This window comes from Pseudoalteromonas sp. SG43-7, assembly GCF_014164295.1.
In the GTDB taxonomy this organism is placed as follows: domain Bacteria; phylum Pseudomonadota; class Gammaproteobacteria; order Enterobacterales; family Alteromonadaceae; genus Pseudoalteromonas; species Pseudoalteromonas rhizosphaerae.
On sequence record NZ_JACJEY010000030.1, the window covers coordinates 1 to 57671 of the forward strand.

The window sequence follows — 57671 nt, forward strand, 5'->3', positions numbered from 1 at the left end:
AAATGCTATTCTTTGGCTTTTAACAGCACCATGTACATCCAATGCGAAACGACGCGCGAGTTTTAGCGCTGCTTCATTTGCTTCTGCGCCTGAGTTTGCAAAGTAAACTTTGTCTGCAAATGTTGCGTCGGTGATTTTTTTAGCTAATCGAAGTGCTGGCTCATTAGTCATCACATTGGATAAGTGCCAGATTTTTTCGCCTTGCTCTTTTAACGCATTAACAAGGGCCGGGTGACAGTGGCCTAAACAGTTGACCGCAATACCGCCAGCAAAGTCGATATATTCTTTATCGTTTTGATCCCAAACACGAGAACCTTGGCCACGCACCGGAATAACCTCTGATGGGTTATAGTTAGGGACCATTACGTCGTTGAATAATTCTCTTGTTACTTGCATTTGTTACACCTAATTCTGGCTTAATATGAAAAAAAACAAATTGCATTTGATGGGTTAATCAAGCCGTTATTACCCTGCAATAATGTGCTTTAATGATTTTTCTTATTTACTACCGCTATTATCTGAGTTCAAAGCTTAAATTTGCAGTGCTATTTTGTGAAAAATGATTAAAATAAAACACAAAATGACGAGGTTAATAATCAATATGATAACTATACAAGACGAAAAGCTACTTTCTATACTTCGCACGAATGCCAGAGCGAGTATTTCTGATCTTGCCAGAGCACTTAACTTATCGCGCTCAACTGTACAAAGTAGGATGTTAAAGCTAGAAGAAACTGGAGTGATAAAGGGCTACAGTGTTGACTATGGCGATGCGTACTTAAGTGCCATGGTATCGGCCCATGTATCAATTAAGGTAAAGCAAAAACTAACCACTAAAACTAACCTTGAACTCAAGCAGATTGATGCTATTTCACAATTGTATGCTATTAGTGGTGAGTTTGATTTGATAGCCGTTGTACAAGCACAAAATTTAGAAAAACTCAGCCATTTACTCGATGACATTGGTAACTTAGATGGGGTTGAACGTACGACTTCCTCTGTTATTTTAGAAACAAAGTTTAAACGCTAAGTTGACCACAAATACAGAATGTCATACTTTATATATTATTTTTTGCTGTGTAGCGTATTAAGGTTAAATTATTTCCTATCTTTACGACTAAACAAAACAGTATTTACGCACTACACTTACGACTAGCGCTGGGTTTTTTACTCGTTAATGTAATTATGCTCCCTAATTTTATTGGCGTTTTTATTTGGTTTATATTTTCTAGAACTTATGTTCGGGTAATTAATCATAATTAAGAGTCTTCAGTTATTTGAATATAGGATCCCTATGGAAGAAAACTTATTAAATTCTGTTATTAAAATAACTAAAAACCGTGATGTAGATTCATTAGAATATAGCTTGATCTCGACGATCCAAGAATTTGTTGGTTGTACAGAAATTGTAGTTTATAAGGATTTAGACGTACACACTGATTTAACGATTGAGCGCAGCATATCGTTAAAAGTAATTAATGGTAATCAGTTTGAATGGGCACAACGTAAAGTAGTCGATTCACCAGAGCCAGAACTGTTGTCATGTTTGCGCTCAGCATGCATTATTACTGTACAATCAGCGGATGGCATTGAGAAGCGTTGGTTACCAATTTCTTTGCAAGATAAGCCGATAGGCGCTATTGCGGTTGTATGTAAAGGTTTAAAAAGTGCGGATCAAGTGTTGCTTAATGCCTTTTGCCGTATCTATGAAAATTATTTATTTATCTTGCATGAAAATGAACGGGATCAACTGACAGGTCTGTTAAATAGACAAACATTTGATAAAAAAATAAAGCAGCTAATTGAAAAGCAAGTAATAAAACAGCATAAAACAGCAAAAATGGATAACAATCGCAAGCGTAGGCTCAGCTCAACATCTTGGCTGGCAATGCTTGATATTGATCACTTTAAAAAAATAAACGACAGCTTTGGTCATGTTTGTGGTGATGAAGTTTTATTGCTGCTTGCACAAAAAATGCGCCACTTTCTACGCTCAACCGATTTGATTTTTCGCTTTGGTGGAGAGGAATTTGTGATCGTGTTTGAACCCACCAATTTTGAGTCGATTGAAAAGAAAATGAATGAGTTTATGGAGATGATCAGAGAAACTCATTTTCCATTTGTTGAAAATATGACCGTTAGTATAGGCATGTGTCGCATCAGCCCTTACGACTTTCCTATTAATGTGTTAGAAAATGCGGACAAGGCACTTTATTACGCAAAGGAAAATGGTCGCAATAGGCTGTGTTTTTATGAACAGTTAATGGAGAACAACTTGATTGACTCAAATGATAAAAGCACGGATATAGATTTATTTTAATCTGACGCCTTTGGTATTTTCTTAATGATAGTTTTTGTTGCCTCATCAAGTTTAATGACATAGGCGTTACCGCCAATTCCTTTAAATTCTTCATCGGTAAATACAATGGTATTTTCATCATAGAAAGTAATCGCTTCTTTTTGAGTCACAATCCCCAAATCTATTCGTGATACGTCCCCTGAGAAAAACTTATCACCAGTAAAGTTTTCAAATAACCAAATGCTTGTTGAATCTAATAATACTAACTTTGTACGAGCGGGGCTCAGTGCTGCAGAGGTTATCCAGCAAAGCTTTTCCATTGTTGTACAGGTTTTAAATGAATCTATTAACTGCGCATCAAAATTAGCTGCATGATCGCCAACTTTATACACATTAGTAATGCCATCAAATGGCTCAGTACGGTTTTTAGTAAACAAATATAAGTGGCGGCCAAAGGCAACAAATGCTTCTAGATCAAAGTTTCGCTTATCTGGTGTGATAGGGCTACCGTCAAGTTCTGGATAAGTAAACTTGATAATTTCAGCTTCGGTGGTATCAGTTTTGATGTCGATGGGATTTTCTATTTTATAAATAGTGAGCCACTTACGTTCTTGTTTATTATTACCAAAGTCACCTAAAAAGAAGTGCCCAAAGTCATTCTGAGTCATATCTTCCCAATCAATGTTTTTCGCATTAGTAACAAGGACCTCTTTGGCGATAGAGCCATCTTCGTTGAGGCGATAAAGTTTTGGATCATCACCGCTGTCATTTATTGCCCACAAGCGCTTGAATTTATCAAATTCGATCCCCGATATTTCTTTGAGTTTAGGATCAACACTGAGTTTCTTTTTGCTGTATAAGGTATAAATTGAAATGCTGGTAAGTACAATACTCACCAAAATGATGATTGAGATTAATGAATAAATACTTTTTTTAAGCATGGAGGAAGTAGAATCTGATACTAAGTTATTGAGTATTATTATCTATTTTAAGGTGAATTTCCATGCCAATAAGACTATAAATGAATAATCGTTAAGTTTCGAGGCTCCATACGCCAGTGCCTGTCGCCGCGATATGATTAACATTTCCTTGTAGTACTTTGCTGCCAACATTCACAGATGACTGCGGACGACTGACCAAATACCCTTGCACGCAGCTAATACCCATACGCTTCACTAATTCAAACTGGGCGATTTCTTCCACCCCTTCAGCAACGATTTTAAGGCCGAGCTTCGAGCCTAACTCACTGATTGAATTTAATATTTCATTATACTTCGGGTTTTCATTAGCTTGGGCTATGAATAATCTATCAATTTTGATCACATCAATAGGTAGATCAGCTAAGGTGCTTAAAGAACTAAAACCGGTACCAAAGTCATCAATTGCGATAGTGACGCCTTCTTTTCGTAATTTTTCTAATTCATTAATAATAGTGTGACTTGCGGTGATCAATGTTGATTCGGTGATCTCTAACATCAAAGAAGTAGGCGGGAGACCCGTTTTTGCGAGTTTTTTCATTACCCATTCGTGAATAGGGCGATGTTTGAGTTGAATGCCTGAGACATTAACTGAGATTTTAACTTTGCGCATACCAGCATTATGCCAAGCTGCCATTTGTCGACATGACTCTAGCATTATCCAATCACCAAGCTCTAATATAAGGTTTGATTCTTCGGCAATCGGAATAAACTCTACTGGAGAAATAGCCCCTTCAACAGGATGATCCCAGCGCACTAATGCTTCGAAGTAATCGATGGCGCAATCTTCAACATGCACAATAGGCTGAAATGATAAATGAAAATTATGACACGCAATCGCTAAACGCAGCTCTTCGAGTAAGTAGTGGTAGCGACGCATTTTATTGCCCATTTCTGGCGAATAGACTTTAAAAATACCACGTCCATCGGTTTTAGCACGATACATAGCCACATCCGCCATTTGCAACAAAGCATGGGGAGTTGATGCACTCTCAGGATAAACCGCAATACCGACACTGGCACTGATCTTAATTAGTTTATTGCCTAGTACAAAGTCTCGCTCTATTTCGTTTAATACATGCTGTGCAACATCCAAACTTTTAGAACTGGAATCAATGTTATTAATAAAAATAGAGAATTCATCGCCCCCTAAACGTGCTAGATTTTGCTCTAGCAGACTGGTGGGATTGATATCATTAAGCTTGTGATGGCGTAATACGCTTGCGAGGCGTTCGGCTACTTGAATCAATACTTCATCACCAAAACTGTGACCAAAAGAGTCATTTACTTGCTTAAAACCATCTAAATCAATAAATAACAAGGCACAGTGAATGTTTGTGAGTTCAGCACCACTGAGTTGACGGTCTAAGTGCTCAATATAAGCGTGACGGTCAATTAACAAGGTCAATTTATCTTGGCAAATACTGGTTTGAGTTTCACGAGCATAATTGGCTACATGGCTGGTTAAGGCATTAATTGCTTGGCTTAAGCGGGTAACTTCTGTTGCATGCTCAAGCTCAGGAAGTTGAATGTTAAATGACTCGATTACTTTTTTTGTTTGTGTATTAAGTTGTTCTATTAATTGTTTTTCGCGTTTAATGTTTAATTGCTTACCAAAATACCACGTTAAAAATAAACCTATTAAAATCAATAAAATAAAGTTTATGGGTGACAAAATAGTGGCATTGAGCATTGATGACACTTGGGCAGTAATAAATTGTGTGTCTGTTGCTTTAATAAGTAAATAATCCGTACCATCTTTGCGAACAATATAATGGCCATTTAATATAGGATTATACCAAGAGGGCATCGTTAGTTGGGTGGTAGCAGTATCAAAAGCGCGAGTGGCAATACTAGATTGTTGCGGGTTAATGGTATTGACTTGCTTGGTCAATAAAATATTCATGCCGTAGCAAAAAATAAACATAGCAATAAAGGCAATACTGAGTAAGCGAAAAAATTTAGTCATTCCATTAAACCATTTTATCCCAATTATATGAGTTTTTTATTAGGTATTACATAATTTTATCAGTATATAGTTTGTCAGAGTCACTGACAAAACATTTCTTTTACAATAGTCTTGTAAAAGCAACCCTTTTCCTGTTAAGTGTTATTTTATCGATGTTTGCCGAACTTTTACTCAATTTAATCATTAAATAAATTCACTTTACCAGCGGTTATTTGTTAACTACTTTAAAGGTCATAATTCAGACCGTGATTAAACTTGGTTTAGTTCTTGCTCTCATTTAATTGGTGATAATGAGGTGAGTGTTTTGTGTTTTATTTGCACATATTTGGTGCGATATTTTTTTAATTGCACTGTCATAAAGCATAAATATAACTTTGTTTAACTAGAGCGTGTTTATTTTTTGAGGTTACTTTTACTGCAGTATGTTTGATTGTTAGGCAAATCAGAGCACATAGTAGTGTTTTATCTACATAGATTGTGCGATAACGTAGCATAACGACCAAGCGCAGTCTGAAAGTTGAACAAATTTCAAGCTTGAAAAGTTACACGCCCTAATAAAAATACATTTTACAGCCCTGCGTATGTTGAGTAGTTGAACGCACTTCTGTGGCAAGGATTAATTGACCTTAAGGTTTAGTTTGGAGCCCACTATGTTAAGTAAACGATTTTTTAAAACTAAAAATGAAGCTGAAGTTACATTTGAATTTCAACATCCTCAGGCTGAGCAAGTTCAGTTAGTTGGTGAATTTACTGATTGGCAACCTGTTACTATGAAGTTTAATAAAAAAGAGCAATGTTTTAAGTTAAAACAGCGCTTACCGAACGATCAACAGTTTCATTTTCGATATTTAGTTAATGGTACTATTTGGGATAATGATCATCATGCTGATGGATACATAGCAAACAGCTTTGGTACAGAAAATAGTATAGTCAATACACAACGTATTTAAGGCGCGGTAAATGGAGTCTCTTTCACAGCTTTTTTATCTACATGGTATTGGCTATGAATACACCAAATATACCGGTGAACACGTGGTTTTTAGCGATGCAACCCGCAGTGCGGCACTGAGTTGTTGTGGTGTTGATGTTACAGATCACGCTCAAATAGCGCATTTAAATATCAGCTTAGATGCCAATAAGTGGCTGCAACTAGTACCAGAGTGTAGTTTGGTATGTGCTGAACAACCAGCCGTTAAAGTGCGTATTGATAGGCGTATGCTAGGGCAACAATGTACCGTATCATTTGCACAGCTTGATTTGCCCAGCATTACTCACCAATTAGCTGATTTGCAATGCAGTGGCGATTATTTATTTAACGACGTCACTTATTTAGAGCTTATTTTTCCGCTTCCATTATTGCCAATTGGTTATCATGATGCGCATATTAGCGTTGCAGGTTTAACGGCGACAACTCAACTGTGGGTGACACCTAAATATAGTTTCCAAGTGACAGATAAAAAGCAAAGCGGGCTTTCAATTCAACTTTATAGTTTAAAAAATAATGCAGCACTAGGGATAGGCGATTTTGCTGATTTATTATCGCTGACCGAGCAAGCAGCAAGTCATAAACTGGATTATATTTTACTCAATCCACTGCATTTATTATTTTCTGAGCAACCAGAGCGAGCAAGTCCCTACAGTCCAAATAATCGCGCGTTATTAAACCCACTCTATATATCAATTGATTTATGCGATGACAGCATTAATAACCCCGATATCACTGCGTATTTACAAAGCAGCTATGCGATTGACTTTAAAAAGCGGACTCTGCAGTCGCAGTATATTAATTACAGTGCAGTGAGTGAATTCAAATACGCAGCCTTTAACTTGCTATACCAGCATTTTTGTATGCATGGGAGTGAGCACCGCAAACAATGCTTTAGCGATTTTTGTCAACAGCATGGTTCGACACTTGCGACCTTAAAAGTTACTGACAGCGACTTTGCTTACTACTTGCAATGGCTAGCATATGTGCAATTAAAATTATGCCAAACTACCGCCCGAGAGCAGGGAATGAGTATTGGTTTGATCAATGATTTAGCGGTGGGCTGTGCCGGTGATGGCAGCGAGTTTCTCAATCAACAATCGTTGTTTACCGATTCTGCTTATGTAGGTGCACCGCCTGATCCATGGGCAGAGCATGGCCAGAACTGGGGATTGCCAGCACTGAATCCGATTAAGCTCAGCGATAATAATTTTAGCTACTACCGAGCATTGATCCGTGCCAATATGGAAAACGTTGGTGGCTTACGTATTGACCATGTTATGGCTATCCGCCGTTTATGGTGGTGTTTTGAGCATCAACAGCAACAAGATGGTTGCTATGTGTATTATCCATTTGAGCATTTATTAGCGGTACTGACAATAGAATCCCACTTGAATCAATGTATTGTCATTGGTGAAGATCTTGGGGTTGTTCCACCAGAGGTGAAAGCTGCATTAGCAGATAAAGCAATATTTTCAAATAGCTTATTCTATTTTGAAAAAGATTATCAAGGTGAATTTTTAGCGGCCCAGTCATTTGCTCCACAATCATTATTAATGGTTGCAAACCATGATGTACCGCCTTTCTTTGGTTGGTGGCAGGGGCTTGATCTTACTTTGAAATTAAAATATCAATTAATTGATGAACAACAGTTAACTCAACTGCATGCAGACCGAGAAATTGAAAAACAACGACTACTGCGTTTTCTGTCAGGATGTGCAGAGCACTCCTTGTTTGTGGACAGTACAGCAAGTGATGTTTATCAAGCGCTGACCTTAGGCTTGGCCGCTGCACCAGCGCGGTTATTTACTATTCAGCTCGATGATTTAGATGAGCAAACATTACCTGTAAACATTCCTGGAACGGATCAAGAATACCCTAATTGGCGTCGGGTATTAACGCATTCAAGTGAACAAATATTAACTCGTCACAGTGCATTTCTCAGTGCTATTAATTCCATAAGGACTAATTAAATGAACAGTATTGTTCGTAAAACCGCAAAGTCACAGCACTATGATCAACAAGTTAATGCTTTAAAGCGCGGCTGTTTTAAAGATCCGTTTAGTTTTTTAGGCGTACATGCAATTACTGACACGCACAGTGAAATACGCTGTTATATGCCCGGGGCAACAAAAGTAACGATTAAACTGCCTCAGCAAATGATTGTTAGCACACGCTATGGAGATTCAGATTTATTTATAGCACAGCTTGATAATCAAGATATTTCAGCTTATCAGCTAGTGGTAGATTACAGTGATTGTCAGGTTATTTGTGAAGATGTGTATAGTTTTGATAGCAGCCTAGATGATAGTGCAATGTACTTATTTAATGAAGGCACATTAGAGCACGCATATCGCCATCTTGGTGCCCACTTTATTGATTTTAAAGGTGTTGCAGGTGTACGTTTTAGTGTTTGGGCACCTAATGCAAGCAGTGTTTCAGTTATTGGTGAGTTTAATCACTGGCAGCAAAGCCAACACTTTATGCGTTTTAACCCTGCGTCTGGAGTCTGGGACTTATTTATTCCAGAGCTAAATGAAGGTCAGTGTTATAAGTTTTCTATAACAACACTCAGTGGCGAAGTGCTCGAAAAGGCTGATCCATTTGCATTTAAAATGCAGCAAGCACCAGGCACTGCTTCAGTACTTCAAACTCGGCCCACAGCAATTAAACTAACTGATAAAATGCAACGTCAGCGTGTTAAACGCAACGCGATTGATGCACCTATCTCTATCTATGAAGTGCATTTAGGTTCTTGGCAGCGAGAAGAGGGAGATCGTTATTTAACTTATCAAGAATTAGCACAGCGGTTAATTAATTATGTCACTGAGCAAGGCTTTACGCATATCCAACTTATGCCGATCAGTGAATTTCCATTTGATGGTTCTTGGGGGTATCAGCCAGTTGGCTTATTTGCACCAACGAGTCGGTTTGGCGGTTTGGATGATTTTCGTTATTTTGTAGAGCAATGCCACCAAGCTAACATTGGTTTACTCATTGATTGGGTTCCAGGCCACTTCCCAAGTGATCCACATGGCTTGCATCGTTTTGATGGCACACATTTATTTGAACATGCCGATGTGCGTCAAGGTTTCCATCCAGATTGGAATACCTATATCTACAACTATGATCGCCCAGAGGTTCGCAGCTTTTTAGTTGCTAATGCAATGTATTGGTTAGAAGAATTTGCCATTGATGGATTACGTGTCGATGCTGTTGCCTCAATGCTATACCTTGATTACAGTCGTGAAGATGGACAGTGGATCCCGAATAAGTTTGGCGGACGTGAGAATCTTGGTGCTATTGAGTGTTTAAAACAAGTTAACTTACGTTGTTATGCTAATAACCCCGGCATTATGATGGTAGCTGAAGAGTCAACGGCATGGCCTGGTGTTACCCGTCAGGTGAATCATGATGGCTTAGGGTTTGGTTACAAGTGGAATATGGGCTGGATGAACGACAGCCTTCACTATATGCAACGCGATCCTTTATATCGCCAACATCATCATCACGAATTAACTTTTTCGATGGTGTATGCCTATAGTGAAAATTATATTTTACCTTTAAGCCATGATGAAGTGGTGCACGGTAAAGGCTCATTAATTGAAAAAATGCCTGGTGATGATTGGCAAAAATTTGCAAATTTACGCGCGTATTATGCATTTATGTGGGCGCATCCAGGCAAAAAATTACTGTTCATGGGCGGTGAGATTGCCCAGCGTAGCGAGTGGAATCATGATCAATCAATTGATTGGCATTTACTTGAGCATCTATCGCATCAAGGTGTACAACGAACTATCGCGCAGCTCAATAAAGTATATCGCGATGTTCCAGCTTTACATCAGCTAGATACTGATCCGTCAGGTTTTAGCTGGATCGATAATCAAAATGCTCAACAAAGTATTTTTAGTTTTATTCGCTTTGCTAAGAAAGCCAGTAATTACGTGGTTGTGGTAAGTAACCTCACACCAACGGTTTATCATGATTATTGTATTGGTGTACCAAGCTCAGGTGAATTTGAAGTCATTTTAAATACCGATGACGAACAGCTATTTGGCTCTGGAGTACAAGTGTGTGGGCAATCAGCTAAAACAACCAGTACAGCAACTCCATGCCACGGGCATCAACATAGCATTAAACTCTCACTGCCAGCGCTTGCGACGGTTTATTTAAGAAGGGTGGCTGATGAGTTTATCGATTGAATTAAATAAAGGGCAAACTTTTCCGCTGGGAGCCAGTGTATTAACAAACGGTGTAAATTTTGCTGTTTATGCGCCATTGGCTAAACAGTTGTATGTGTGTTTATTTGATGCCAGTGGTCATACCGAAGTTTTAAAGTTAGCAATGAATAATAATGAAGGGGGGATATGGAGTTTACATATAACCCCACTGGCTATGGGCACTTTATATGGTTATCGCGCAGAAGGTGAATATCAACCTAAAAAAGGATTGTTTTTTAATAGCCAAAAATTGTTAATTGACCCCTATGCAAAAGATTTATTTGGTGAGTTTACCTGGAGTGAACGACACTATGGGCAAATGCCTAAAGGTACTTTGAGTACGGTAAACAACGCCATTGATATCCCTAAATCTAAAGTCACACAGCTGCAGCCTTATCAAGGTAAAAAACCGGGCCATAGTTGGGGAGAAACGGTTATTTATGAATGTCACGTTAAAGGCGCCACAGCACGACATCCCTCTATTCCAAGTCAGCTACAAGGTACCTATTTGGGCTTGAGCCATCCCAGTTTTATAGAGCATTTACGTACACTTGGCGTAACCACTTTAGAATTGTTACCGGTACATAGTTTTATTAGCGAACAGTTTTTAACCGCCAAAGGCCTGCAAAACTACTGGGGTTACAATACATTAAATTTTTTTACACCAAATAAAGATTACTTAGTAACTGATGAAATTGGTGAATTTCAACAAATGGTTACTAAACTTCATCAAGCGGGTATTGAAGTGATTTTAGATGTGGTTTACAACCACACCGCAGAGGCTGGTAGCGACGGTCCTTTGTTATCTTGGCGCGGCCTAAATAACCCTGGTTATTACCGTAGTGTTAACGATAACCCTGAAGTTTATATCAATGACACTGGGTGTGGTAATACCTTAAATATAGACGACCCATTTAGCTTGAAAATGGTACTCGATAGCTTACGTTATTGGGTAGAAATAATGGGTGTTGATGGTTTTAGGTTTGATTTAGCAACTATTCTTGGACGGACGCCGCATGGCTTTAGCCAAACCCATAGTTTTTTACAAGCAATCAATCAAGATCCAGTGTTAAGCCAAGTGAAATTAATTGCTGAGCCTTGGGACATAGGCCCTGGTGGTTATCAATTGGGAGCATTTCCTGCGCCTTGGCGTGAGTGGAATGATAAATACCGTGATGTTGTTAGGCGCTTTTGGCAAGGGCAGCACAATATGCTGGCTGATCTTGCAAAACGTTTACATGGCTCTTTTGATTTGTTTGATCATAATCACCGTGGGCCATTAAATAGTATTAATTTTATAACCAGTCATGATGGCTTTACTTTAACCGATTTAGTGAGTTACGAACAAAAGCATAACGAAGCAAATGGTGAACAAAACCGCGATGGGCACAGTGCTAATTATTCGTTTAATTGCGGTGTTGAAGGCTTTACTGATGATTTAAAAGTTACCTCCATGCGGTTACAACAACAAAAAAACTTTTTACTTACCTTACTACTTTCCAAAGGGGTGCCTATGCTGTCATCAGGCAGTGAAATGGGGCACTCGCAAGGAGGGAATAACAATGCTTATTGTCAAAATAACCGCACTAGTTGGCTGGCATGGAAAGACTCGCAGCGTAGCCACAGCCTCATTCGTTTTATTGACGATGTATTGACCTTACGAAAGCAACACTGTGTGTTTAAACACAGTGTATTTTTACACGATAGCGATAAGCGATTTAGTGTTGATTGGTATACCGAGCAAAGCCAAGCCATGCAAGAAAGTGACTGGCATGATGGTTCAAAACAGTTTTTGATGTATAGCTTAAAAGATACACAACTAAATACGGCATTACTCATTATTTTGAATGCCAGTAATGTGGCAGTTAAATGTCAATTACCTGCTAATCACGATTTATCGGTATGGCGTTTAGCGCTTAGCAGTGTTGATCAAGCAATGGTTAAAAATACAGAACAGTTTGAGGTTGCTGCACAAAGCAGTTGGGTTTTTACAGCCAATTTAGAGGACGAATGTAATGGCGAATAATGGTGAACAAATGTGTGTTGCTAAAGGTTGGCAAGATGCCCCTTTAATAGATGAAAGTACGCTTGAAGATGATTTATCACGCCATTTCTATTATACCCTTGGGCGCGATAAGGTCGGAAAGTCTCAACTGTATTTGTATAACGCACTAGCGTTGACAATTCGCGATCGATTAGTCGCTCGTTGTCGAGCAACAAAACAGCAAATGCACAGTGAAAAGCGTCGTAAAACGGCTTATATATCACTTGAGTTTTTAATGGGCCGAGCACTAGGTAATGCCATTTTAAATTTAGATTTAGAAGAGCAAGTCAAACTTGCACTTAATAATTATTGCGCTCACATTGAACATGTTGCGCAAGCAGAGCATGACGCTGGGTTAGGTAATGGTGGTTTAGGCCGCTTAGCTGCGTGTTTTCTAGATAGTTGTGCGAGTTTAGCATTACCTGTAACCGGTTATGGTATTCGTTATGAATACGGCATGTTTAACCAGTCAATCGAAAATGGCCATCAAATAGAGCAGCCTGATAATTGGTTACGTGAAGGGCATCCATGGGAGCTGAGCGCACCAGAGCAAGCCAAGCGTGTTAAGTTTTTTGGCCATGTTGAAAGTTATACTGATAAGAACGGACGCATTCATCGACAATGGTTAGACACTGAAGATGTATTAGCTGTCCCTTATGATGTGCCGATCCCTGGCTATAAAAATGACATAGTTAACACCCTCAGACTCTGGAAATCAGAAGCCACTGATGAGTTTGATTTAGGTGAGTTTAACGCCGGTAGTTACTCAGAAGCCGTCGCGCATAAAAACCTTGCCGAACAAATCACCATGGTACTTTATCCTAATGACAGCAGCGAAAATGGTAAAGAGCTACGTTTAAGGCAGCAATACTTTTTATCGTCGGCGAGCTTACAAGATATTGTTGGTCTATGGGTATCACAGCATGGTGAAAAGTTTAGTGATTTTGCTGATTTTCATGTTTTTCAACTTAATGACACCCACCCAAGTATTGCTGTTGCAGAGTTAATGCGATTGCTGATTGATGATTATGACTTGGATTGGGATGCTGCATGGCAGATCACCACAAAAACCATGGCGTATACCAATCATACGTTACTTCCAGAAGCGCTCGAAAAGTGGTCTGTGTCATTATTTGCGCGTTTATTACCGCGTATTCTTGAAATAATTTATGAAATAAATGCACGTTTTCTTGCTCAAGTTGCGTTGGCGTGGCCGGGGGATGTTGCAAAACAACAAGCGTTGTCTTTAATTGAAGAAGGCTCAGATCCACAAGTAAGAATGGCGTATTTAGCCATTGTTGGCAGTTTTTCAGTTAATGGCGTAGCAGCATTGCACACAGAATTACTTAAAGAAGGTTTGTTTAAAACTTTTTATGAATTGTGGCCTGAAAAATTCAACAATAAAACTAATGGTGTAACGCCAAGGCGGTGGATAGCTCATTGTAACCCCAAACTAACACAGTTGATTGGTGAAAAAATTGGTCAAGATTGGGTGAGGGATTTTGCGCAAATTAGCCAGCTGCGTCGCTATTATGATGATGTTAAATTCCATAAACAATGGCAAAGCGTCAAACTTGAAAACAAACAACGGCTAGTTGATTTAGTCAAAGAGCGTTGTGGTGTTGAATTTGACACTAGCATGCTATTTGATGTGCAAGTTAAACGAATTCATGAGTATAAGCGCCAATTACTGAATGTATTACACATAATTCACTTGTATGACCGGATCCGTCGTGGCGATACCGCCAATTTAGTGCCACGCTGTGTATTACTAGGAGGAAAAGCTGCACCGGGGTATTACATGGCTAAGCGCATTATTAAGCTAATTAATAATGTTGCAGATGTGATCAACAAAGATCCGCTTGCTCAGCCTTATTTACGGGTGGCATTTTTACCAAATTATAATGTTACAGCAATGGAAACGATTTGCCCCGCAACAGACTTGTCTGAACAAATTTCAACCGCAGGTAAAGAAGCATCTGGTACCGGTAATATGAAGTTTATGATGAATGGGGCGTTGACGATTGGCACTTTAGATGGTGCTAATATAGAAATTCGCGATGCAGTAGGGGCTGATAACTTCTTCTTATTCGGCGCACAAGCGGAACAAATTGAGGGAATAAAACAAAGCTACAACCCATTACACATTATTCATAATACGCCTGACTTACTAAGTGTTATGCAATTACTTGAAAGTGGGCACTTTAATTTATTCGAACCTGGTTTATTTGACGACATTATTGGTGCAATCAAAAGCCCACATGATCCTTGGTTGGTTGCCCACGATTTTGATAGTTTTGTACAAGCACAAAAGGCGGTTGAACACGCTTATCAAGATCAACAGCATTGGACGCAAATGAGTATTTTAAATACTGCGGCCAGTGGTACTTTTTCAAGTGATAGAACGATCAGCCAATACAGTGATGATATTTGGCATTTGGAAGCATTAACAACATCTAGTTCGGCCGACACAGCCGTAAGCAACAGCAAAGATTAATACGGAGATAAATTATGCCAAGTTATGCAAATCGCTACATAAGTAGTCTGACACGAGAAACCTACGCACTGATTTTAGCAGGGGGCAGAGGTTCACGCTTACATGAATTAACAAACTGGCGGGCCAAACCGGCAGTTTATTTTGGTGGCAAACATCGTATTATCGATTTCCCGCTATCAAACTGTATTAATTCAGGTATTCGTCGTGTTGGGATTGCCACACAGTATAAATCGCACTCGCTGATCCGCCATGTCAACCGTGCATGGGGCCACTTTAAAAAAGAACTGGGTGAATCGGTAGAGATATTACCGGCATCACAGCGTTATGGTGACGAATGGTATTGCGGCACTGCAGATGCGGTGTTCCAAAATATGGATATTATTCGTCATGAGCTACCTAAGTATGTAATGATTTTATCTGGCGATCATGTTTACCGTATGGATTACGGCGGCTTATTGGCAAAACATGTTGAAACAGGTGCAGACATGACGGTGTGCTGTATTGAAGTTCCTTGCGAAGAAGCCGCAGAAACATTTGGTGTGATGACGGTAGATGAAGAGAAACGAGTACGTCGTTTTGATGAGAAACCGAAAATGCCAAGTTCAATTCCTGGTCGTCCGGGCACTTGTTTAGCGTCAATGGGTAATTATGTATTTAATACTGAGTTCTTATTTGAACAACTAAAAAAAGACGCAGAAAACGAAGGTTCAGGCCGTGATTTTGGTCATGATATTATTCCGGCAATTATTGAAGAGCATAATGTATTTGCTTTTCCATTTCGAGAGCCAGGTCATGACGGCCAACCTTATTGGCGTGATGTGGGTACACTTGACTCATTCTGGGAAGCAAACATGGAGCTGGTGATGCCAGAACCACAGCTGGATTTATACGATCCAACTTGGCCTATTTGGACTTACCAAGAACAACTGCCACCGGCTAAGTTTATTTTTGATAATGATGACAGACGTGGCATGGCTGTAGATTCAACCGTATCAGGCGGCTGTATTATTTCAGGCTCGGTGGTTCGTAAATCACTGTTATTCTCTAATGTACATATTCGCTCATACTGCGTCATTGAAGAGTCGGTGATATTACCAGGTGCGATTATTCAACGTAATTGCCGTATTCGCCGTGCTATTATCGACCGTGGATGTGAAGTGCCAGCCGGTGTTGAAATCGGTTTTGATCGTAAAGCAGACGAAGAAAATGGTTTCAGAGTATCTAAAAAGGGTATTGTGTTAGTGACCCGTGAAATGCTCACAGAACTTTCCAAAAAACTTGAGCGCCAAGAGCGTGAGAGTAAACAATTAGCTTAAAATATCATACAGTTGTAGGAAGTAAGAAAAAGATGCATGTATTAATGGTTGCGGCCGAAAATGACGCTTTACCAAATGCCAAAGTGGGTGGTGTTGCAGATGTACTACGAGATTGTCCCAAAGCATTAGCGGAGCTTGGCTTAACCGTTGATGTGGTTATTCCAGATTATGGTTTTACCACGTTAGAGCGTGTGCAATTAGGCACGCTCCATGTGCCCTTTGCCGGATATATCTATGATGTTCAAGTGTGGCAAGTATATGTTGATCAGCAGCAAGTCAGGCAATTAGTACTATCACATCCGTTATTTAGTCAGCACCATGGCGCTGTATACTGTAATGATGATGGTGACCGACCTTTTGCCACTGATGCCACTAAGTTTGCATTATTTAATGCTGCAGTGTGTGAAGCGCTATTGCAAGGTGTGATCACTCGTCCTGATGTGTTGCATTTGCATGATTGGCACAGCGCGTGTGTGGCGGTATTGTTAAAGTTTGATCATCGGTTTGCATCTTTTTCTTCTTTGCGCAGCGTATTTACAGTACACAATATTGCACTGCAAGGGATCCGCCCATTCAAAGGAGATGATTCAAGTTTAGAAGCATGGTTTCCGGCGTTAAGTTATAACGGCGAGATATTATGCGATCCGCGTTATCCTCATTGCTTTAATCCGATGCGCAGCGCTATCAATTTAGTTGATAAGATACATTTAGTATCTCCAAGCTACGCACAAGAAGTATTGCAAGCCAGTGAACCGCATAATGGTTTTTTTGGTGGTGAAGGCTTAGAGCGCGATTTGAATAATGCGATGGCGAACAATAAAGTCGTCGGAATATTAAATGGCTGTGAGTACACTGAGCACAACGCACAGTCAACCAGTACGCTATCACAATTATACTTTGAGATAGAGCAGGCATTGTTTGTTTGGATGGTTAAAGAAGTTAACCTGCAAAGCAGTTACTATATAGCTCATCAACGGTTACAGCAGTTCATTGAGCAGCCAGTTAAAGGGCCTTTAGTCACCAGTGTTGGACGCCTAACCGATCAAAAAGCTTTGTTACTGCGCCAACCCTACGAAAACCAGCAAGTGCTAGATGCATTGTGTGAAAAGTTAAATGAACAGCAAGGACGTATGATCATTTTAGGTTCCGGTGACACGGCCCTTGAAGATGTTATGACAGCCGCCATGGCACGAAATAGTAACTTATTATTTTTAAAGGGTTATGGTAATAGCGTTGGCGAATTACTGTATGAGTTAGGGGACTTATTCTTGATGCCTAGTTCCTTTGAGCCATGTGGTATTAGCCAAATGCTTGCTATGCGAGCAGGGCAGCCTTGCTTAGTACATCAAGTCGGTGGTTTAAAAGATACTATTACTCATTTGGAAAATGGTTTTAGCTTTAGTGGTGACACATTACAAACACAAAGCGAGGCGCTGGTAACGTGTTTTGCTAATACTCTTACTCTGAGACAAGAACAACCCAAACAATGGGATGAAATTGTCAGCAATGCTAAGGCTGCTCGCTTTACATGGTCTTATGTAGCAAAGGACTATATCAGTAAACTTTATAATTAATACTGCTATTTATCATCTTACTAGCTATAATGGATTGCAATAACATTATGATTTAGTTACTTAGTATTGTGTTTTATTTCGTAACTAACCATCAATAGTCGAGTTTAAGGGTGAAAAAGTGCAAGTATTTGTTGCGCGCCAAGCAATATTCAATCGTCAACAACATGTAGTTGCCTATGAATTATTGTTTCGTAATAGTACCAATAATTGTTTTCCAGATATTGACGAAAGCGTCGCAACAGCAAAACTGATCATGGAAAATCAGCTTAATTTTGGCACTCGACATATTACTGCTGGTAAAAAAGCACTGATTAATATCGGTCCTGATTCTTTAAAAATGGATTTATGTGCATTTTTGCCTTCGCAAGATGTGGTACTTGAGTTGCTCGAAACAATTGAGCCGACAGAAGAAAACTACCAGCTATGTCGTGCGCTGTTTCATAAAAACTTTGTGTTAGCACTTGACGATTTTGTATATGAGCCTAAGTGGGAAAGGTTTTTAAAACTTGTTAAATTAATCAAATTTGATATTCAAATAACTCCTTTGCAGCAAATTGAACCGATGATTCGACGGCTGCAAAAATACAAAAAGCTAAAGTTGCTTGCTGAAAAAGTCGAAACTATTGATGATTTTAAAATAGCTCATAAGATGGGCTTTGATTATTTTCAGGGTTATTTTTTTGCCAAGCCGGTAGTCATTCAACAAAAAGACATTGATATAAACTATGCATTAGCATTGACCATCTATGCACAAGTTATGAAAGAGCATCCTGATATCAATGCGATTGCGCGATTGTTTCAATTAGATACAGCGTTAGCATTTAAGTTATTAAGATTGATCAACAGCGGTGTGTTTCCTGTCCAAAAAGAAATAGAGTCACTCAAACAGGCTTTAGTCTATTTAGGCCATGATCATATAAAGAAGTTTGTTAGTTTGATCATTACCGCTCACGTTGGACAAACGAAACCTAACGAATTGATCAAAATGTGTATCATTCGGGCGCGATTTTGTGAGCTGATAGCGAAAAAGATAGCGCCTTCGCAAGCGAATAGTGCCTTTTTAACCGGTCTTTTTTCGTTGTTGGATGCAATATTAGATCGCCCAATGGAGCAATTACTCCTTCGTTTACCATTTCCAGAACCAATCAAAGACGCTCTAATGGAAGAAAAAAACACCCTGTATTATATCCTTGCAACAGTAAAAGCGTATGAATCAGGTAGCTGGTGGGCTATGGAGCAAGCAGTTGTATTTATTAACATAAATAGTGATTTACTGCCGAAGTTTTATCGAGATGCGCTAGACTGGTCAAACATACATAAGCACAACTAATAAGTCGAGCCCAATAATGCGTAATCAAAATATGGATGTTATTCGTGGTGTTGCTGTGCTTGGCTTAATGTACATGAATGCCTATTCCTTTGGTTTATTTGAATTTGGTTACGTACCATTACAGTCCCCGCCTTTTTCGGATCATGTTATTCAATGGGTGAGCCTTAGTGTTATTGACGGCCGCTTTCGCAGCTTATTTTGCTTACTCTTTGGTGCTGGCTTATATATTCAGTGGCAGCGTTACCAGCAGCTTGAGCAATTGCAAAAACGCTTAAAAGTATTGGCCGTGTTTGGTTTACTACATGGCTTTTTGTTGTGGGCTGGTGATATTTTGTTTATCTATGCATGCGCAGGTTGGTTGGTCATACAGTACCTTGATGCGAGTGACGAGATGTTATTAAAACGCGGTTGGCAATTTCTATCATTAGCCGCAGCGATAACGTTTTTGATAGCCTTAATTGACCCCACACTGACTATCTATCGAGATTCAGCCGATTTTTTAGCAAGTTATAATGCTTCACGAGGATCGGCATTAACTATTTTTGTCAATAATAGTGTGATGTTTATCGTGATGCTCATTGCACTTCCGCTGATCACTTTGTGGATGGCTGCAGGATTAATGCTATTCGGTATTTATGGCTATAAAAATAAACTGTTTGAGACTGGTTTAACTAAATTAAGCAAAATCAGAGTTTTGTCAATTGCGCTACTGTTAAGTGCGATTAGGATCAGTTTTGAATACCAATCTAGCTTATTTATTAGTGCATTAAAAGAACCCGTAAGCTGGTTTGCAGCATTATTCACAGCCCTATTAATTATTCATTTTGTGGTAATGCTGATGACAAAACATGACTTTCACTTTATTGCATTGCAGCGTGCAGGAAGGCTCGCATTAACTTTATATCTAATGCAAACTATTTGCTTGTTATTGTTGTTTAAAGTTTTTTATCCGCACTGGGTGCTAAGCTTTAATCATTTAGAATATTACGTATTAGTGAGTGGTTTAGTTATTTTTCAACTTAGTTTTAGTGTGATTTATTCGCGTTATTTTAAGCAAGGTCCAATGGAATTTATTTGGCGAAAGTATGCAAATGCTGCTTGAGTTGAAGCTACTGTAAATAGTGTGGTAATTTTTCACTGTCACTGCAGGTTAAAATTATCGCAAACCCATATACCGTAAAACAGAGCAATCGTTTAAGTATAAACAAACAGACTAGATGTTTGCTGTGAAAAGGCTAATTGTTGGTTTAACGGCGCTTTATACTGCGTTATTAATTTTAACAAGTGGCTTCTATTGTTTGCAATCTATGCCTTGTCTAAATCGCTTTTAAATTCAACTGAGCTCGCATCTTAAGGTGGTTTGGGTATACAATATCGGCCTTTAAAATTAATATGAATTTGGCCCATGACAGACTTAAAACGATTAAATAAATTTATTAGTGACACTGGTTTTTGTTCACGACGCGAAGCGGATAAATATATTGAAGATGGTCGTGTTACTGTCAATGGTATTCGACCGGAAATGGGTGTCAAAGTAGCATTGTCTGACACGGTACTGATTGATGGTAAGCCGCTGAAAAAAGTGCCGAAACGCGCGTACATCGCTTACAACAAACCCGTTGGTATAACCTGTACAACTGAGCGTAAAATTCAAAGTAATATCGTCAAAGCGGTTAACTACCCAGATCGTATTTTTCCAATTGGTCGCTTAGATCGCCCATCAGAAGGGTTGATTTTCCTGACAAATGAAGGAGATATCGTCAATAAAATCCTTCGTGCAGGCAATAATCATGAAAAAGAGTATGTTGTTACAGTCGACAAGCCATTAAATCGTCAGTTTGTGAATAAGATGGCAGGTGGTTTACCAATTTTAGGTACAGTCACGAAAAAATGCAAAGTTACACAAACAGGACCGCAACAATTTACTATTGTATTAACGCAAGGTTTGAATCGTCAAATTCGTCGTATGTGTGAGTACTTGGGCTATGAAGTGGTCACCTTAAAACGCGTACGTATCATGAATGTCACGTTAAAAGGCTTAAATGTTGGCCAGTGGCGCCATTTAACTGAGCAAGAAATGGCTGAGATTAATAACTCGATTGCCGACTCGGGCAAAACCGAGGAGTTATCAGTGGATGAGAACAAACAATCTGCGAATATCAGCAAGCCTAAACAAGCATGCACGCCTTACAAAGATAACGATAAAAAGCGTGATTTTGCTAAGCATGTCAAACAAGGCCGTTTTGATTCTAAAAATGACCAAATTAACGCCAAACCTGCAAGAAGAAATAGCACCACTCGAACCGGCACATTAAGCCTTAAAAAATAAGATCAAATTGTAAAACCAGGAACAACATAAATTGTGCTCCTGGTTTTATTTAAACCTCAGTTATTTTGCTTTTGGCACCTCAATTTTAAATAGCACGGTATAGAGCACCGGCACTACGATTAATGTCAGCACGGTTGCAAAGCCTAAACCAAACATAATCGTCACCGCCATTGATTGGAAAAACACATCAAATAATAATGGGATCATTCCTAAAATGGTGGTGATTGCTGCCATCGCAACGGGGCGCACACGGCTTACACCGGAATCAAATACTGCTTGATAAGGCTCTTTGCCTTCACTGAGCTCAAGGTTGATCTGATCAACCAACACAATGCCATTTTTAATCAACATACCGCTTAAGCTTAATAACCCAAGTAGCGCCATAAAACTAAATGCGGCGTTCATCACTAGCAAGCCGGCGCTGACACCGATGATTGCTAAAGGTACTGTGGCCCAAATAACCAGAGGTTTTTTTACTGAGTTAAATAGCAACACAGTGACTGCAAACATCGCTAAATAGCCCAAAGGTAACGAGCCAAAAATAGCTTTTTTTGCCTTTGTTGATGATTCAAACTCACCGCCCCATTGTAATTCATAGCCATTAGGGAGTTTAATTGCTTCAATACCTGGCCTGACTCTTGAAAATAGTTTAGCGGGTGTTTCATCGCCTATTACGTCATGATCGGCCATTACTGTAATAGTACGTTTGCGATCGCGGCGCATTATTAGGCTGTCTTCCCACTGTACAACAAACTCATCCACCACTTGAGTAACTGGCACGAATACGCCTAATACTGGGCTGTATATTTGTAGGTCACGGAGGCTTTCAACATTAAGACGCTCTTGTGCCGGTGAGCGGGCAATAATGGGGATCTGTTGAGTACCATCTTTGTAAATGCCGACTTTTTTACCGGAAAAACTGGTTAATAATAGTTGGTCCAAGTCTGTTTTAGCGATACCCAGACGCCGCGCTTTTTGTTCGTTAAGTTGCGGGCGAATGAGTTTTGAGCGTTCACGCCAATCATCACGAATATTATAAGCACTGGCATCTTTTGCTAGCACTTCTTTTGCTTGTTTAGCTAATTGGCGAAGCACTACTGGATCAGCCCCCGAAAAACGCGCTTCTATTTTAGCATCAGTAGAAGGGCCTATTTCCATACGTTTTATTTTAAGCTTGGCATCAAATACGTGGCTGTATTCATAGTCGCGAACTTTTGCAATCATCGTCGCCACTGCTTCGCGGTCTTTTACACGGATAATTAATTGACCATAAGCTGGGTATGATTTTTCAGGTGCGTAGGTCAACATAAACCGTGGTGCGCCTTGTCCTATCGTTGATGTTACTTCTTCGACCAGCTCATCTTTTTGTAAGAATGCTTCGAGTTTGGCGACGCCATCTAAAGTGGCATGAATATCAGCCCCTTGGGTATGCCAATAATCTACGTAAAACATTGGCGTGTTAGAAGCTGGAAAAAACGCTTGTTTAATAAACTTAAAGCCAAAAACAGAGCTAGCTAATAAAACGACCATCAACAATAAAGTGGTTTTACGAAAACGCATCGAGGTGCTTAATAAACTTTTATATAGATTAAAGATCACACCTTGATATGGATCTTCATCATGGCTTTGCTGCTTGAGCTCTGTTTCTTTGAACATTAAGTCAGCAAAGAAAGGAGTTAAGGTGATGGCAGTGATCCAGCTTAGTAATAATGAGATAAATAATACCCAAAATAAGCTGCCGGCAAATTCCCCACTAGCGTCAGAGCTTAAGCCAATTGGCGCAAATGCAGTAATCGCAATCACGGTTGCGCCAAGTAAAGGCCACTTTGTTTGCTCCACTATATTAGCCGCTGCTTTTATCTTTGTTTGCCCTCGCTTTAGGTTTATTAAAATCCCTTCGGTGACTACAATGGCATTATCAACCAACATTCCTAATGCAATGATCAGCGCACCTAAAGAGATTCGTTGTAAATCAATCGCAAACAGTTTCATGAAAATGAATGTACCTAATACGGTCAGCAATAAAATTGCCCCGATCAGTACGCCACTTTTAAAGCCCATAAAGACAAGCAGGACAACAATAACGATAGCGACAGCTTCGAGTAAGCTGATGATAAAGCCATTGACTGATTTTTCGACTTCAACAGGTTGGTTATAAACGGTATTTATTTCCATGCCATGGGGGCGTTGATATTCAAGCGATGCTAAATGCGCTTTAATGTTATCGCCTATATCCACAACGTTTACACCACTGCTAAACGATACGCCAACTAGTAAGGCTTGCTGCTGGTTAAAACGGATTACATTATTAGGTACTTCGGCGTATTCACGAAACACCGTTGCAACGTCACCGAGGTAAATCAGTTCATTTTCACCTGGTTTTGAGATCAGTAGATTTTCGAGCTCTTTTACGTCTTTGAATTCGCCTGTTGGGTGCAGTCTAATTGATTCATCGCCTACGCGTATTTTACCTGCATTCGATACGGTATTTTGTGATTGCAATAATTGATAAATTCTAGTTGGTGCAATACCAAGCTGCGCCAGCTTACGCGTCGATATTTCAACCATCACCTGTGCTTGTTGTTCACCACTGACGGTCACTTTACCTACGCCGTCAACGAGTACCAGTTCGCGCTTTAAGTAATCAACATAGTTTTTTAGTTCGTCATAAGAGTAACCATCGCCAGTGACGGCATACATTACGCCGTATACGTCGCCAAAATCATCTAAAATGGTACTTGGGTATACACCACTTGGCAGTGATGAAGCGTTATCGTTAATCTTGCGCCGTAGCTCATCCCAAATTTGTCGTAAGTCTTGTTTGCGATAGTTGCTTTTCATTTCAACGGTAATTTGTGATTTCCCTGGAGATGAAATGCTGGTTACGTAATCCACATACGGCAATTGTTGAATTGCATTTTCAATCGGAAAAGTAACTTCATCTTCTACCTGTTGTGGTGAAGCGCCAGGATATAAGGTGATCACCATGGCTTTTTTTATTGTAAATTCAGGGTCCTCAAGCTGACCAAGTCCTAAATAAGATACTACGCCACCGATTAATAGTAATAGCGCGCACATCCAACTGACGACCTTTTGTTTTATGGCAAGTTCAGCAATGCTCATTTTATAAGCCTCGCTCTTTTTGCCACGGACGTACTTGCATGCCTTCTTTAAGGTAGTGAACACCAGCCGCGACCACAGTTTGACCTTGCTCTAAACCAGCAAGCACTTCAATACCACGTCGATGTAATTGGCCAACTTCAACAGCTTGCTTTTTCACCTTGCCAGTCTGTGGATCGTATAGCCAGACATAGCTGTTATTAGTAGGCTGTGTTGGTTCAGAGAACACAGCTTCAACAGGGAGTAAAATATAGTGTGATTGCGAGTGAGTAACTTTACTTAGATCAATATCTACACTGCCGGTCATGCCTGCCAACAGGTTAAAATCTTTAGGCACTGGTAATGAAAATACCACCTTGTAAGTTAATGTGGCTGGATCTGCTTGGGTGTCGAATTCTTTAATCATTAAGGTATATGATTTATTTGGAAAACCGTCAAAAACCACGCTTGGCTGATAGTCAATGTCTTTATCAATACGGGCGATTAGTTTTTCGGGTACTTGAATGATCACATCCATTAAATCACGGGTTTCTAAGCGAAGAATGTTTTGTTTTGCTTGGATATTCTCAAAGTTTTTAACAAACACTTTGGAAACGGTGCCGCTAAAAGGGGCACGTAATTCGCTATTATCTAAGTTGGTTTTTGCAATTTTTAATGCCGACTCAGCTACCTGTTTATTGGCAAGTGCCTGATCAAGTTCGGATTGACTGGTAATTGATTTATTAAATAGTTTTTGTACGCGTTCAAGTTGCGAGTGCGCCAATTCAAAACGTGCTTTTCGCTCATCATATTGCAGTTGAAAATCTTCAGGGTCTAACTTGGCAAGGAGTTGATCTTTTTCAACATGTTGACCTGCCAATGCCGGGAACTCTAATAACTCACCGTTAACTCTAAACGCCAAATAAGAGCCTTGATTTGCCACTACTTCTGCCGGAAAACTGCGTATTGTCTGATCTGAGTTAGTATCAATTTCAAATAGTTTTACTGGACGAATAGCTTGTTCGACGTGAGTGTCGGTATTTGATTCTTTACAGGCGACTAAACTCAGTATTAATGTTGATATAATTAAAACTGGCGACAGTTTCATGGTCTTCTCCGTGGCTATGAAAACATAAATTAGATGCAGCATACGCCGCGAACATATAAAATAAAAATTATTAAATTTTAAAAAGATCATAAATAAAATTTATGATTTTAAGTTGGACCATTATGAACTTAGTGCAGTTAAAAATGCTTGATGCCATTGTTCGCACTCAAAGCTTGTCGCAAGCTGCTTTAGCACTGTATAAATCGCAACCAGCTTTAACGTTAGCTATTAAGAAACTTGAAGCTGAGCTTGGTTTTGAATTGTTAGATCGTAGCCATTATCGATTGCAATTAACTGAAAAGGGTCGTATTTATCATCGCGAAGCAGCATTATTATTAGATGCTCAGGCACATTTAGCACAACTGGCCAGTGAACTTGCACTTGGTAATGAAGCAAATTACAAAATTTGTTATGAGCAGTTATGTCACCAAGCACTGTATAACGATATTATTTGCAATGCTTTTGTTAAACATACCAGCACCGAGTTTAGTGTAACCAGCGGAAAACGTTTTGTTTCTCTTGAGCAAGTTAATAAAGGACAAGCAGACTTAGGGATTGGTCCGTGGTTTGATTTGTTTCATGCTACAGGCGATTTAGAAAGTTTACCGATTGGCAAGCTCGATATTGGTATTGTTAGTGTGACAGGATTAGTGCCAGATAAAGTAACTTATCAACAATTACAGAACTTTCCTTGTTTAGCGATGTTTGAAAGTGATATGAGTTTTGACTCTGATCGTTTATCGTATTCAAAAGGCTCTACCATGATGAAAATTGATGATATATCAACTTTAAAATCGTTTTTATTATCGGGAGCTGGCTGGGCAATGATGAGTTTAGCGCATTGTCAAAATGAACTTGAAAGTGGTGTATTACAACAAATTAAAATACTAGACAGAGAAAATACGTTTAGCGCACAGATCAGAGTATTCCGACAAAATGCCACTCATCATGGACCCGTGGCAAGAGCCGTGTGGCAAGATTTTAAGCAGTTAAGTAAAACGTTTTTAGGGTCGTAAATGCAAGCCAGTAAAGAAGACAAAATTTATACTGTGATGGCGAATATACCGCCAGGAAAAGTAGCCAGTTATGGACAAGTAGCGGCAATGGCAGGATTGCTAAATAATGCTCGGCTAGTAGGGCGGTTATTAAAGTTAATGCCAAAAGATTCAAGCATACCTTGGCATAGAGTGATCAACAGCCAAGGTAAAATTTCTTTTCCTGAAGGGACAGCGCAGTACCAAAAGCAATATCAATTACTGCAAAGTGAAGGCGTAATTTTTAAAAATGGTCGTGTTAATATGCGTCAATTTCAGTGGGACTAATTAAAAAATTTAACCGACCGTAATAATATAGCGGCTGATTGCAATATAGTGACAAACACAGCCTGCAATCACAAATACATGCCAAAGTGCGTGGCTATATTGACGACTTTTAGCACTATAAAAGAGTGTGCCGAGACTATACAAAATCCCTCCACTGAGTAACCACCATAGTGCGTTTACTGGCACATTTAAATAAAGCGGGTAGACAATTGCAACTGCAAACCAACCCATTAATAAATATGTTGATAAAGACACCTTTTTGTTTTGTTTTTTCACCATTAATTTATAGCACACTCCGCCAAGTGCTAAAGACCATATAAATACCAGCGTTAAAATCGACCAAATTCCGGTTAATGAGAGTACTAAAAAAGGGGTGTAAGTGCCTGCAATCAAAATATAAATAGCACAGTGGTCACATTTTTTATAAAAAGCCCGCGCACCTATGCTGCTACTGCTGTGATAAAGCGTAGATGATAAAAACAGCAACAATAAACTACCGCCATAAATAATTGCACTGACCGTTGCTTCAATCGTGTGTGTCTTGCCGGTAAGCTCCCACAATACAAACAGTGAAAATACAACGCCTGCGCCGTGAGACAAGCTATTAAGTTGCTCTTCTTTTTTAGAATAAGCGGGTTCAACCGACATCACATACTCATCGTAAAACATTAATATGGGTTTGAGTGTACAAGTGTACTCTGAAACTTTCAATGCTTATTTATTGACTATATTTTAGTATTTTTAACCACTTTGAATGGTTTTAAAATTCACATCATCAAAAGGTTATGCACTTATGTGATTTAAAGTGCATAAAAAACAATTGGTTAAAATTTATTTCGTGGTTGGCACAACCTTTGATTAAGTAATAGCGACTAACTTAATAACACAATAGGGAATACCATCATGAAAAGCATTATTAAACTATCTGTTGCAGCACTTTTGGTTGTTGGTTCTACACAAGCAAGTGCAAATGACGGTCAATTAGATATCACTCAAACGCTATCAAACAGCATTGCACATTATATTGAAAGTACGAGTGATGAATTACAAAGCAAATTAAAACAGTCATTGTTTAGTGATTCGCAAAAAATGTTAACTGAACTGCTTTCACAGCATAGTGAGCAATCAGCTAAAGTTGCGGAAAATACATCACAACTCGTTGCAACTAGCAATGCAGTAAAAGTTGAGGATTAAGGCAATGAGCAGCGAATTAGGATTATTAGCTTTAATGTTAGCACCTGTAGTGAGCTTATTAAGTGTGTATGCCTCAGTTGAATTATTACGCAACGTAGGGCAGTGGTTAAACATAGGCTAAGGGGATAGCGATAAGTAATAATCAGTAACGTTGATCTTATTTGCTGCGGTGCACGTAACGTAATGCATAGTTAAACTGATGTAGTAAGCCTTATGAAACGTGCAATCTTTCCATTACCGGTATTTATTCTACCAAGCGGGTATACGCGGTTACGTATCTTCGAACCTCGCTATCTTGATATGGTTAAAGAATCACTTAAAAATGATCATGGTTTCGTACTTTGCCAGTACGATGTTGATAGTTATCTCAACGTTCCTAGGTATGGATGCTTAGTTGATATTATTGACTTTTCACAAGATCAACAAGGACAACTATTAATTGATGTGGTGGCCAAATATGTGGTTGAGTTAACTGATATAACTCAAGATAAACAGCAACTGCGTTTCGGTCAGCTATCTGCACCTAAAACATCTCTTTGGTTTGAACAACCTCACAACTTAGAGCGCGATGATTCATATTTAGTAACGGCACTAGAGCAGTTGTTTGCTGCTAATCTAGAGTTAACCGATTTATACCGCCAGACACACTTTGATGATCTGAACTGGGTGCTTGCAAGATGGCTTGAATTATTACCTATTTCAATTGATAAAAAACAACAGCTTGCCTTTAAATCGGACTTTGCGAAGATCCACTCTTTCCTTCATACTGTGATTAATAACGAATTTTCCTAATTAATATGATCTTATTTTAGTTGCTCTGCGTATTGCACAAGCAAGAACACTAATAGGAATATTATGATGGTAAGTCAACAACTTTCAACACGTTGTGAACCTAACACAGGTAATTACACTGCCATGCCACAAACGCCAAGCAAAGAACTTGCAGATGCATTATCTGCGGTTGCAGCTAATCGTGATAAACACGCTTTTGCTTATTTATTTGCGTACTTTTCACCGAAAATAAAACGCTTTGGTATTAAGCAATTTAATTCAGAAGCGCAAGCGATGGAATTAGTGCAAGACACCCTTACCTCAGTGTGGCGAAAAGCACATCTTTATAATAATGATAAAGGTGCAGCTACAACGTGGGTATATACCGTAATGCGTAACGCATCATTTGATATGCTCAGAAAAATGAAAAGTAATAAAGAAGACAATATTAGCGAAGATATTTGGCCGCTAGTTGAGCAACATGATAATGCCGACTATGAATTTAGTGATCATCTTGAAAACCAGCAAATCAGAAATTACCTCGATAAATTACCTCAAGCTCAACGCGATGTTGTTAAAGGCGTTTATTTTCAAGATATGTCACAAGAGCAACTTGCAGATCAATTGAATATTCCAATTGGTACTGTGAAGTCACGTTTACGTTTAGCGTTACAAAAATTACGCAATGAAATGGGAGACCGCAATGATTAAACATCACCCAAGTGATGCGCTATTAGCGCAGTATTGTAATGCGTCATTACCGGCGAGTATCAGTGTTGCTGTCGCTATTCATCTTGACATGTGTAGTTGCTGTAAAGATAAAGTGCAACGCATTGAAGCGCAAAATGCTGTAGATGTGTTTGCGCATCATAATGAACAACTGCAAACTACAGATTTAGCTATTGATGAACTATCATTACTTGATGCAATTACCGCTGACGATAGTGTTGATGATGTATATAAAGTGACGCCACAAACTATCCTTGTCAATCAGCAAAATTATCAATTGCCTCGTGCTCTTGCCCGTATTTCACATAGTAAGTTTATGCAAATGGGTAAGTTATCACGTTCTCGTATCGCTCTCGATGATGGTGCGCTACGTTCGAGTTTGCTACACATAGATGCTGGTGGGGAAATCCCTGAACATACCCACACTGGTTTTGAACTGACTTTATTACTCGATGGTGAGTTTAGTGATGAAGACGATCATTATGTGCCTGGCGACTTTATGTGGCTCGATGGTCGTCATCAACACACTCCGATCACAGAAAAAGGCTGTTTATGTTACACAGTAGTCAGTAGTGCTCTACACTTTAATAAAGGACTGAGTAAGTTACTCAATCCAATTGGCAATTTGATTTACTAGGAGTGTATATGCAGCAATCGACTATTCAAATAGGCATCAGTGCATGCCTTGCAGGTGAGAAAGTTCGGTTTGATAGTGGCCATAAAAAATCAAATTTTTGCATGGATGAATTTGCTAAACATGTTGAATATAAGCGTTTTTGTCCTGAAGTGGCGGTAGGTCTACCGATCCCAAGACCGACAATTAGACAGGTTAAAGTAGGCACAACTATTAAAGTGTGCCGTCCTGACGGCAGTGGTGATGTTGGCCCACAATTGACAGAGTACGGTAAAAAAGTTGCCACAGAGCAGGCTGCACAATTAAGCGGCTTTGTTTTTTGTGCTAAAAGTCCAAGCTGCGGCATGGAACGGATCAAAATATACAATGAAGCAGGCACCGGTAATACATCAGAAGGCGTGGGTTTTTTTGCTGCGCAAATTATGGCTCACAACCCATTGTTACCGTGTGAAGAAAATGGTCGTTTAAATGATATGCACTTGCGTGAAAACTTTGTAATGCGAGTGTTTACTTATAAAAACTGGCAATTATTGCGTCAACAACCAGCAACCCTGCATAGGTTAACGCAGTTTCATGCGCAATATAAGTATTTGTTAATGGCTCACAATTATCAGGCATATAAAGATCTTGGTAATTTACTGGGCACCTATGTTGGCGATGATTTTGAGCAGCTTGCTGACGATTATATTGCAGGTTTAATGGCAGCGCTGAAAAGACCTGCCTCACGCAAAAATAACAGCAATACTTTAATGCACTTACAAGGCTACTTTAAAAAACATTTATCCAAAATTGAAAAAGAAGAGTTACGAGATGCAATTGATGAGTATCGCTCAGGTTTAGTGCCGCTGTATGTACCGCTGACACTCTTAAAACATCATTTGAAAGTACATCCAAACGAATACTTAGCAAAGCAAGTTTACTTCAACCCTTATCCTCACGAACTTAAATTACGCTACGGAATTTAATGAACACTGTATTTTGGTTTAGGCGCGATTTGCGCCTTTTTAATAATCATGCCCTTTATCAAGCAATCGACAATGGTTGTAAAGACGCTATATTTTTTATCACTGAGCAACAATGGCAACGCCATGGTGTTGCTTCAATACAAATTGATTTGCTAAAACGAAGGTTAAACTTCTTAGGTCAGTTACTAGCTGATAATGGCATCACCTTGCATATCATTGAAGCGGGTAATTACGCAGGATGTGTGCAGCAGTTAAGCGAATTCTGCCAGCGACATTCAGTAACGCAGTTATTTGCCAATAAAGAATATGAAATTAATGAAGTTGAGCGCGATAACGCATTTTTACATCATGCTGATGAACTTAAAGTATCAGTCACCTTGTTTGATGGTGACGTGGTTGCACCGCCTGGAACGGTACTGAATCAAAGTGGTGAGATGTTTAAGGTGTTCACCCCTTTTAAAAATGCCTGGCTGAAGCAATATCAAGATACTCATTTTTATTTTCAAGCCCCTCCGACAATGTTTAGCCCAATACCTTGGCAAGGTTCAGCGTTACTTACCGGTGATGATTCCTCACATAAGTGGCCAGTTGATGATGCGTCATTAAGTCAAATCTGTGCCCGCTTTATCAGCGATAAATTACTCAGTTATAAAGATCAGCGAGATATTCCAAGTATTAAAGGCACATCAGGCTTAAGTCCGTATTTAGCTTTAGGAATTGTCAGCGTTGAGCAATTAATTGCTCTTGTACAGCAACAATATGTCGATGTTTTAAGTAGCTCTAAAAGCAATTTATTTACTTGGGTCAACGAGTTAGTGTGGCGTGAGTTTTATCGTCATTTAATTGTGGCTTATCCAAAACTTAATAAATATAACAATTTTAATGAGAAATATGACCCAGTAAAGTGGCGAACTGATGAGGCTGATTTCACTGCTTGGTGTGAAGGTAAAACAGGCTACCCGCTTGTTGATGCCGCTATGAGGCAGCTTATTCAAACTGGCTGGATGCATAATCGCTTACGAATGGTGGTTGCCAGTTTCCTTACCAAACACTTGTTAATTGATTGGCGTAAAGGTGAACGTTTCTTTATGCAGCATTTGATCGATGGCGATTTAGCGTCTAACAATGGCGGTTGGCAATGGGCTGCAAGTACCGGGTGCGATGCCCAGCCATACTTTAGAATATTCAACCCGATTACTCAAAGTGAGCGATTTGATCCTGATGGTGATTTTATTCGTAAGTATATACCGGAGTTGGAAAATGTGCCGAATAAGCAAATTCATTTTCCACATGAATATTTAGCGAAAAGCGGCAAAGCAAAAGCAGTTTATTGGCCAGCAATCGTTGATCATAAAACCGCTCGTTTACGAGCGCTTGATGCATTTAAGGTATGATATGAGCAACCACAGAACAGATAAATTTATCGCGATATACCAAAAGCTAAGTAAAGAAAATCTACATTTACTGAGTGATATTTATGCTGCAGACATTCACTTTTCTGATCCATTGCATGAAGTCGATGGTTTAGCTGACTTACATCAATATTTTGCTAAACTTTATAGCAATGTTATTGAATGCACGTTTGATATCAGTGATGCTGTTAGTGTAGGCGATAATGCTTTTGTTTACTGGACTATGTATTATCGCCATCCAAAGCTTAGTAATGGCCAGCAAATAGCCGTAGCAGGCCATAGCAAGTTAACATTTACTGGTGACAAAATCAGCCTTCATAAAGACTACTTTGATGCTGGTGCATTACTTTATCGACATATCCCTATTCTCGGTTCAATTATTAAATACATAGATAATAAGGCAGCGGAATAATGATCACGCTTATAACAGGTGCAACATCAGGTATTGGTGAACAACTTGCGAAACTGTATGCGCAAGCCGGGGATACAGTGATCGCTTGTGGGCGTAACCAAGAAAAACTAAACGAACTTGCGCAACTAACGAATATTGAAAGTTGTCAGTTTGACGCTACTGATTTACAAGCAATACGAAGTAGCACTGTTGCTTATACGCAATTTGATCGCGTTATTCTTAATGCTGGCAATTGCGAGTATATAGATGATGCGCGTAATTTTGACAGTGCATTGTTTACCCGCGTTGTTACTACTAATTTGCTTTCGATGGGTTATTGTCTTGAGGCTTTATTACCGAAGATAAAGCCAGGTGGTCAGTTGGTGATTGTCAGTTCAAGCGTAACTTATTTACCGTTACCGCGCTCTGAGGCATATGGCGCATCAAAAGCTGGGGTCAGTTATTTAGCAAAAAGTTTAGCCATTGATTTAGATGATATTGACGTAACCTTAGTGCACCCAGGCTTTGTTAAAACACCGTTGACTCAAAAAAACGATTTTCCAATGCCAATGGCAGTTACTGCAGAAAAAGCGGCAAATTATATTATCAAAGGGGTCGCTAAGCGCCGCAAAGAGGTGCATTTTCCTTATCGTTTTACCCTTATTTTAAAATGTTTACGCATGTTGCCGCTGCCAATTTGGCTCATGCTCGCAAAAGGATTAAGTCGTTGAAAAAAATAGCAATTATAGGTTCTGGAATTGCAGGATTAAGCTGCGCGCAGTTGTTGCACAAAAAGTATGATATTACGGTATTTGAAAAGAACAACTACATTGGTGGGCACACCGCAACGATAGATATACAGGTTGATGGTGTTAAGCATGCTATTGATACTGGCTTTATTGTTTTTAATGATCGCACTTACCCTTATTTTGAAAAGCTGTTAAAGCGCATCGGCGTTGAACGACAACCGACAGAAATGAGTTTTAGTGTGCATAATCAGCAAACTGGTTTTGAATACAATGGCCACACTTTTGCCAGTTTGTTTGCTCAAAAGCGCAATATATTTCGTCCGCGTTTTTGGAAGTTACTTAGTGATATTGTGCGTTTTAACACGTTATGTAAAAAACTATATCATGACAACGACTACCAAAGTGAGCAGATGTTAGGTCAGTTGCTCGACCAACACGGTTTTAATGATTTTTTTCGTTACCATTATATTTTGCCAATGGGCGCGGCTATCTGGTCAACAAGTATTAAAGAAATGAGTAATGTTGGCGTTGAGTTTTTTGTAAAATTCTTTTTCAATCATGGCTTATTAGATATTACTAATCGTCCGCAGTGGTATGTTATTCCCGGTGGTTCAAGGGAATATATCAATCCATTGATCAGTGGTTTTAAAGATAAAATAAAATTGAACACGGATATACAGTCTATTTTTCGCACCCCAGAGCAAGTGTTGATCCGATTGAAAAATGGTACCGTTGAGCAATTTGATAAAGTGATTTTTGCTTGTCATTCTGATCAAGCTCTCGCTTTAATTGAAAACCCAAGCACAGATGAAAAAGCAATTTTATCAGCCATTCCCTACACTGAAAATTCAGTGATTTTGCATACTGACACTGCTTTGCTGCCAAAACGTAAAGCCGCATGGGCCAGTTGGAATTATCTACTTACCGATAATCTTGATAAAGCTGCTGTTGTAACTTATCAAATGAATATTTTGCAAGGCATAACAAGTAAAACGCAATTTTGTGTCACGCTTAATCACCGCGAGGGAATTGATAAAACTAAAATACTCCGAGAATTTACGTATCATCATCCAGTATTCAATAAAACGTCTATTGCTGCTCAGCAACAGAAACAGCTTATTGATGGAGCCAACAACAGTTATTTTTGTGGCGCTTATTGGTATAACGGATTTCACGAAGACGGCGTGAAAAGCGCTGTAGATGTTGCTCGCAAACTTGGGGTTGAATTTGAATAGTGCACTTTTAATCGGTGATGTTCGTCATCACCGATTAGCAATTAAAGCGCATAGCTTTAATTATCAGTTGTACATGATGTGGGTTGATCTTAATGCTCCTCAGCAACTTGATGGTGTTCACCCTTGGCTTGGAACAACAGGCTTTAAAGCACTTAAATTTAAACAATCCGATTATCTTAATCGTGATTTAGATACTCAACAACCAATCAAACAACGAGCAATTAATAAAATTGTTGAGCTGGGGATTACTGATCCGTTTAGTAATGTCTATATGCTCGGACAGCTGCGCTGTTTTGGGGTGTATTTTAGCCCAGTTAACTTTTTCTTCTATGAAACGGCTGATGGCGATTTTCCCTATATGGTCGCTGAAGTGAGTAATACCCCCTGGAACGAGCGACACTATTACTTGGTTGATTTACACAAGAAAGTGAACTTTAAAAAGGCTTTCTCCGTATCACCATTTATGAATTTAGATATGGATTACCACTGGAAAGTGCGTTTAACAAAGCACAATACTATGATCCATATAGAAAATAAAAAAGATAATACGCTATTATTTACTGCCAGTTTGCGTTTACAACGCCAGTCACTCAGTCGTGCTGCGGTTACTGCGTTACTGAAACGTTTTCCTGCCATGACCATCACTGTGATGAAAGGAATTTACGTACAGGCGTTTAAACTATTTTGTAAGCGAGTGCCTTTTTTAGGTCACTCAGGCAAGAATTGATAAGCTAAAATAACGAAGGTCATGAGATGGAAAAAGTATCCAGTTTAGCTGATAACGCATCAAGTAGCTTGTTAAGTAAGCTGTATAAAAAGTTAGTTATTGGTGCGTTTGATAGCATTGAAGTTGGCGCAATTACCCTAGTTGATGGTAACGACGTTCAACACTTTGGTGATCCTCAAAGTCACTTGCAGGCTAAAGTAGTTGTGAATAATCCGGCAATGTATAAAGCATTTGCGCTCTCTGGCAGTGTCGGAGCTGGCGAAGCTTATATTTTAGGCCAGTGGGAATGTACTAACTTAACTCAGTTGATTGAAATTTTTGCCATTAATCAGGCTCAACTGGACCAATTTGAACGTAAGTTTGCGTTTATTAGTAATCTTTATAATCGAATAAACCACCGTAAAAACAAGAATTCTGAGCATGGTTCAAAGAAAAATATTGTTGCTCATTACGATTTAGGCAATGAGTTGTATTCATCATTTTTAAGCACTGAAATGCTTTACTCAAGCGCTGTATACCCATCAAAAGATGCTTCTCTTGAGCAAGCACAAAGCCATAAGCTTGATTTAATCTGCCAACAAGTAGATTTACAACCCGGTGAAACGGTTATTGAAATTGGCACAGGGTGGGGAGCGTTTGCCATTCATGCTGCAACACATTATGACTGCCACGTTACTACTACAACTATTTCTGATGAGCAACATGCGTTTGTGGCAGAAAAAATTACCCAGTTGGGGCTTGAAGATAAGATAACCTTATTGAAACAAGATTATCGTTTACTCGAAGGCAGTTACGATAAGCTAGTGTCAATAGAAATGATAGAAGCGGTTGGTCATGAATACCTACCCAGCTTTTTCAAAAAATGTAATGACTTACTCAAAGACAGTGGTGCAATGCTGATCCAAGCAATTACAATTGCTGATCAACGCTATCAACATTACCTGAAAAATTCTGATTTTATTCAGCAGTATATCTTCCCTGGTGGTTGTTTACCGTGTATTGATGAAATGAATAAGCAAATAAAAAGTCAATCAGACATGGTGGTACATAGTATTAACGATATCGGCGTTCATTATGCAAGAACCTTAGCTGATTGGCGCACACGGTTTATCGCAAGCTGGCCAGAAATCGACAAAGTTAAGTTCGACCAGCGCTTTTATCGATTATGGTTATTTTACTTAGCTTACTGTGAAGGCGCATTTAGGGCGCGAGTAACCAGTACAGTGCATTTAGTTGCCCGTAAGCCGCGTTTTAACCATTCAAGTGATGACATTGCGCTCAGTTATTAATTTTTTGCTGTTTCAAGGAGTGTGGTTTTTAGCATTATTCCTTGAGCAGCGCGCTATCATACCGATTTTATTAATCATCATAGTGATGTTATGTCTGTCGCAACAAAAGCAACAAGATATGCTGTTACTGTGCTATGGCTTAATGATCTCGTTAAGCTTTGAATATTTGATGGTTGAGGTTGGCTTTTTATCTTTTAGTATATCGCCCTTTCCATTGTGGTTTGTATTACTTTGGTGTGCTTTACTGTTAACCATCAATACATCAATGCAATTTTTGCATCGCACGCCTTGGTATTTAGCGCTGTTGCTCTGTGCGGTTTTTGCCCCCGCAAGTTATATTGCTGGTGCACGCTTTGGGGCGTTAGAGGTTCATCCTGTAGTTTGGCAATTTTGGCTTATATATGGTTTAGCTTGGTCGTTTATGTTCAATTTTATCAGGATGATAAATACATACAGCAAAAAGTACCTGTTAGTTTCTGAACATAAATGAACATACAGGTGTAACTATTTAACTTAGAAACTTGGAGTCCGGTAATGATAGCAAGATTAACTAAAGGGCTAATTATTTTAAGTGTATTGGTATGCAGCCGAAGCTTTGCTGCTGATTTTAAAGTGGTCGGTGAGGCTCGTTTTGAGTATTTATTTTGGGATGTTTATCAGGCGCAGTTAGCAACCCCATCGGGGATCTATCAGTTTGGCAATCACCCCACTAAACTGACATTGACCTATTTACGCGATTTTGCTGCCAAGGACATAATCAAAGCGACGAACGAACAATGGCAGCATTTGGGCAAAAAAGAGATCATTAAAAAATACGATGCACAGTTAGCTGCGCTTTGGCCGGATATCAAAAAAGGTGAATCGCTATCGTTCATTACTGATGAAAATGGTATTGGCACATTTTATTTTAATGATAAAAAGCTAGGGGCTATAGAGCAAAGTGGTTTTGCGGATGACTTTTTAGCTATTTGGCTTGATGCTAATACCTCTGAGCCACAGATGCGAAAACAACTAATAGGGCAATAACATGAAGCGAATTACTATATTATTTTTACTTAGTTGCACATTTTTATTAAGTAGCTGTGCTGCGCCAGATGTTGAGTATTACCAAGGAAGTCAGCCAGAATTTAATTTTAAACAATTTTTTAATGGCAAATTGAAAGCCTATGGCGTTGTCCAAGACTTTAAAGGTGAAGTAACCCGTAAGATGGTCGTTGACATGAATGCGAGTTGGGATGGCAATAACGGCGTTATAGAGGAAGATTTCGTTTACGACGATGGTGAAACCCAACGCCGAGTGTGGAAAATAACACTCAATGCTGACAATACTTTAACTGGCACTGCAGGTGATGTGATAGGTATCGCGAAAGGAAAAAGTAATGGCAGTGTATTTCATTGGCAATATACCCTTAAATTACCCTATGGAGATGACACCATTGAAGTTAATTTAGATGATTGGATGTATCTGGTAACACAATCGCGCTTGATTAACCGTACAGCTATTGATAAGTTTGGCATTGAGGTTGGGGAAGTGACCTTAGTTATCGAAAAAGTTGAATGATAAACAAATTGTCATATTGCTTTATTAAATAGTGCTTAAATTCATTGTTGGTTAATCTTTAAATCAATATTTATTTCGGCAATTATTTAAAATTTACTCATTTTTTAAGAATTTACGCGAAAAAAGCATTTTGCTGTTGCCAATACTTAAAAAATGCATAAAGATAGGTTTTGCGAAGGCAAAATAATAACGAATAGGAATTTAACAAATGAATAAAGCTCAATTAGTTGAAAAAATCGCTACTGATGCAGAAATCTCTAAAGCAGCAGCTACACGCGCACTTGACGCATTCACTGGTGCTGTTACTTCTTCTTTAAAAGAAGGTAATTCAGTTGCACTAGTTGGTTTTGGTACTTTCTCTGTAAAAGAGCGTGCTGCACGTACTGGCCGTAACCCACAAACTGGTGCCGAAATCCAAATTTCAGCGGCAACTATCCCAAGCTTTAAAGCAGGTAAAGGTCTTAAAGATCAAGTTAATCCTTAATCAATTAGATTGGTTAAATAAAAAAGGGCTAATTAGCCCTTTTTTTGTATCTGCTCATTAATCTAAGGTTTAAGCTTTTAGTGCTTTATCACCGCGGCCAATACCTACCGCACCAGAGCGTACAACTTCAATTATGTCTGTCTCATGACGTAAGGTATCTAAAAACGATTCAATTTTATCTGTGCTACTAACAAGCTGCAATGTGTAGCTGTTGCGACCCATGTCTAAAATAGCACCTTGGAATACATCGACCACTCGCGTTACTGCCGCTCTTTTAGCTTCATCTTGAGCGAATACTTTTACTAATAGCAGCTCACGTTCAATATGCGCCATTTCAGTTAGATCAATAATTTTTAATACATCAACTAATTTATTAACCTGTTTAGTGATTTGCTCAACCACACGGTCATCACCCATGGTAGTGATAGTAATACGTGATAAAGAATGATCGTCTGTTGTGCCAACGGTTAAACTATCGATGTTATAAGCTCGTTGTGAGAATAGGCCAACAATACGCGACAATGAGCCTGGTTCATTCTCAAGTAAAATAGATAATATACGACGCATTATGCTTTCACTCCTTTACGTAACCACATTTCATCAACTGCTCCAAGCTTAATTTGCATTGGGTATACATGTTCATTTTCATCAACAAGAATATCTAAAAACACTAAACGGTCAGTGATCGACATGGCTTTATCGATTGCGGGCTGTAGTTCATCAAGAGTATTAACGCGAATACCGACATGGCCATAACTTTCAGCAAGTTTGACGAAATCAGGTAACGATTCCATATACGACGATGAGTGACGACCGCCATAGACCATATCTTGCCATTGACGCACCATACCCAGAGAGCGGTTATTCAGTGACACCACTTTTACAGCCAAGTTATATTGTAAACATGTCGAAAGTTCTTGAATGTTCATTTGAATCGAACCATCACCGGTGACACACACTGACTCTTTATCCGGGAACGCAAGTTTTACTCCCATTGCCGCTGGCAGACCAAAGCCCATAGTGCCAAGACCCCCTGAGTTGATCCATTGGCGCGGGTTTTTAAACGGGTAGTACTGCGCCGCAAACATCTGATGCTGACCTACATCAGAGCTTATATAGGCATCACCATTGGTAGCTTTATAAATTGCTTCAATGACGGCCTGAGGCTTTATTTTATCGCCCGCGGTGCTGTAGCTTAAACATTTTTGTTCACGCCAGCTAATGATCTGACGCCACCAATCTTCTTGAGCACTACGATCAATTTTGATTGGACTTTTATCTATGGCTGTCTGTAATTGCTCAAGTACGGTTGATAAACAACCGACGACTGGAATGTGGGCTTTGATCGTTTTTGAAATAGAGGTCGGATCAACATCAACATGAACAATCGTCGCATTGGGACAAAATTTCTTCACGTTATTGGTTACCCTGTCATCAAATCGGGCGCCTAGAGCTAAGATCACATCGGCATTTGCCATCGCCTTATTTGCTTCAAGGCTCCCGTGCATACCTAGCATACCAACGAAATTAGGGTGAACCCCGGAAATACCGCCCAATCCCATTAAGGTATTAGTGATTGGTGCATTGAGTGATTCAACCAAATGAGTCAGTTGCTCTGAAGTGTTAGAAATAATAATCCCGCCACCAGAGTAAATGACCAGTTTTTTAGCTTCTAAAATAGCGGCAACGGCTTTGCGAATTTGCTTTGGGTGGCCTTTGGTATTTGGGCTATAGGTTCTCAGCTCTGTGGTTGCTGGAAACTCAAAATCCAATTTAAGTGCAGGGTTTAACATATCTTTTGGCAGTTCTACGACCACAGGACCTGGGCGTCCAGTACTTGCAATATAAAATGCTTTAGCCAAAATTTTAGGAATATCTTTTGCGCTACGACAGTTAAAACTGTGTTTTACGATTGGCCGAGAGCAACCAACAATATCGGTTTCTTGAAATGCATCATCACCAATTAAGTTAGTCGGCACTTGACCGGATAGCACTACCATAGGAATAGAATCCATATAGGCTGTAGCGATCCCCGTGATACAGTTTGTCGCACCTGGACCTGATGTTGCTAATACTACGCCCACTTCACCTGTGGCACGTGCATAACCATCAGCCATATGGGTTGCTGCTTGTTCATGACGAACTAAAATATGCTCAACATCATCTTGCTGAAATAATGCATCATAAAGATCTAATACTGAGCCACCGGGGTAGCCAAATATATATTTTACCTTCAATGCCTTTAATGCCTGAACAACTAGTTCGGAGCCATTATATTGTTGTGTACTCATCCTCATTCCTCTGTGTGCCTGTTACCGATTGATTATTATCATGAGTAATAATGTGCTATTGCACGCACTCCCCATTTATTCTGTGCAATTACCGTATAATTTAAATGCATAAAAAAACCCCCGCTTAGGGCGGGGGTTTTTAAAAAGCTATTTCACCTTCTAATACATCCCCGCTGGGCTTAAAACTAAGACCAGTACGAGTACGGTGACTAGGTGAAATTGATATTTCATAACGTTATTTTTCTTCTCGGTATTTGTTATATAAGTTCAAATGAGTTATTGCGCTGAGATAGCCGAATAACTCATTTAGTCTACAAATTTAATAGTCTTATTTTTAAAGGTTTTGCCAGCTAATGTCAACAGCCAAAACGGCAATGTTGCATTAAAATTCCAAATTAATTGTTTTTATATTTAAAAGTTGCTTTAAATTGCATTTTTAACCGTTAAAAGCAAAGAAATTATGCTTTTTTGAAGCGTGGCGATATTCACTGTATATCTATAAATGTAATGTAAGTATATAAATTATTCGCTATTATTATCGTTATGGAGTTGTTGATAGGTGATCCTGTGAAATACTCACAATTGTTATGTGCCCTGACTTTGGCATTGTTAAGTCAACAGAGTGTGGCAAAACCACAAAACAGTAGCCCAACTGATATTGGGGTCGTTAACAAAGAGCGAATTTTATATTGGTTAGATAAACGCGGGCAGCTTGACGATAAAATAGCGCATGACAAATTATTGTCTGATTATATTGGCCGTGGTGAATCGATGCATTCACGTCGGCAGCTTAACCCTCAAGTTTTAACCCAACAACGAAAAATGGCTCAGCGCTTAGCGAGTGTGTCTTCGCAGTTACCTAACTCGACGCACAATACCGTAAAAGTGTTGGCTATATTGGTTGATTTTCCTGACTTACCTCATGATGATAATGGCTTAGCCGCAGTTGATAGCGATATGTACTACTCAAGCTATAGTCAGCAGCATTACCAACAAATGTTGTTCGCTACTGATGGTTACTCAGGTCCACAGCAGCAACCGTTGCAAACAGCGTATCAATACTATCAGCAAGCCTCAGGGGAAAGCTTAGCATTTACGGGTCAAGTTTATGGCTGGGTAACAGCCGATAATGATGCGAAAAGTTATGGGGCTCGCCAAGGGGGTAATAATGATATTGATGCCCCTAGTTTAGTGCATGAAGCGGTAGAAAAAGCCGTAGCCAAATTTAATATTAATTTAGCCGATTATGATTTAACAGATTTGGATGATCGTGATGGTGATGGGATCACCAATGAACCTGATGGGATTATTGACCATGTTATGATTTTCCACTCGAGTATAGGTGAGGAAGCCGGTGGTGGCGTACTGGGTACTGATGCAATTTGGTCACATCGTTTTTATGTGTACGACCAAAACAATCAGCCAAGTGCGGTTGATGGCAGTAGTATTCGTTTATTTGGTTATACTATAAATCCTATCGATGCTGGTATTGGCGTGGTGGTACATGAGTTTGGTCACGACTTAGGTTTGCCTGATGAATATGATTTAACCGGCAGTGCGCTGGGGGAGCCAGTTGCGCTTTGGTCTGTGATGTCTGGTGGTAGTTGGGCAGGCTCACCTCGTGGCTCACAGCCGGTGATGTTCAGTCCTTATGCACTCGAGTACTTACAAAACCGTTATCAAGGAAACTGGCTTAATCAAACGACGATATCGTTAGACGAAATCGATACCAATCAACAGCAAATACTTCGCCATAGTAGTGGGGTATCAACTGAATTAAACCAGTTAAAAATCACCCTACCAACCAACTTACAACCGTTTTATCAAGCAGTAGAAGGGCACTTGCAATACTACTCTGGCAGTGGTGATAATGTTTCAAAAAGTATGACATTTACAGTTAATATACCTGCAAGTACGCAGCCTACTTATCTTGATTTAAGTGCCTATTACAGCATTGAAACGGATTATGATTATGCTCAAGTATTAGTAAACGCACAGCCTATTGCTTCGCAATATACTCAAGCAGTCAATCCATTTTATGGAGACATTGGTCCATATATAACAGGGTCTTCAAGTTCAGTAAATGACGCTCAGCAGCCGAATAATTATTTACGGCATCGTTTTGACTTATCAGCTTATGCTGGTCAAACAATCACACTTAGTTTTAACTATAAAACGGACACTTATACTCATTATTTTGGTCTAGTGGTTGATGATATGACCATTAGCCAAGGTGATACTTTCGTTTGGCAAGATAATGCAGAGCAGTCAACACAAGCACAACTTGATGGCTTTAGCCGAGTGGGGGATCACATCTATGCAAAACCACACAATTACTATTTACAGTTACGTAGTTATTTAGGAATAGATAGTGGTTTACAAGTTGAGCAGTATTCACCGGGTTTATTACTTTGGTCTGCTAATGAACAGTATACAGATAATAATACTCCTGAGCATATTGGTGAAGGGTTTATATTGGTTGTTGATGCCGATCAAAATGCCATTGCAAAAGGTAATAGCAGCGCACCTGCCAGTACTACGATTCAGTTAAGAGATGCTGCTTTTAGTCTTTATGATCAGCGCCAAGGTTTAGGCGATACGCAGTTAACAGCAATCACTGAGTTTAATGATAATAATGATTACAGTTTTGCCACGCAACCGGCCTCTGGTGTAAAAGTTTCAACGTTTGGTTTTAATTTTTCTATTGTTGAGCAAGCGATTAATAATAGCTCAATTGAATTGAATTTAGGCTATACACCACAGTCTGGGATCAATGTAATTACTAATGATCTCGAAGCGAGTTTTGAAATTAAAGGAATGGCGTTGACCCCAACCGATAGTTTTAACTGGCAGTTTGGTGATGGACAAAGTAGTGATGAATTGAATCCAAATCATAAATTTGCCGATTACGGTAGTTACACTGTGGGTTTTACTCGTACTAATGAACAAGGGCAGCAGTTTCAAGAATCGATGACTTTTGTGCTTACTGCGCCGTTATCAATTTCTAGTGTGGATACCAGTATAGAGAAAGGCAATGTTACTGCAAAAGTCACTGTATCAGGTGGTCAAGCACCTTATGACTATGCATGGCAATTAGGTGATGGCTCAACTGCGAAAGGGCAGAGCATTAACTACCGCTATGAATACAGTGGCGATTATACCTTGAGCGTTATTGTAACTGATGCAAATGGCGCTATGCAGTCTTTTGCAACCCAAGTGTCGGCAAATGTATTACTTACAACACAGGCCAGTTACAGTGCAAAAGATTTACTGGTTAATTTTAACAGTGATACCAAAGGCGGGTTTAATAATTACACTTACAGTTGGGATTTTGGAGATGGCAGTGCTGTAAGCCAACGGGCTAATCCTACACATACTTATAACCAAGCGGGAAGTTATACAGTGACACTGATCGTGACTGATACCTCTGCAAAAGGCATAAAAAACACCTTACCGTCTAGCAAGCTTATGGTAACAGTGCAAAAACAAGTTGCCAGTTCAGGCTCCAGTGGCGGAAGTATATTTTGGTTATTGTTACTGCTACCGCTCAGTTTTCGAACAAAGAGACAAGCATAAACTAAGTGACAAAAAAGCCAGTAAATACTGGCTTTTATTATAATGCTAATAATCTAGATTTGGTTTATAAACGGTCGATAACAGCTTGAGTGAAGTCAGTAGTACCGTGACTGCCACCTAAATCGCGAGTGGTACGATCACCCGATTTAATTACGTCAGCTACAGCACTGCGAATACGCTCTGCAGTTTCGCCCATTTCTAAATGCTCTAACATTTGAATAGATGCCAAAATAACAGAGGTTGGATTTGCTAAATTTTTACCAGCAATATCAGGTGCGCTGCCATGAACTGCTTCAAAGATTGCTGCATCTTCACCGATGTTAGCGCCAGGTGCCATACCTAAACCGCCTACTAGACCAGCACATAGATCAGATAAAATATCACCAAACAGGTTTGTAGTAACGATAACGTCAAACTCTTCAGGGCTCATTACCAGTTTCATACAGGTTGCATCAACAATCATTTCAGTTGATTCAATTTCAGGATAACGCTCAGCAACTTCACGAGCTACTTTTAAGAATAAACCTGAAGTTGATTTTAAAATGTTAGCTTTGTGAACCGCTGTCACTTTTTTACGACCTTCACGCACGGCTAGTTCGTAGGCAAAAGTAACGATTTTTTCAGCACCTTCACGGGTGATCATAGACATTGCTTGTGCTTCGTTGCCATCTTCTGATGTCACTTGGCCTAAACCTGAATACATACCTTGCGTATTTTCACGTACCGTGATGATATCAATGTCTTCATAACGTGCTTTGGTGCCAACAAATGACTTTACTGGGCGTACATTGGCGTATAAACCAAACTGCTTTCGTAATGTTACATTGATTGAAGTAAAACCTTCACCAACTGGCGTAGTTAGTGGGCCTTTAAGAGTAATTTTATTACGCGCAATAGTATCAATGGTATCTTGTGGTAATAATTCACCGGTCTTTTCTAGGGCTGCAAGACCTGCATCAACGAATTCATAATCAAAATCGCACCCTGCGGCTGTTAAGATCTCAAGGGCTGAATCAATAATACTCGGACCGATGCCGTCGCCTTTGATCACTGTGATGGTTTGTTTGGCCATGAACTTTTCCTATTACGAGTTAGAAATGCACGTAAATGTGACGCATTATTATACCAATCGACTTAAATATTTAACCATTCTAGCGTGCTAAATAAAGCGCTAACTGCGTTATGAATTTCTCAAGTAGAACAACTACATGTCGAAATTTATGCCTTGTTATCACTCTATTTATCTGTCGCTATAAATGGCTAGTAACTTAACACGATTGGTATTAAGCGATTACTTGTTAGATTATTTACGTGAATGAGTTTGAAAATACAAGCGGCTTTTATAGCAATTTATTCAACTTTTTGCCAGTAAAACCCACGAAAACGCACTAAATTAGTCACTATGTCTAATAAATATTCATACGCTATTGCTTAAACCTAGGCTTGGTAGCTGTGCATAAAAATCCTCGCTGGACTGCCAATCTAAGCGTTTTAACACTTGCTCAAAAGTGTGTGTTTGCCAACTACTTTGTATTACGTTGGGTTGATACACCTTAATAACGACGAGTTTTATTGCAACCCATAATTGTGCCTCTGCAGATAAGTGTTGTTTTTTTTGCTGCTCTGCATCTAAGAGCGCTTGTGTCCATGGATTGTCACCAAGCAATTCAAGTAAATAAGCCGATAAATGCCCACTATCATGAACCGTGACACCAAATAGCCACGCAAAGGGCATACTTACATCACTTTTAGGTGAGTGTTCATACACTGTCTTACGGCTAATTGTGGTGCTACAGTATTCAATCAAATAATTAACGTAACCATAAATAGGCAAAGCGAGGTGCTCGAACTGGTTGTGTTGATCACGACTTACCAGCTGGTTTAATAAACTTATTATTGCCTGTAAGCGTAATTGTATATGTTGCATTAATGGATGTGCTTGGTAGTTTACTAATTGCTCAAAGAGCACCCGTTGAATGATCGCTGGTGCATTGTATAAGCCGACCATTGATAAACAATGGCGTAAATCTTTGCCTGCTAGGTGCTCTTTATTATAAGGCTTCACTGCTTCACGAAGTAACTCAATTGTCGCTGGATGATTGTTGAGTAATTTAGCAAGGGCACTGTATGAGTATTCTTTTTGTATTTTAACTTGGCTTATCAGCATCAGTAATTGTTGTTTTTCAAAGTTTACAATTTCAACAGGGGGGGCTATGTGCTCATTGAACCATACGCTAAACAATAATCGCTTGTCTTTACTTGGGCGTTGTTTTGAATGTGATTCTAGCTTTGCCTTAACGCTATACCATTTGGTTTTTTGCTGCTCATGCAATGCAATTAATAAATCCCGTTGCTGGTGGTTTTTACCAATATAAGTGAGCTGCTGATCGCTATAATTAACTAAAGAGCCTGGCAGGTAAGGGCCAAAATGACCGATTAATGCTTTTAATGCTTGTTGGGCAAACAGGTTAGGAGTACGGATATAAATATCAGCCACTGCCTTATAGATATCAATATGATCATTTTGGGTACGATAGGTAATGTTCATCGCAATAATATTTGCTAACGCAACTAACGTCGTTGGTCCATCATAGATCATGATTTTTGGCGTGCTTAGCAAGGCCTGCTTATACTTATTTAAGCGCGCTAAAATACACGCAATATGGTCAGTGGGAACGTTAGCTGATTGCAGTAATTTTACTGCTAGCTGATGACGCGACTGCCATTGCTTTTTTTCTTGTTGGGTAAGAGGTTGGCGCAGGGCCAGCTTATTAGTTTGTGTTTGCACACATAAATAGTTAGTTAAACACACACAAATAAGCAATTGGCTGATTTTACTGTCGTAACTTAAACTGCGACAAAATGCGGCGACAATGACACATTGATTGACCACTAAGTTGGTTGTATAACCTTGTGTTTCTGCATATAGAGTAAGCTGGGCTTGTAGTGCATTTGGATGTGAATCATAGAGTTTATAATATTGCTCAGCCAGTTGTGTCAACAGCGGATAAATTTGTGGCCACTGACTTTTATTATTATAACGCCTTAATATTTGGTGAGTTTTTTCAAATAGGCTGGCAAGATCTTGTGCGCAGAGTGCATCCATAAGTAATTAATTACCCGCGTTGCTCAAATGCATCAAATGCACTTGGGCCCCACAAAATCAATTCGCCATTTTTAAACAGTAAACCAGTACACTCATCCATAGTCGTGATCCCATCTGATTTGATATGTTGAGTACGGTAAAAAATAATTTGCCATACTTCCTCTTTATCACGTTTCGCGAATGTTAGATCAGGACTGCCTAAATACTCTAAAACTGTGTTTAAGTTAGTCGGTGTTTCGACACTTAATTTAGCGATATAACGTTTATTGAACGCTTCTCGGTCTTGCCAGATCATCGCCTGTGGATCATCTTTATAAAAAGTAATGACCAAAGTAGCGATCAAGGCGTATACACCCAAACCTAATATGAGATAGCGAAAAACCTTCTTAAACATTGTGCACTCTTACGCTGAGACTTAAATTTAGTATACGCATAGTTCAAATCCAGTGCTACGTGAATGCGATTAATTGAGCCTTAACTGCTTTAAACTAAAGCCTAAGTTAATATCTGTACGTAAACCAACCAAATGTTTAGAGGTAATATAGTCAGCCATTCCTGTCGCTAACTTTTTACGAACTGCTGTAGAGAGCGTTTCATCCTCTACCGCCAATGTTATATCTGCGTGCTTACTAATAATCTCTTGTGCTGTTTTAGTACCAATTCCCTTAATACCCGGAATATCATTCGTTTTATCACCAGCCATTGCCCAAAAATCAATTAATCGAGCTTGCTCAACACCAAAACGTTGTACGATAGAGTGATGATCTAAATATTCTTTTTTAAAATAATCATACACATTAATATAATTATTTAAGCTAGGTAAAAACCCTTTATCAGTGGAGATAATTGTACTATACAACTGATTTTGCGCCATTTTATCGGCTAATGTCGCGATAATATCATCAGCTTCATCATTTACTGGGGCAAACACCACAATACCCGTTTGCTCAATCGCCTGTTTAAATTTATCTAATGAATTTTTCAGAGTTTCAGGCATGGGGGCACGGCTGCTTTTATATTGAGCGTAATAATGATACCGCCAGCTTTTATCACCATCAAATACAGCAATAGCATGCGTTGCTTGGGTGATCTTTATAAGTTTTTCACAAGCGTGAGCTACCCGCGCGCAGCAGGTATTTATCATTTGCTCATCACTGCCTTTGTTTTGATTACTATCAACTGCATAAATGCGCCTAATTAAATTAAGCGCATCGATTAAAAGTAACTGACCTGACACGAATACATTAACCCTTATGCTTTGACTTCATAACATGGAACATATTGACTGCCTGGGAGCTTCATTCTTCCTTGCTCAACAAATGCTTGCAGCAGTTTGTCCATGGCTTTCATTAAAGTCGGTTCACCGCTAATGATAAACCGGCCATGTTGTTTAATTGCCTGTATGCCTTCGTCTTTAACATTCCCTGCAACAATACCTGAAAATGCACGGCGCAAATTAGCGGCTAGTAATTGTTTTTCTTGGTCTAAATGTAAATCAAGCCCAGCCATATTGGCATGAGTTGGCGCGAAAGGTTGCTGAAATTCATTTTCAATTTTTAACGTCCAGTTAAAGTAATATGCATCGCCCTGACTCTTGCGGTAATCACGCACATTTGCCATTGCAGATTTGAGTTTGATCCCAACTAATTCGGGGTTATCAATAATAACTTCAAATTTATCAAGCGCCTCCTTACCTAACGTCATTTCAATGAACTGGCATAATTCGCTAAAGTAATTTTCACTTTCTTTCGGCCCAGTTAAAATAACCGGTAACGACTGTTTGGCATTATCAGGGTGAAGTAAAATGCCTAGTAAATACAATAACTCTTCAGCAGTGCCAGCGCCGCCAGGGAAAATAATTATAGCGTGGGCGGTGCGTACAAAGGCTTCAAGGCGCTTTTCAATATCTGGTAAAATAACCAGTTCATTGACGATCGGATTTGGTGGCTCTGCGGCAATAATACTTGGCTCTGTTAAGCCCAAATAACGGTTATTGGTGTTGCGTTGTTTTGCATGTCCAATGGTTGCACCTTTCATTGGACCTTTCATGGCACCGGGGCCACAGCCAGTACAAATATTTAAGCCACGTAAACCAAGCTCATAACCTACTTGTTTAGTGTATTTATATTCGTTTTCATTAATAGAATGACCACCCCAGCAGACAATCATACTTGGATCGCTATTAACGCGAAGCGCTGCGGCATTACGCAACATATCAAAGACCATATGAGTAATGGCTTTTTGTTCGGTTAAATCTTTTTCGTATTTTTGACAAATAAATAAAATATCACGAATAACAGAGAAAATATGTTCGTGGATCCCAGTGATTATTTCACCATCAACAAAAGCCGTAGTCGGAGGATTGAGTAGTTCAATTTTTATGCCTCGCTCACGGCTTAATAAGCGAATATCAAAATCTTGATATTTATTGTAAATCTCTGAGCTGGAGTCAGTATGACTGCCAACATTGAGAACAGCTAGCGCACAGTTTCTAAATAACTTATAACGCTCACTGGTAGACGATTGCTCTAATAAATCAACTTCGAGCTGCGACAGTAAATCTAACACACCTGTCGGGTTTAACTGTATTAACATAGGCGTTCTCCTTGCTATAAAAAGCACTAGGTCGGTCGCTGTTATTTATTGATACACAAGCGATCACGACCGGTATTTTTTGCTTTGTAGAGAGCATCATCGGCGCGGTCAAAAGCGCCCAATGGGGTATCGCCTTTTTTAAACTGCGTGGCACCGACGGAAACTGTTATCTCTACTTGTTTATCTCTGAACTTAAACGGAATCCCTTTCACCGCTTTTCTTAGTTTTTCAAGAGGTTTTTTGGCATGCTCTAAGGGCATACCTGGCATTAATAAAACAAATTCTTCACCGCCATAGCGGGCTATAAAATCAGATTTACGAATTGACATTTGCAGCGCTTTGGCAATCACTTGTAACGTTTTATCACCCGCGCTGTGACCATATTTATCGTTGATAGACTTAAAGTGATCAACATCAATCACCACTAAGGTGACATCGGATTCTTGTACTGCAAACAAATGAAATTCGTGATGAAAGCGTTCGTCAAATGCGGCTCGGTTTGGCAGTTTGGTAAGGCCATCAAGCAAACTTTTAAAACGTTGCTCATGCAGGCGTTTTTTATATTTAGATAATTTAGTTTCAAGGCTGCCAATGCGTTGATTGATCTCTTGAAAACTGTTTAGCAACATATCGCGATCTTGCTGCTCGAGGCGCTCTTTTTCAATTAAGTCTTCACTTAACGATTTTAATTCGTTATCAACTAAGGCTTTTAATGATGAAATTGAAGTAGCATTTTGGGTTTGTGCTGTCAGATTGTTAATTTTATCTTCAATGCGCTTATTTAATGCAGTAAATTCAGCCCCCATTGCTTCTGAATGTTTACTTGTAGAAACAATTGAGTGGTGTAATTCTTCAAGCGTTTGGTTCAATGACACTAAAAAGCTTTGTGCAGATTGACGCTCTTTACTGATATTGTTGGCAATGATGCGAATAATATCGATTGCAGAGGTCAATAAATCATCCACTGAATCGGTTTCAGAGATATTATTTTTGATGGTTTTTACTTGATCTGCAGCTTCATCTTCAAATACTAAATCATTAGCTAAATTGAGTAACTCTTTTGCTAAATTAGGTTGCACAGCAGTTTGCTGGCATTCAGGAATAGTCAGTTTTACTTGTAAGGCTTGATGATAAATCGTCACTAAACGATTAAGGAGTGGAATGAAATCCCGCGTCGATTGCACATTATTCAGTTCATGATCCAGTAAATGACGCAATGTTCTGCGTGCATCATCTGGTAACCCTTTGGTTTTCTGCAGTAACTTGCCAGCATCGAGCACACTGTTATGAAGTTCACGCTGATGTGTGGCCTGTTGTGCTTCTTGATTTTTTAGCAGTGTAAGAATTTCATCGATCTGTGGCGCGAATAATTCAAAATCGACCCCTTTAGCCAGCGCACTACGAAACTTAGCTAAGCGATTATCAAGTTCAATGTCCATACCTTTACAGCTTAACGATAACTTAGCTGCAAAGTGTGTCAATGTGTCTACTTGATGCTTACGTGCATGTTCAACTACCATACGAGTATCAATGGCTTGTTTAAGTTTTTTATTTAAAACTTCGAGCTGTTGTGACACTAATAGTTACCGCCATTGATTAAATCTTACATGGTTGTAAGTTTACAACAAAAATTGCACAAATGTAGTCAGTAAGTCAAAAACTTAGCATTTGTTGATGATTTTTATTCATCGAACCTATCTGCACGTGTATTTATCGCTTTTAATTCACATTTTCTATCATCATTGTTAGGCTCACGCATAATAAAATCACTTGATATATGAATTAAGAGCCTCTATGAAAAAGTTTTTAGCATTATCGGTATTAGCCGCTTTATCTCACTCGGCATGGGCCGATGTTAATTATTCACTTGCTGTTACTCAACCTGAACATCATTTAGGCAACGTTAGCGTAGAATTTCCACAAACGGCACAAGCACATTTAGATGTAAAGTTGCCAGCTTGGCGAACAGGTCGTTACGAAATTTTGAACCTTGCAAACGGTGTGCGTTTTTTTGAAGCAACAGGCGATAATGGTAAAGCATTAAAATGGGAAAAAATTGATGCCAGTACATGGCGGGTACATTTAGATAAACCAACAGAAGTTAAAATTGATTATCAAGTGTATGCTAATGAGTTAGGTAAACGTGCGCGCCATATTGATGATAGCCACGCATTTATAGATGCATCAGGCTTTTTTATGTTTAGTGAATCATTTCGTCAAGAGCCAGTGACGGTTAAGCTAGATGTACCGAAAGCATGGCGCTCAGTATCGGGTATGGATAATGCAGGCTCAAAACATAGCTTTAAAGCCGCAGATTACGATGTATTAGTTGATTCGCCGATTGAAACGGGTATTAATGAACTCCATAAATTTGCCGTAGATGGCCGCGATTATGAATTAGTGATCTGGGGCAAGGGCAACTATGATGTTGAGCAAATGCTTGAAGATCTTAAGAAGCTGGTAGCAACAGGCAATATTATTTGGGATGCTTACCCGTACCAACGTTATGTATTTATGGTACATGCAACCTCAGGGGCAGGTGGTGCCACCGAGCATTTAAACTCAACGATTATTCAGCGTCCGCGTGACCGTTTTGGCTCGCGTGAAGACTATCTTGCATTTATTAGCACCGCAGCACATGAATTTATCCATACTTGGAACGTAAAAGCATATAGACCTGAAGGTTTAGTTCCTTACGATTACACGCATATTAATTACGATAAACTATTATGGATAGCGGAAGGTTCAACCAGTTATTTTGAAGATCATTTAATGGTGCGCTCAGGGATTGCCACGACGGATGAATTTTTAAACGTGTTAACGAAAACCGTCAACCGTCATTTATCATCGCCTGGGCGTGAGGTACAAAGCGCCACCGAAACCAGTTTTGATAAATGGATAAATCAAGGTGGTGACCATGCTCGTAACTACAGTACTAATATTTACTCAGAAGGTTCATTGATTTCGATGGCCCTTGATATTGATTTACTTGAGAACAGCCAAGGTAAGCAAAGCTACCGTGATATTCATCGTGCACTTTACAATCAATATAAAATGCCGCATGGCTTTACTGCAACTGACGTGAAAACTATTTTAAAACAGTTAACGGGCCGCGATTACAGCCAGTGGTGGGCAAATAATGTTGATGCACCAGCAGATATTGATTTTGACGCACTGTTTAAAAAAGTAGGCTTAATGTTAGAGCGTCCAAAAGATGCAAAAGCCGTTGCCAGTGTTGATGCGATGGCAAAAAATACCGGTGAGTTATTAACTTTAACTCATGTGCGTCGCGATGGCGCTGCATGGCAAGCGGGTTTGACCAGCGATGACAAAATTGTGGCAATTAACAAAAAGCATGTTGGTAAAGATTTAAAATCAAGCTTAGAAACATTTAAAGCAGGGGATAAAGTAACCATTGATTTTATCCGCCGTGATGCACTGCAAAGCACCACAATAACGCTAGCACAAAGCTTTGATAAAGATAAAAAGCTAGTTGCTGACAAACAGGCAACTGCACAGCAAATGGCATTATTTAAAGCATGGATGGGTGTAGAGCACCCAAACCTCGTTAAAAAATAAATACTATTTAATGATGCTAGGTTATGAGTAAAAAGGAGCTGCGGCTCCTTTTTTGCATTTAGGAGTAGTGGGTAAAGCACGCTTAGTTTGGGCAATAAATGCCGCCGTTGCAAAGTGATTGTTTACCGCACTACGGAGTTGCTGACCTTTACGCGCTAAAAACGATTTCTTTTCGCGCGCATTACTACGCGATTTGATATCACTTACCTGCTCACAATCTTGGGAGAATGGATACGGTAGTAATGAATAGCCAGCGACTTGAGTTTCCCAAATATGTTGTAGATCACAATCAACAGGGCGAGCAAACGTTTTAGTGGCAGCTAATAATTGTTTTGCACCTTGATAACTGATTGCAGTAGCACAACATCCTGTCATCAACTTTTTATGGATCACTAATCGTTGCTCAAACTGCAACGGTATCTGATAGGCGATTTTGCGAGTACGGTTTTGATAAGCTGAGAGTTTTATAAGTTGCCAAGCAAGCGGTAATTGCTCAATATTTTTAATTGCACTACCGATACTTGAATCTAAGATAAAGTCATCTTCGAGCACAATTGCGTAATCAAGTTTTCTATCGACAATGGTTTGCCACGCTTTGCGATGGCTCAAATAACAGCCAATCTGCCCAGCACTGAGCGGGTAGTGATATTCTTGTGTATTGAGGCTAGGACTGTAATTAATTTCTTTTTGTGCTTGCGTGAGCATGGCGCCATCAATTGCATCTATACGCTCAAAACTTAGCCCATGTGCGGTTAATTGTCGCTGGCTGTTTGCCAATCGCTCGGTTGAGCGAGCGAGGTTGATCAAAAAAATAGCAGTCATAGTTAGGCCGTGCATTACTAATAGTATTTAAATCCTAACGATTGAAAATGACTAAATGATTGCATTGTTGTGTTGTTTTTATTGCTAACAGAGCTCGATGAAATATTTGTTTTCAGTATTTTGTTACACAATAGTGTGGCTATTTTGTCGCAGAAATATTGACCTTGCTAAGGCTGCACGCGTAACCTGTTATAGAAACAATAAAAAGGATTAAAAAATGCGTTTAAAACCACTCATAGCATCACTTGCTATTGTAGTATCGGGCTCAACATTTGCTGATGAAGGCATGTGGCAACCACACCAACTTCCTGATCTAGAATCAATTCTGAAAGCCAAAGGATTAGAAATTGATGCAAAATCGATTTCTAAATTAACCGAGTTCCCAATGAATGCAGTGATAAGCCTTGGTGGCTGTACCGCATCATTTGTATCGCCAAAAGGGCTGGTGGTTACCAATCATCACTGTGCTTATGGTTCGATTCAATATAACTCAACACCAGAGAACAATATTTTAGAAAATGGTTTTTTAGCAACAACACCGGCTGAAGACTTACCAGCGGCACCCGGCTCTAGAGTGTATGTAACTGAAACAGTTACCGACGTGACCAAAAAAGTAATAAAAGGCACTGAAAAACTCAGCGCCAAAGCGCGCTACGACGCGCTAGAGAAAAACGAAAAAGCATTAGTGTCAGCATGTGAAGCTGACGATAATTATCGCTGTAATGTGTATTCATTCCACGGTGGTCTAGAGTTTTACTTAATCAAATCACTAGAAATTAAAGATGTACGCTTAGCATACGCGCCTGCCATGGGCGTAGGTAAGTACGGTGGCGATATCGATAACTGGATGTGGCCGCGCCATACCGGCGACTTTTCATTTTATCGTGCATATGTAGGTAAAGACGGCAAACCAGCTGAATTTAGCGAAGACAATGTACCTTATGTGCCTGACTCATATTTAAGCGTCAGTGCTAAAGGCGTCCAAGATGGCGACTTTGTTATGGTAGCAGGCTATCCTGGGCGCACTAACCGTTACCGCATTGCTGCTGAAGTTGATTATGTATTTAATACCAGCTATCCCAAATCACGCGAGCATAATTCAAAATATGTGTCTTTAATTGAAGAGAATTCAGAAGATGGCAGCAAAGCGCGTATTGCTTATGAAAGCACTATTGCGGGTTACAATAACTATATTAAAAACTACGGGTCAATGATAGAAAGCTTTAATAAAGGCACTATGTATGAACGTAAAAAGCAATTTGAACAAGATCTCACTGCGTGGATAAACAGCGACCGTAAGCGTAAAAAACAATACGGTAAAGTGTTAAATGAACTGTCGGCGCTAGTCGCTCAATCGCAACAGCACAATGATCGTGATCGTATGCTTGGCTATGTACACCGCTCACAAATGATCAGTACCGCACGTAGCTTATATCGCTTAGCGTATGAGCAACAAAAACCTGATAGCGAACGTGAATCTGGCTATCAAGAACGCGATTTACCACGCTTTGAAGCCGGTTTAAAGCGCATGAGTCGCCGTTTTGATGCAAACGTTGATAAAGCCATTTTATTACATTTTTTAGAGCTGTATGCCGCGTTACCTAAAGAAGAGCGTTTTGCAGAAGTAGATAAAGTTTTTGAATTAGAAAATGGCTTTGATAAAACCAAGCACAGTGCACTATTAGCAAAAATGTATGCTAATTCAACGCTAGATAATGAAGACGTTCGTATCGCGTTATCTACGCAATCATTTGCTGAACTTGAACAAAGCCAAGATGCATTTATGCAATACGCGAAGGCCATCTTTGCCGTAATGAAAGCTGAAGAAGACAAAGACAAAGCACTTGCCGGTAAACTACAAGCGGCGCGTCCACAGTTAATGAGTGCTATCATAGCGTTTAATGAAGCACAAAATAAACCTGTGTATGCAGATGCGAATAGCACATTACGTGTAACGTATGGCACTGTTGGAGGCTATTCACCGCAAGACGGTTTGATAGCAACACCGTTTACATCACTTGAAGGGCTACTTGCAAAAAACACCGATGTTGATCCATTTAACGCGCCTGAAAAACTGCAACAGCAAATCAAGGCTAAAATATTTGGTGATTACACCGGTGGCATGAATACCGTACCAGTTAACTTTTTATCAAACGTAGACACGACTGGAGGTAACTCAGGTTCACCAACACTTAACGGTAAAGCCGAACTGGTAGGCTTACTGTTTGATGGTGTGTACGAAAGTATTATTGGCGATTGGGATTATAACCCAGCACTTAATCGTTCAATCCACGTTGATTCACGTTACATGCTGTGGGTGATGGATAAAGTAGATAACGCACAAAACCTATTAGACGAAATGAAAATCGTAAAATAAGTAATCAGTAAAATAGTAGGGCGCTTACCATAACGGTAAGCGCCTTTTTTAATAAGTATAATTTGTAATGACTTATGTCTACTTTTTGCTATGAGCGGAAGTTGATTTGCCGAAG

General features: G+C 39.4%; 47 protein-coding genes. 32 read left to right on the forward strand and 15 right to left on the reverse strand.

Translation table 11 applies throughout. The annotated features are described in order from the left end of the window. Window positions 1-396, reverse strand: a 396-nt coding sequence (locus H5200_RS14170) for an aminotransferase class III-fold pyridoxal phosphate-dependent enzyme (protein WP_182761703.1), incomplete at its 3' end; no start/stop codon positions are given. A 205-nt stretch (window positions 397-601) separates the two neighbouring features. On the opposite strand from H5200_RS14170, the gene H5200_RS14175 reads away from it, so the two are divergent. Both H5200_RS14175 and H5200_RS14180 read left to right on the forward strand, forming a co-directional pair. Then, complete coding sequence (locus H5200_RS14175) at window positions 602-1030, forward strand: Lrp/AsnC family transcriptional regulator (protein ID WP_145235943.1); 429 nt, start codon at window positions 602-604, stop codon at window positions 1028-1030. Window positions 1031-1294: 264 nt separating this feature from the next. Next, the gene (locus tag H5200_RS14180) at window positions 1295-2320 is read left to right on the forward strand and encodes a GGDEF domain-containing protein (protein ID WP_182761704.1); all 1026 of its coding nucleotides are present in this window, start codon (window positions 1295-1297) and stop codon (window positions 2318-2320) included. On the opposite strand, the gene H5200_RS14185 is transcribed toward H5200_RS14180, so the two are convergent. Next, complete coding sequence (locus H5200_RS14185) at window positions 2317-3240, reverse strand: hypothetical protein (RefSeq protein WP_182761705.1); 924 nt, start codon at window positions 3238-3240, stop codon at window positions 2317-2319. The genes H5200_RS14180 and H5200_RS14185 overlap by 4 nt on opposite strands. 91 nt (window positions 3241-3331) lie before the next feature. After that, entirely contained in the window at window positions 3332-5245 is a 1914-nt protein-coding gene (locus H5200_RS14190; protein ID WP_182718641.1) for a bifunctional diguanylate cyclase/phosphodiesterase, read from the reverse strand. Between the two features lie 650 nt (window positions 5246-5895). Here H5200_RS14190 and H5200_RS14195 point away from each other — a divergent pair. The 10 genes from H5200_RS14195 to rluF all read left to right on the forward strand — a co-directional run bounded on the left by H5200_RS14195 (window position 5896) and on the right by rluF (window position 21540). After that, window positions 5896-6195, forward strand: a complete 300-nt coding sequence (locus H5200_RS14195) for an isoamylase early set domain-containing protein (RefSeq protein WP_182718642.1) — start codon at window positions 5896-5898, stop codon at window positions 6193-6195. A 10-nt stretch (window positions 6196-6205) separates the two neighbouring features. Next, window positions 6206-8203 carry a 4-alpha-glucanotransferase gene (malQ, locus tag H5200_RS14200; RefSeq protein ID WP_182761706.1) on the forward strand — a complete coding sequence of 666 codons (1998 nt, stop codon included), beginning with the start codon at window positions 6206-6208 and terminating at the stop codon, window positions 8201-8203. Next, on the forward strand, window positions 8204-10432 hold the full coding sequence (gene glgB, locus H5200_RS14205; RefSeq protein WP_182761707.1) for a 1,4-alpha-glucan branching protein GlgB: 2229 nt from the start codon (window positions 8204-8206) through the stop codon (window positions 10430-10432). It abuts the gene before it with no gap. Continuing rightward, entirely contained in the window at window positions 10416-12476 is a 2061-nt protein-coding gene (gene glgX, locus H5200_RS14210; RefSeq protein WP_145235917.1) for a glycogen debranching protein GlgX, read from the forward strand. The genes glgB and glgX overlap by 17 nt, the downstream gene beginning before the upstream one ends. Continuing rightward, entirely contained in the window at window positions 12466-14991 is a 2526-nt protein-coding gene (locus tag H5200_RS14215; RefSeq protein WP_182740062.1) for a glycogen/starch/alpha-glucan phosphorylase, read from the forward strand. The genes glgX and H5200_RS14215 overlap by 11 nt, the downstream gene beginning before the upstream one ends. Before the next feature lie 14 nt (window positions 14992-15005). Beyond that, window positions 15006-16307, forward strand: a complete 1302-nt coding sequence (gene glgC, locus H5200_RS14220; RefSeq protein ID WP_149980163.1) for a glucose-1-phosphate adenylyltransferase — start codon at window positions 15006-15008, stop codon at window positions 16305-16307. A gap of 32 nt (window positions 16308-16339) precedes the next feature. Continuing rightward, complete coding sequence (locus H5200_RS14225) at window positions 16340-17881, forward strand: glycogen synthase (protein ID WP_182718647.1); 1542 nt, start codon at window positions 16340-16342, stop codon at window positions 17879-17881. A gap of 118 nt (window positions 17882-17999) precedes the next feature. Continuing rightward, the gene (locus H5200_RS14230; RefSeq protein ID WP_182718648.1) at window positions 18000-19211 is read left to right on the forward strand and encodes an EAL and HDOD domain-containing protein; all 1212 of its coding nucleotides are present in this window, start codon (window positions 18000-18002) and stop codon (window positions 19209-19211) included. 16 nt (window positions 19212-19227) lie between these two features. After that, window positions 19228-20313, forward strand: a complete 1086-nt coding sequence (locus H5200_RS14235; protein WP_259398509.1) for a DUF418 domain-containing protein — start codon at window positions 19228-19230, stop codon at window positions 20311-20313. Between the two features lie 303 nt (window positions 20314-20616). Then, complete coding sequence (gene rluF, locus H5200_RS14240; RefSeq protein WP_182740061.1) at window positions 20617-21540, forward strand: 23S rRNA pseudouridine(2604) synthase RluF; 924 nt, start codon at window positions 20617-20619, stop codon at window positions 21538-21540. Window positions 21541-21600: 60 nt separating this feature from the next. On the opposite strand, the gene H5200_RS14245 is transcribed toward rluF, so the two are convergent. Continuing rightward, a complete protein-coding gene (locus H5200_RS14245) occupies window positions 21601-24663 on the reverse strand; it encodes an efflux RND transporter permease subunit (protein WP_182761708.1) in 3063 nt (1020 codons plus the stop codon). 1 nt (window position 24664) lies between these two features. After that, window positions 24665-25747 carry an efflux RND transporter periplasmic adaptor subunit gene (locus H5200_RS14250; RefSeq protein ID WP_145235892.1) on the reverse strand — a complete coding sequence of 361 codons (1083 nt, stop codon included), beginning with the start codon at window positions 25745-25747 and terminating at the stop codon, window positions 24665-24667. Between the two features lie 122 nt (window positions 25748-25869). On the opposite strand from H5200_RS14250, the gene H5200_RS14255 reads away from it, so the two are divergent. Next, window positions 25870-26763 (forward strand): LysR family transcriptional regulator, encoded by an 894-nt coding sequence (locus tag H5200_RS14255; protein ID WP_145235888.1) that lies wholly within the window; start codon window positions 25870-25872, stop codon window positions 26761-26763. Next, window positions 26764-27069, forward strand: a complete 306-nt coding sequence (locus tag H5200_RS14260; protein WP_145235885.1) for an MGMT family protein — start codon at window positions 26764-26766, stop codon at window positions 27067-27069. 9 nt (window positions 27070-27078) lie between these two features. Here H5200_RS14260 and H5200_RS14265 read toward each other — a convergent pair whose 3' ends face one another. Further along, window positions 27079-27717, reverse strand: a complete 639-nt coding sequence (locus H5200_RS14265) for a hemolysin III family protein (RefSeq protein ID WP_182761709.1) — start codon at window positions 27715-27717, stop codon at window positions 27079-27081. Between the two features lie 255 nt (window positions 27718-27972). Here H5200_RS14265 and H5200_RS14270 point away from each other — a divergent pair, with 255 nt between their 5' ends. From H5200_RS14270 to H5200_RS14340, 15 genes are all read left to right on the forward strand, one after another. Further along, window positions 27973-28263, forward strand: coding sequence for a hypothetical protein (locus H5200_RS14270; protein WP_149980170.1), 291 nt, complete (start codon window positions 27973-27975; stop codon window positions 28261-28263). Window positions 28264-28476: 213 nt separating this feature from the next. Then, window positions 28477-29055 carry an LON peptidase substrate-binding domain-containing protein gene (locus tag H5200_RS14275; protein WP_182761710.1) on the forward strand — a complete coding sequence of 193 codons (579 nt, stop codon included), beginning with the start codon at window positions 28477-28479 and terminating at the stop codon, window positions 29053-29055. A gap of 66 nt (window positions 29056-29121) precedes the next feature. Continuing rightward, entirely contained in the window at window positions 29122-29745 is a 624-nt protein-coding gene (locus tag H5200_RS14280) for a sigma-70 family RNA polymerase sigma factor (protein ID WP_182761718.1), read from the forward strand. Continuing rightward, the gene (locus H5200_RS14285) at window positions 29738-30400 is read left to right on the forward strand and encodes a ChrR family anti-sigma-E factor (protein WP_182761711.1); all 663 of its coding nucleotides are present in this window, start codon (window positions 29738-29740) and stop codon (window positions 30398-30400) included. Before H5200_RS14280 ends, H5200_RS14285 begins: the two co-directional genes overlap by 8 nt. An 8-nt stretch (window positions 30401-30408) precedes the next feature. Beyond that, window positions 30409-31362, forward strand: a complete 954-nt coding sequence (locus tag H5200_RS14290; RefSeq protein ID WP_145235868.1) for a DUF523 and DUF1722 domain-containing protein — start codon at window positions 30409-30411, stop codon at window positions 31360-31362. Continuing rightward, window positions 31362-32756, forward strand: a complete 1395-nt coding sequence (gene phrB / locus H5200_RS14295; protein WP_149980173.1) for a deoxyribodipyrimidine photo-lyase — start codon at window positions 31362-31364, stop codon at window positions 32754-32756. The genes H5200_RS14290 and phrB overlap by 1 nt, the downstream gene beginning before the upstream one ends. Before the next feature lies 1 nt (window position 32757). Further along, a complete protein-coding gene (locus H5200_RS14300) occupies window positions 32758-33186 on the forward strand; it encodes a nuclear transport factor 2 family protein (RefSeq protein ID WP_145235859.1) in 429 nt (142 codons plus the stop codon). After that, entirely contained in the window at window positions 33186-33896 is a 711-nt protein-coding gene (locus tag H5200_RS14305; RefSeq protein ID WP_149980174.1) for an SDR family NAD(P)-dependent oxidoreductase, read from the forward strand. Before H5200_RS14300 ends, H5200_RS14305 begins: the two co-directional genes overlap by 1 nt. Continuing rightward, window positions 33893-35149 (forward strand): NAD(P)/FAD-dependent oxidoreductase, encoded by a 1257-nt coding sequence (locus tag H5200_RS14310; RefSeq protein WP_182761712.1) that lies wholly within the window; start codon window positions 33893-33895, stop codon window positions 35147-35149. The genes H5200_RS14305 and H5200_RS14310 overlap by 4 nt, the downstream gene beginning before the upstream one ends. Next, window positions 35142-35876, forward strand: a complete 735-nt coding sequence (locus tag H5200_RS14315; RefSeq protein WP_182761713.1) for a DUF1365 domain-containing protein — start codon at window positions 35142-35144, stop codon at window positions 35874-35876. The genes H5200_RS14310 and H5200_RS14315 overlap by 8 nt, the downstream gene beginning before the upstream one ends. Before the next feature lie 26 nt (window positions 35877-35902). Continuing rightward, window positions 35903-37165, forward strand: a complete 1263-nt coding sequence (locus H5200_RS14320) for a cyclopropane-fatty-acyl-phospholipid synthase family protein (protein ID WP_182761714.1) — start codon at window positions 35903-35905, stop codon at window positions 37163-37165. Between the two features lie 19 nt (window positions 37166-37184). Next, window positions 37185-37655 (forward strand): DUF2878 domain-containing protein, encoded by a 471-nt coding sequence (locus H5200_RS14325; RefSeq protein WP_310737047.1) that lies wholly within the window; start codon window positions 37185-37187, stop codon window positions 37653-37655. A gap of 44 nt (window positions 37656-37699) precedes the next feature. After that, on the forward strand, window positions 37700-38191 hold the full coding sequence (locus tag H5200_RS14330) for a chalcone isomerase family protein (RefSeq protein ID WP_149980179.1): 492 nt from the start codon (window positions 37700-37702) through the stop codon (window positions 38189-38191). Window position 38192: 1 nt separating this feature from the next. Next, complete coding sequence (locus H5200_RS14335; protein WP_149980180.1) at window positions 38193-38726, forward strand: DUF3833 domain-containing protein; 534 nt, start codon at window positions 38193-38195, stop codon at window positions 38724-38726. 208 nt (window positions 38727-38934) lie between these two features. Next, a complete protein-coding gene (locus H5200_RS14340; protein WP_145235830.1) occupies window positions 38935-39210 on the forward strand; it encodes an HU family DNA-binding protein in 276 nt (91 codons plus the stop codon). 69 nt (window positions 39211-39279) lie between these two features. Here the strand turns inward: H5200_RS14340 and ilvN are convergent, their stop codons facing one another. Together ilvN and H5200_RS14350 are read right to left on the reverse strand one after the other, a co-directional pair. Beyond that, entirely contained in the window at window positions 39280-39777 is a 498-nt protein-coding gene (ilvN, locus tag H5200_RS14345; protein ID WP_149980181.1) for an acetolactate synthase small subunit, read from the reverse strand. After that, entirely contained in the window at window positions 39777-41501 is a 1725-nt protein-coding gene (locus H5200_RS14350) for an acetolactate synthase 3 large subunit (protein ID WP_182761715.1), read from the reverse strand. Before H5200_RS14350 ends, ilvN begins: the two co-directional genes overlap by 1 nt. A 543-nt stretch (window positions 41502-42044) precedes the next feature. On the opposite strand from H5200_RS14350, the gene H5200_RS14355 reads away from it, so the two are divergent. Next, a complete protein-coding gene (locus tag H5200_RS14355; RefSeq protein WP_182761716.1) occupies window positions 42045-45077 on the forward strand; it encodes an immune inhibitor A domain-containing protein in 3033 nt (1010 codons plus the stop codon). Window positions 45078-45141: 64 nt separating this feature from the next. Here the strand turns inward: H5200_RS14355 and H5200_RS14360 are convergent, their stop codons facing one another. The 6 genes from H5200_RS14360 to H5200_RS14385 all read right to left on the reverse strand — a co-directional run bounded on the left by H5200_RS14360 (window position 45142) and on the right by H5200_RS14385 (window position 52355). Next, entirely contained in the window at window positions 45142-46149 is a 1008-nt protein-coding gene (locus H5200_RS14360; protein ID WP_182718661.1) for an isocitrate dehydrogenase, read from the reverse strand. A 345-nt stretch (window positions 46150-46494) separates the two neighbouring features. Beyond that, the gene (locus H5200_RS14365) at window positions 46495-48183 is read right to left on the reverse strand and encodes a hypothetical protein (RefSeq protein ID WP_182718662.1); all 1689 of its coding nucleotides are present in this window, start codon (window positions 48181-48183) and stop codon (window positions 46495-46497) included. 10 nt (window positions 48184-48193) lie between these two features. Next, the gene (locus H5200_RS14370) at window positions 48194-48577 is read right to left on the reverse strand and encodes a DUF3192 domain-containing protein (protein ID WP_149980185.1); all 384 of its coding nucleotides are present in this window, start codon (window positions 48575-48577) and stop codon (window positions 48194-48196) included. Window positions 48578-48646: 69 nt separating this feature from the next. Then, window positions 48647-49420, reverse strand: a complete 774-nt coding sequence (gene xni / locus H5200_RS14375; RefSeq protein ID WP_182718663.1) for a flap endonuclease Xni — start codon at window positions 49418-49420, stop codon at window positions 48647-48649. Window positions 49421-49434: 14 nt separating this feature from the next. Next, window positions 49435-50778 (reverse strand): nucleotide 5'-monophosphate nucleosidase PpnN, encoded by a 1344-nt coding sequence (ppnN, locus tag H5200_RS14380; RefSeq protein WP_149980187.1) that lies wholly within the window; start codon window positions 50776-50778, stop codon window positions 49435-49437. Window positions 50779-50819: 41 nt separating this feature from the next. Next, entirely contained in the window at window positions 50820-52355 is a 1536-nt protein-coding gene (locus H5200_RS14385; protein WP_404687826.1) for a diguanylate cyclase, read from the reverse strand. A gap of 217 nt (window positions 52356-52572) precedes the next feature. Here H5200_RS14385 and H5200_RS14390 point away from each other — a divergent pair, with 217 nt between their 5' ends. Continuing rightward, entirely contained in the window at window positions 52573-54357 is a 1785-nt protein-coding gene (locus H5200_RS14390; protein WP_182718664.1) for a M61 family metallopeptidase, read from the forward strand. Window positions 54358-54378: 21 nt separating this feature from the next. Here the strand turns inward: H5200_RS14390 and H5200_RS14395 are convergent, their stop codons facing one another. After that, window positions 54379-55179: a glycosyltransferase family 25 protein gene (locus tag H5200_RS14395; RefSeq protein WP_182718665.1), complete on the reverse strand. Its 801-nt coding sequence runs from the start codon at window positions 55177-55179 to the stop codon at window positions 54379-54381. A gap of 217 nt (window positions 55180-55396) precedes the next feature. Between H5200_RS14395 and H5200_RS14400 the strand changes: the two genes are divergently transcribed. Beyond that, window positions 55397-57556: a S46 family peptidase gene (locus H5200_RS14400; RefSeq protein ID WP_182718666.1), complete on the forward strand. Its 2160-nt coding sequence runs from the start codon at window positions 55397-55399 to the stop codon at window positions 57554-57556. Window positions 57557-57671 lie beyond the last annotated feature (115 nt).

What these genes read in the sequence shown, in the direction of transcription:
- H5200_RS14175 (WP_145235943.1), top strand. Translation starts at nt 602, where the DNA reads ATGATAACTATACAAGACGAAAAGCTACTTTCTATACTTCGCACGAAT.
- H5200_RS14180 (WP_182761704.1), top strand. Translation starts at nt 1,295, where the DNA reads ATGGAAGAAAACTTATTAAATTCTGTTATTAAAATAACTAAAAACCGT.
- H5200_RS14185 (WP_182761705.1), bottom strand. Translation starts at nt 3,240, where the DNA reads ATGCTTAAAAAAAGTATTTATTCATTAATCTCAATCATCATTTTGGTG.
- H5200_RS14190 (WP_182718641.1), bottom strand. Translation starts at nt 5,245, where the DNA reads ATGACTAAATTTTTTCGCTTACTCAGTATTGCCTTTATTGCTATGTTT.
- H5200_RS14195 (WP_182718642.1), top strand. Translation starts at nt 5,896, where the DNA reads ATGTTAAGTAAACGATTTTTTAAAACTAAAAATGAAGCTGAAGTTACA.
- malQ (WP_182761706.1), top strand. Translation starts at nt 6,206, where the DNA reads ATGGAGTCTCTTTCACAGCTTTTTTATCTACATGGTATTGGCTATGAA.
- glgB (WP_182761707.1), top strand. Translation starts at nt 8,204, where the DNA reads ATGAACAGTATTGTTCGTAAAACCGCAAAGTCACAGCACTATGATCAA.
- glgX (WP_145235917.1), top strand. Translation starts at nt 10,416, where the DNA reads ATGAGTTTATCGATTGAATTAAATAAAGGGCAAACTTTTCCGCTGGGA.
- H5200_RS14215 (WP_182740062.1), top strand. Translation starts at nt 12,466, where the DNA reads ATGGCGAATAATGGTGAACAAATGTGTGTTGCTAAAGGTTGGCAAGAT.
- glgC (WP_149980163.1), top strand. Translation starts at nt 15,006, where the DNA reads ATGCCAAGTTATGCAAATCGCTACATAAGTAGTCTGACACGAGAAACC.
- H5200_RS14225 (WP_182718647.1), top strand. Translation starts at nt 16,340, where the DNA reads ATGCATGTATTAATGGTTGCGGCCGAAAATGACGCTTTACCAAATGCC.
- H5200_RS14235 (WP_259398509.1), top strand. Translation starts at nt 19,228, where the DNA reads ATGCGTAATCAAAATATGGATGTTATTCGTGGTGTTGCTGTGCTTGGC.
- rluF (WP_182740061.1), top strand. Translation starts at nt 20,617, where the DNA reads ATGACAGACTTAAAACGATTAAATAAATTTATTAGTGACACTGGTTTT.
- H5200_RS14245 (WP_182761708.1), bottom strand. Translation starts at nt 24,663, where the DNA reads ATGAGCATTGCTGAACTTGCCATAAAACAAAAGGTCGTCAGTTGGATG.
- H5200_RS14250 (WP_145235892.1), bottom strand. Translation starts at nt 25,747, where the DNA reads ATGAAACTGTCGCCAGTTTTAATTATATCAACATTAATACTGAGTTTA.
- H5200_RS14255 (WP_145235888.1), top strand. Translation starts at nt 25,870, where the DNA reads ATGAACTTAGTGCAGTTAAAAATGCTTGATGCCATTGTTCGCACTCAA.
- H5200_RS14260 (WP_145235885.1), top strand. Translation starts at nt 26,764, where the DNA reads ATGCAAGCCAGTAAAGAAGACAAAATTTATACTGTGATGGCGAATATA.
- H5200_RS14265 (WP_182761709.1), bottom strand. Translation starts at nt 27,717, where the DNA reads ATGTCGGTTGAACCCGCTTATTCTAAAAAAGAAGAGCAACTTAATAGC.
- H5200_RS14270 (WP_149980170.1), top strand. Translation starts at nt 27,973, where the DNA reads ATGAAAAGCATTATTAAACTATCTGTTGCAGCACTTTTGGTTGTTGGT.
- H5200_RS14275 (WP_182761710.1), top strand. Translation starts at nt 28,477, where the DNA reads ATGAAACGTGCAATCTTTCCATTACCGGTATTTATTCTACCAAGCGGG.
- H5200_RS14280 (WP_182761718.1), top strand. Translation starts at nt 29,122, where the DNA reads ATGGTAAGTCAACAACTTTCAACACGTTGTGAACCTAACACAGGTAAT.
- H5200_RS14285 (WP_182761711.1), top strand. Translation starts at nt 29,738, where the DNA reads ATGATTAAACATCACCCAAGTGATGCGCTATTAGCGCAGTATTGTAAT.
- H5200_RS14290 (WP_145235868.1), top strand. Translation starts at nt 30,409, where the DNA reads ATGCAGCAATCGACTATTCAAATAGGCATCAGTGCATGCCTTGCAGGT.
- phrB (WP_149980173.1), top strand. Translation starts at nt 31,362, where the DNA reads ATGAACACTGTATTTTGGTTTAGGCGCGATTTGCGCCTTTTTAATAAT.
- H5200_RS14300 (WP_145235859.1), top strand. Translation starts at nt 32,758, where the DNA reads ATGAGCAACCACAGAACAGATAAATTTATCGCGATATACCAAAAGCTA.
- H5200_RS14305 (WP_149980174.1), top strand. Translation starts at nt 33,186, where the DNA reads ATGATCACGCTTATAACAGGTGCAACATCAGGTATTGGTGAACAACTT.
- H5200_RS14320 (WP_182761714.1), top strand. Translation starts at nt 35,903, where the DNA reads ATGGAAAAAGTATCCAGTTTAGCTGATAACGCATCAAGTAGCTTGTTA.
- H5200_RS14330 (WP_149980179.1), top strand. Translation starts at nt 37,700, where the DNA reads ATGATAGCAAGATTAACTAAAGGGCTAATTATTTTAAGTGTATTGGTA.
- H5200_RS14335 (WP_149980180.1), top strand. Translation starts at nt 38,193, where the DNA reads ATGAAGCGAATTACTATATTATTTTTACTTAGTTGCACATTTTTATTA.
- H5200_RS14340 (WP_145235830.1), top strand. Translation starts at nt 38,935, where the DNA reads ATGAATAAAGCTCAATTAGTTGAAAAAATCGCTACTGATGCAGAAATC.
- ilvN (WP_149980181.1), bottom strand. Translation starts at nt 39,777, where the DNA reads ATGCGTCGTATATTATCTATTTTACTTGAGAATGAACCAGGCTCATTG.
- H5200_RS14350 (WP_182761715.1), bottom strand. Translation starts at nt 41,501, where the DNA reads ATGAGTACACAACAATATAATGGCTCCGAACTAGTTGTTCAGGCATTA.
- H5200_RS14355 (WP_182761716.1), top strand. Translation starts at nt 42,045, where the DNA reads ATGGAGTTGTTGATAGGTGATCCTGTGAAATACTCACAATTGTTATGT.
- H5200_RS14360 (WP_182718661.1), bottom strand. Translation starts at nt 46,149, where the DNA reads ATGGCCAAACAAACCATCACAGTGATCAAAGGCGACGGCATCGGTCCG.
- H5200_RS14365 (WP_182718662.1), bottom strand. Translation starts at nt 48,183, where the DNA reads ATGGATGCACTCTGCGCACAAGATCTTGCCAGCCTATTTGAAAAAACT.
- H5200_RS14370 (WP_149980185.1), bottom strand. Translation starts at nt 48,577, where the DNA reads ATGTTTAAGAAGGTTTTTCGCTATCTCATATTAGGTTTGGGTGTATAC.
- ppnN (WP_149980187.1), bottom strand. Translation starts at nt 50,778, where the DNA reads ATGTTAATACAGTTAAACCCGACAGGTGTGTTAGATTTACTGTCGCAG.
- H5200_RS14390 (WP_182718664.1), top strand. Translation starts at nt 52,573, where the DNA reads ATGAAAAAGTTTTTAGCATTATCGGTATTAGCCGCTTTATCTCACTCG.
- H5200_RS14395 (WP_182718665.1), bottom strand. Translation starts at nt 55,179, where the DNA reads ATGACTGCTATTTTTTTGATCAACCTCGCTCGCTCAACCGAGCGATTG.
- H5200_RS14400 (WP_182718666.1), top strand. Translation starts at nt 55,397, where the DNA reads ATGCGTTTAAAACCACTCATAGCATCACTTGCTATTGTAGTATCGGGC.